The organism is Streptomyces sp. NPDC048191 (genome assembly GCF_040652655.1).
GTDB lineage: Bacteria > Actinomycetota > Actinomycetes > Streptomycetales > Streptomycetaceae > Streptomyces.
Map to the genome: position 1 here is coordinate 1 of NZ_JBEZMO010000036.1, position 55354 is coordinate 55354.

A 55354-nucleotide genomic window follows, 5' to 3' on the forward strand; every position below is an offset into this window, starting at 1 on the left:
GCCTCGCCCACCGCGTCCTCGGCGACGAGAAGGCCGCCGACACCCTCACCCGCGAGGTCTTCGCCCACCTCTGGGAACACCCCGACAACGCGGTCATCACTCGCCATCGTCGTTTTTGCGTGGCGGAGCCCCCGGCGAGGCGCGACCCACGCCCCCGCCGGTCAGGCCCTAGCGGACGCGGGTCCGTACGTCCGCCTCGAAGCGGAGCTCCCCGTCCTGGCGGGCGGTGACGCGGACGGTGTCGGGGGCGGGTGAGGCCGCCTCGATCCAGCACGGGCGGTCGAGTTCGACATAGCGGTGGAAGGCCGTCTCCATGGCGACGGGCAGCACGCGCTCCGGCCGGCGTACCGCCTGGGCGGCCTGCCGGGCGGCCTCCAGCAGGAGCATCCCGGGCACATGGTCCACGGCGTGGTCGAACAGCTTGCGGTGCCTGGTGTCGACACGCAGCCGCCAGCGGTCCGGACGGTCCGCCGGGGCGAGGACGACGTCCTCCGCGTGATCGCGTCCGGCCGTGTCCGGCCGCACGGGGCGCGGTGCCGGCAGGGCCGCCGCCATGGCCCCGGCGGCGTCCGCGCGTTCGCCGCGCAGCCGGTCGTAGACGGCCGGCGCCTGGACGGTGAAGCGCGAGCGGGCCCGGGCCTGCACCACGCCCTCGCGCACCAGCTCGACACGCATGGTCAGGGCGGCCAGCCGGTCCCGCCGGCGGACCAGGTCACGGCAGGCCACCCGCAGCTCCAGGGCCGCCGGGCCGGGCCGCAGGGCGCCGGGTTCCAGCGAGTAGTCGTACCGCTCCCAGACCAGGTGGTGGCCGAACGGGACGTCGTAGGCGGCGTGACAGAGCAGCGGGAACAGCTGCCGAATCGTTTCGCTCACCAGCAGGGGTTCATAGGAGCCGGACGCCGCGGTGTAGAAGGGATGGGCGCCGGGCCAGTGGGCGACGACCTGGAAGCAGTCGGGAGCCGTGCGGCACCAGCGGGTCAGCAGCACCTCGGCGGGATCGGACTTGTGGACGAGTCGCTGGGTCACGGGCAGGCCGGGGACCACGGCCCGGACCATCTCGCACACACCGGTGGTCATGACGGAATCTCCCCCACGTCGGACGACTTCGGCGGCAGCTTCGGCTGCGTCCCACAAAAAAATAGAGTACGTTCTGTTTTTTGTCGAAGGGACGACGATCAAGGGGAGAGCCGATGGCACGGCCCAAACAGGAGCGCGCGATCCGCACCAAGGAGCTGATCCTCCAGGCGGCCGCCGAGGTGTTCGACCAGTACGGCTACGCGGGCACGACGATCAGCCGCATCCTGGAACGCGCCGGCTCCACGCAGGGCGCCATGTACTTCCACTTCAAGGCGAAGGAGGACCTGGCCCGGGCCGTCATCGTCAACCAGGCCCAGGGGCTGAAGCTGCCGGCGGAGCCCGCCGGACTGCAGCAGCTCGTCGACGTCACGTTGCTGCTCGCCTTCGAGCTCCAGAGCAACGTCCTGCTCCGGGCGGGCGTACGGCTCGCCGTCGAGCAGGAGGAGTCGGGCCTGAACGAGTACTCGGTCTACGAGTGGTGGATCGAGCAGTTCCACCGGGAGCTGGAGACGGCCAGGGCGCACGGGGAACTGCTCCCGGACGTCGACGCGGCGGAGTTCGCCCGCGTCCTCGTGGCGAGCTTCACCGGCACCCAGGTGATGTCGCAGATCGCCACGGGCCGCGCCGATCTCCCGGACCGGATCGCCGCCCTGTGGCGTTATCTGCTGCCCGGCCTCGCTCCGGCCGAGGTCCGCGAGCGGCTGGTGGTGGACGTGGAGCGGGGGCGCACGCCGGCATGACGGACCTGGTAGTGCTGACCGGGGCGACGGGTTTCATCGGATCGGCCGCCCTCGCCGCGTTGACGGGCGGCCGTCCGGGGGTCCGGGTACGGGCCCTCGTGCGGCGCGTCCCCGAGCGGGCCGCCGGCGCCGGGCCGGGGGTGGAGTGGGTCACCGGCGACCTCGCCGACCCGGCCTCGCTGCGCGGACTGTGCGCGGGCGCCGGCACGCTGGTCCACCTGGCCTCGTACATCGGCCGCGACGAGGAGCGGTGCGAGGCGGTGAACGTCGCCGGGACCGGGGCGCTGATGGCCGAGGCCCGACGCGCCGGGGTCCGGCGGGTGGTGCACCTGTCGACCGCCGCGGTGTACGGGGAGGGCCCGCACCACGGCATCGGGGTGGACGAGACGCCCGCGGTGCCCGTGTCCCCCGCGAGCAGGACCCGGCTGGCCGGGGAGCGGTACGCCCGGCGGGCGGGTGCCGTGGTGCTGCGTCCGGGCCTGGTGCTCGGCGCGGGGGACCGCTGGGTGGTGCCCGCGCTGCGGGAGCTGGTCGAGCGGGTGCCGGCGGTCTGGGACGGCGACCGAGCGCTGCTGTCGGTGGTGGACGTCGGCGACCTGGGCCGGCTGATCGCCGCGGTCGCCGTCGGCGGGGCCGTGGTGCCGTCCGGGACCTACCACGCGAGCCACCCGGAGCCCGTACGCGTCGGGGACCTGCTGACCGAGTTGGCGGCCCATCAGGTGCTGCCCGCCAGGCCGGGTGCCGACTGGCCGTGGCCGGTCTGTCTGGAGCGGCTGCGCCGGGCGCCGGGGCGGGTGTCGGAGCGTCAGTTCGCCCTGCTGGCCCGCGACCACTGGTACCGCGGCGAGGACGTCTGGCGACTGTCGGCCTGCCCTCCGGGCCCCGGCCCCCTGCACCGGCTGCCGGACGCGGCGCACTGGTACCGCGACCACCTCCGCCGACGGGCGCCGGCCTGACCCCGCCCCCACCGGAACCCGCCGGAATCCACCGCTGCGACAAGGCCCCCCGCCCCGCCCGACCCGCCGGAACCCGCCGATGTGACAAAGTCACCGGTCGCTGCCGCGCGCCCGGCGGCAGCCGCGGCGTGCGCGCCTAGGATCGGCGCCCTGCACAATCTGTAGGCCGTGCGCGCGGAACGGGGCCTGTGCGACGGCGATCGGCGGGGTCACTCATGCCCGTACGCGCGTCTTCGGGGGAGATCGGAGACGGACAGTGGCACGACAGGAAAGGGCGGAGCGGACCCGTCGGGCGGTGCTCGACGCGGCGGCCCGTGAGTTCGCCCGGTACGGGTTCGCCGGCACCTCGCTGACCCGTGTCAGCGGCGCCGCCGATGTGACCATGGGGGCGCTGACCTTTCATTTCGCCACCAAGGCCGAACTCGCCGACGCCGTCCACGCCTCGGGCGTCCGCCTCACCCGGCGGGCGCTGGTGCCGCACGCGGGCGCCCAGGACATGGACGACGTGGCCCGCTTCACCCGGACCCTGGTGCGGCTGCTGGAGCAGGAGGTCGCCGTCCGGGCCGCCGCCCGGCTCGCCTGGGACCGGCCGGGTGCCGACGGGGGCTGGTACGAGGCGTGGCTGGCGCTGCTGCACGACCGGCCGAGGCACCCGGACGGCACGCTGTCCGGCCGGGGTGCGCCGCAGGCCGTCGTCTCCCTCGCGCTGTGTGTCGTCGCGGGCGCCGAGACGCTCCTGCGGCTCGGCGGACCACCCGGCGGCGCCCCGGAGCCGAGCCCCGCACGCCACGCCGACCTGGTCTGGGACCTCGTCGCGGGACCGGCCCCCGCCTCCCGGCAGGGCTGAGCCACCGACTTGGCGAAGTCGCGCCGCGGGGCAGCCGCAGGAGGCAAAAACAAAGAGAGCGTTCTGTATTGTCTTGGGGGCCGGGGTCACTCCGGCCTGTCGGCGTAGCCGTTGTGGAGGGGGGAAGGTGCGTTCTCAGGAGTTCTTCCGCCACCTGCCGCGCAGCGACCAGCGCCACTGGGCGGACGTCTATGTGCGCGGCCTGCTGACCGCCGAGGGCCGAAAGTCCCCGCGCGCGCTCGCGCTCGCGGGGACCGGCTCGCCCGAACCGGCGCACGCGCTGCACCAGTTCGTCAGCCACAGCCCCTGGGACTGGCGGCCGGTCCGGCACCTGCTCGCCCAGCGGGTCGGCGCGGAACTGCCGGCCCGCGCCCTGGTGCTGGGCGCGGCGCTGATTCCCAAGCGGGGCGGTCACTCGGTGGGGGTCGCGGCACACTTCGACCCGGACGCCGGACGGGCCGTCAACGCCCAGCTCGGTATGGGCCTGTTCGTCTCGGACGGCCACCGGGCGGTCCCGGTGGACTGGCGGCTGGTCCTGGACGAGGCGTGGTGTGCGGACCACCGCCGGCGCCGGGCCCGGCTGCCGGACTCCGCGGCGCCGCGGCCGGCCTGGCAGGACGCCCTCGCGCTGGCCGCCGGGGCGGGAGAGCTGCCGGTGGTCGTGGACGCGCGGCGCACGCCCGGTCCGGCGGCCCTGGTGGCCGGACTCGCCCGGCGCGGTGCGGTGTTCCTCGCGGAGACCGGCCCCGGGCAGCGGGTCGTACCGGCCGGCGGGCCCGCCCGTGCGGTCCGGGTGGACGAACTGCCCGCCTACGACGGCGACGACGTCGTCGCCACCGCGCTGGTGCGGCCCCTCGAGGCGGGCACGGAGGCGGCCGGGGCACCGGTGCTGCGGCTGTGGCGCCTGGGCGCGCCCGGTACCGGCCGGGCGCGCTGGGCCCTGACGAACGCCCGCCGGCTGGCGGCCGGCGGCGTGCGCGCGCTGCTGCGGCACGCGGATGCCGCCGGCGCGGTACTGCCCGCCCTGAGCACGGACTTCGGGCTGTGCGACTACGAGGGGCGCTCCTACCCCGGCTGGCACCGCCACATGACGCTGGTCTCCGTCGCCTACGCGCTCGCGGCACTGCGGTGCGAGGCGGCCCGCGCCCCGCTGCGGCGCCCCCCGGCCAGGCCGTGTACCGGCCTGCTCGCCCGCGGCGCCTGAACCGACTCCCGGGCCCCGCCCGGCGCACGTCCCGCGCGGCAGTGTGGCCGCGCCCGTTCGTCACCCCACCAAGAGGTATGCCATGCACGGGTCACAGACGGGCCTCGGCTGCCCTGTCCCCTTCCCGGCCCACTCCCCCACAACCGACGTCGAAGCCCAGGTCACCGAGCTCGCCGACCTCCTCTTCCGGTCCTTCCCCCGGGCCGGCCACCGGCTCAAGGGCGAGCAATACCTGCGCGGCCTGCTCACCGCCCCGGGCCGCAAGACCGTCCGCAACATCGCCCGTGCCCTCGGCGACTCGGGGGCCGCGCAGCGGCTGCACCACTTCGTCTGCAACGCGCCATGGCGCTGGCAGCCGGTGCGCGAGGCCCTCGCCGCCCATCTGACCGACGCGGCCCCGCCGCAGGCCTGGGTCGTACGGCCGCTGGTCATCCCGAAGGCGGGCGAGCACTCGGTGGGCGTGCACCGGCGCTTCGAGCCGGAGACCGGACAGGTCGTCAACGGGCAGCAGGCACACGGGCTGTGGTACGCCCGCCCGGGGATGAACGCACCCGTCGACTGGTGCCTCAACCCGCCCGCCCGCACCCTGCCGGGCGGCCGCCCGCAGCCCGTGGACCTCGGCCCCGGCCGCCGTCCGGTCACCGCGCTGCTCGACCGGGCCGGCCGTCCGGGCGGAGCCGCGCCCGCCCCGGTGCTGTGGGACTGCCCGGCCGAGGACGCCACGGACGCCCTGCGGACCCTGGCCGCACTCCCGCTGCCCGGCGTCGTACGGCTGGCCGGCGGCACCGCACTGGACGTGCTCGGCCCGTCCGGCCGGCGCGCGCTGGGCACCCCGCTGCCCGCCGAGCGGATCGCCGCCGCACCCGGAGCCCCCTGGCTGTGCGGGCACGACGTCGCCCCCGGGGTGCGGGCCGTCACCGTCCGCGTCGCGGCGCCCCGCCCGCGCACCGCCGCACCCGGACGGCCCGCGGACGGGCTGCTGCTGTACGCGCAGTGGCGTGCCGACCACCCCGGCCGCGCCGACTTCTGGCTCACCTCCCTGGTCCGCGCGCCCGCCGCCGAACTGCACCGGCTGACCGCCCTGGCCGGACAGACGGCCCGGGACACCGCCCGGACCGGCGCCCGCGTCGGCCTGCGCGACTTCGAGGGCCGCTCCTACGCCGGCTGGCACCGCCACATGACGCTCGCCTCCGCCGCGTACACCGCCCTGCTGCGGGCCGGCGGACGCGGGTGACGCCCCGTCACGGCGTGCCGTCGTCACGGCGGTCACGGCACGCCGAAGCGGCCGGGGCCGTGCGCGGATGTCCGCGCACGGCCCCGGCCGCTCGTGTCCTGCCCGCCCTCAGCGCCTGCCGTACCAGCCGTCCGGCTCCCCCGCGTACCGGCGGGCGGACGTCTCCCTCTCGTACGGCAGGCTCCCGTCGGGGATGGCCAGCAGTTCCAGGGTGATGCCGACGGGCGTACGCGCGTACGTCCACCGGTTGCCCGCGATGGGGCCCTCCTCGATGGTCTCCGGGCCGCCCAGGATCTCCACCCCCGGCTGGGCGCCCAGATAGGCGACCGCCGCCTCGATGTCCTCGACGGCGATGGCGAGATGGTGGCCGCCGACGTCGTGGTTGCGCGGCGGCACCGGGTTCTGGCCCGGAGCGGTGTACTGGAAGAGCTCGACGTTGCAGGTCGGGCCCAGCCGGATCATGGCGATGTCGGCGACGGCCCGTGGATGCACGTCCAGGCGCTCGGCCATCCAGTCGTCCTCCCGGGCGATCGGGCCCTCCCGGTAGACGAGTTCGCCGCCGAGGACGTCGACGAAGAAGGCCACGGCCCGCTCCAGGTCGGTGACGGTGTAGGCGACGTGGTCGACGTTGCGGGCGGTGGGGATGCCCCGCCGTGCGCGCGGGGCGCGTGCGGCCGGGCGCACCGCGAGGTCAGTCATGGGGCAGCTCCGGAACCCGCCGGGGCAGCCGCCGCACCCGGTCGTGCGGCAGCACGGCCAGCAGCAGCAGCTCGGCGCCGCCGTCCGCCGCCGTCAGCCGGGGGCGCGCCCCGGCGGGGCTGAGCATCACCTCGCCGGGGCGCAGCCGCCACGGCACACTGTCGTACTCCTCCACCGTGACCGCCCCGGACAGCACCAGCCACACCTCGTCGGTGCCGCCGCGCCCGCTGTCCTCCACCGGGGCGCCGGCCGGCAGCCGCACATGGTCGACCGCCTCGCACTCGCTGTGCAGCATGCCGCGCCGGGCCAGGCAGCGCCGGGCCGGGCCGCCGCCCTCCCGTACGGCGTGCGCCGCGGACCGGGAGACGATCATGCGGCGCTCACCTCCCCGGCGGACGCGACCGCCAGCACCGCGTGGAACACGCGCAGCCCCTCGGCCCCGGCCGTGACCGTGAGCGAGCCGCCCAGCGGCAGGGTGACCGCGCTGCCCGCGGCCAGCGGCACCTCGGCGCCGCTGCCGGTGGCGGTGCCCTCGCCGCCCAGGACGAACACCACGTGCTCGGTGCCTTCGGCGGCCAGTGTCAGCTTCTCGCCGGTGGCCAGGGCGCGGGTGCGGATGGTCCGCAGCGGCCCGTCGAAGGTGCCGGACGGGTCGACTTCGGTGGCCTCGCCCAGGACGTGGACGGTGCTGCGCGGCATGCTGTTCCTCTCCCGGTCGGACCCCCGTGCTCCGGTGAGCACGGAGTGGGTGTGCGGCGTCGACATCTCGACGACGAGCCAGTCCAGCGGACCGGACCCCGTGTTGCGCAGGCCGTGGGTGCTGCCGGTGCGGGTCAGCGCCATCGACCCGGCGCGCACGGGGTACGGCCGCCCGTCGAGCCGGAGTTCTCCCTCGCCGGAGAGGACGAAGTAGATCTCCTCGGTACGGGTGTGCAGGTGCTCGCCGCTGACCGCGCCCGGCGGCAGCGACGCCCACTCGACGGCCTCCCAGGACCCGGCCGTGCCGGTCCGCCGGGCCAGGCACTTCCAGTACGTCAGGCCCTCGGTGCCGTGCACCCCGTAGACCTCGGCCGCCTCCGAGACATCCGCGACGATCACGCCGCCCCCTCGAGCACCGGCGTACGACGGCCGGCCGTGCCCAGGGCGCGCAGGTCGTCGATGGCCGCGGCCAGTTCGGCCGGGGTGACGTCGTTGACGAACATGGCGTCGCCGATGCCGACCGGCAGCGGCAGGCGCTGCAGGCCGTCGCGGTGGCGGACGGTGTCGGCCAGCGCGCGGGCCAGCAGCCCGGGTTCCAACAGGTCGTTCCAGGTGGGCAGTTCGAGGCTGTCCATGACGGCGAGGATCCGGTCCCGGTCCGTCTCGCCCACCAGGCCCCGGCGGGCCGCCATCACGGTGGTCAGCGCCATGTCGACGCACACCGCCTCACCGTGCAGCAGCGCCGGCAGGGCGTGCATCTCGACGGTGGGGCTGAAGGTGTGGCCGTAGTCCACGATCCGTTCGAGCTCGGTCTCCCACAGGTTGGGCTGCAGCTCCTCCAGCATGCCGTGGATGGCGCGCTGCACGACCTCGTGCGCCACTCGGCCGGAGCCCCAACGGCCGCCCTGCAGGCGGCTGTCGAGCAGGTCAGGGCCGTGCGCCTCCAGCAGCTCGAAGAGCCGCGCGTCCTTGATGAGGGCCATCTTCAGGACCTCCGCGAGCCCGTTGGCGATGTGCCGGCGGTCGACGGTGGCCAGGAAGGAGCGGTCGAGCAGGGTGAGGGAGGTCGGGAAGTAGGTGCCGAGCCGGTTCTTGTGCCCGTTGAAGTTGACGCCGGTCTTGACCCCGACACCCGCGTCCACCAGGCCGATCAGCGTGGTGGGCACCCGGACGACCGGAGTGCCGCGCCGGTACAGGCTCGCCACCAGGCCGACGATGTCCAGCAGGACACCGCCGCCGACGGCTATCAGCGGTTCGCGGCGGCGGTCGATGCTGAAGGCGTCGACGGCACGCACGATCTCCTCGAGCGTGGCCATCTCCTTGACGGTCTCGTCGATCCGCACGACGTGCATCCGGTACTCCACCCCGTGGTGGGCGAAGTAGGCCCGGATCCGCTCCCCGTGCAGGCGCTCGACGTCCGCGTCGACGACGACGAAACGGCGCCGGGTGCCGCCGCCGGCCGCGGCGGGTTCGAGCAGCGCCCCGTCCGCCGGGTCGAAGGCGTCCTCGCACATCCTCACCTCGTAGCTGACCGGTTTCACCGCGCTCACCTGCCAGGCGTCCACCTGCGCGCTGCGGGTGAAAAGGCCCACCGGCGGAATTTCCCGAGTCATGCTTTCCTCCACAGAGATATTCGAGAGATTTTCTCGATGTCGGCCTGCATTTTCAGTTCACCAGCAGGAGAACGCATGGGACAAGCAATCGGAAAACCCGCGGGCTACTTTGTCAGAATTGACTGCGAGTTGCCGTCGCCGTGCGCGGAGCCGAGCAGCCGGCCCATTCCGATGAGGCAATGGTCGTCGTCCGGTGCCCCGAGGACGAGCATCTCCCGCACCTCGGACGCGCTGAGGCCGAAGCAGCCGGCCCGGCACAACTCCTCCGCCAGCACGTCGAGGAAGCGCTCGCCGACGGCCAGCGCGAAACCGCCGACGAAGACATGGCGGCGTACGCCGGTGCCCAGGAAGACGGAACCGACCGCCGTCGCCAGATGGGCCAGCCCCGAGCGCAGCACCGCCACGGCGAACGGATCGCCCTCGCGGGCGGCCCGGGCGAGCGCCCGGTTGGTGATGTCGTCGGCCTGCGGCGCGGCACCGGCGGCACACAGCGCGGCGAGCCCGGAGGCGGCGAACGCCTCGGGCCGGGCGCGGGCGGCACGGCGGGCGGCGGCGAGCATGCCGCGCCCGGAGGCGAGCGCGCCGAGGTGCCCGCGGCCGCCGCAGTCGCAGCGGGGCGCGTCGGGCGCCGGGTCGCACAGCAGGTGCCCCAGCTCACCGCCGTGCCCGGCGTCGTCCACCAGGACGCGGTCGCCGGCGTAGATCTTGTTGCTGATGCCGGAGCTGATCGTGAACAGGCAGAACGACGGCCCACCCGGGGTGACGTACCGCCAGGCCGCGGCCGTGGTGTCGTTGACGACCGTGACCGGCAGCCCGGTGCGCTCGGTGAGCAGCCCGGCCAGCGGCAGCGGCGCTCCGCCGCCACCCCACACGGTCGGCGCCCCGGTGACCGTCCCGTCCGCGGTGACGGGCCCGGCGAACGCGACCCCGACGGACGTGGCCCCGAGCCCCTCCGGGCTGTCCCGGACCCGTGCGATCTCCTGGGCGAGCTGGTCGACCACGGTCTTCTGGGCCTCCGCCACGTGCTCGGCGTCCCGCCCTCCGGTGCCGCGCACCGGAACCCGCCGTACGCCGGTCAGCGCCCGGGCGGCGGTGTCCCAGCACGCGGTCCGCAGGGTGGTGCCGCCGACATCGGCGACTATGCAGCGCATCGGTCTTCCTCTCCTGGAGTGCGCGCGGGCACGGCGGTCCGCGCGGCCGCGTCCCGGCGCCGGTGTACCCACGCGGGGACGATGAGGAGCAGGGCCACGACCGCGGCGGCGCAGCCCGCGGCGGTGACCGAACGGGCACCCCAGCCCTGGTCCAGGACCGCGCCGCCGAGCCACGCGCCGAAGCCGTTGCCGAGGTTGAAGGCGGAGACGTTCGCGGACAGGGCCAGCAGGGGCGCGGCCGCGGCCAGGGCCAGCACCCGGGCCTGCAGGACGGGGATGATGGAGAACCCGGCCGCGCCGAACAGCAGCAGCACGACGGCCGCGGGCCAGCGGTAGGGCGCCACGGCCCAGAAGACGGCCAGCGCCACCGCCAGCGCGGTCAGGCACAGCACCGCGCCGCGGGTCGGGTCCCGGTCGGCGAGCCGGCCGCCGGCCAGGTTGCCCAGCACCGCGCCGATCCCGAACACCGCGAGCAGCACGCTCATGGCGCCGGCCGGGAAACCCGCCACGTCCCGCATCAGCGGGGCCAGATAGGTCGAGGCGGTGAAGACCGCCCCCTGGGCCAGCACGGTGACGGCCATCGACGCCAGCACCGCCGGACGGCACATCACGCGCACCTCGTCGCGTACGGCGCCCGGTGCGCCGCCGGTGCCCTCCTCGCCGCCGCGGGCGGGCACGGCGAGGACGACGAGCACGATCGCGGCCAGCGCGGTGACGGCCAGCGCGCCGAACGTGGCACGCCAGCCCCAGCGCTGGCCGACCAGGGTGCCGAGCGGCGAGCCCAGGATGTTGGCGAGGTTGAACCCGAGCGACACCTGGGCGATGGCGGTGGCCTGCCGGTCCGGCGGCGACATGCGGGCGGCCACCAGGCCGGCCATGGCCACGAAGGTGCCGTGGGCGAGCGAGGCGACGATCCGGGCCGTCATGAGCGTCGTGTAGTTCCCGGCCAGGTAACTGCCGATGTTGCCGGCCAGGAACACCGCCATCAGGCCCACCATCAGGGCCTTGCGGGGCACCCGCAGGGTGAGCAGTGTGATCAGCGGGCCGCCGAGGGCGACGCCGACCGCGTAGCCGGTGACCAGGAGTCCCGCCGAGGGCACGGAGACACCGAGGCCGGTCGCGACGTCGGGCAGGATCCCGGCGATGGCGATCTCGGCCGTGCCCACGCAGAAGACGCACAGCATCAGAGCGAAAACAGGCAACTGCACAGGCCGACTCCGGTAATTCGCCGAACAAATACGGGCCCCATACTGGGACCCCGGGCACGGCCGGGTCACGCGCGAAACTGACACAGTCCCTGTGGCTGACGTCATCAGCGTCGTGCGTTGTCCGCGGGGAACGGGGCCCTTTATGGTCGAGCGAGCCGGGCCTGCCGGCGGGAGTGCGTCCCGCGCGGCCACACCGAATTCACCCGACGCAACATGCCGGTAATTCGGGGGCGATCATTCGGCCCGTTCCGCACTTCCGTGCCCTTCTGGAGGAGGCTCCCTTTGTCTGTCGGGGGAAGGTCAGCGACGCCTGTGACGAGCATTCCCGTGCGTGCCGTGCTGTTCGACCTGGACGGCGTGCTGGTGCACTCCGCGTCGGCGGTCGAACGTTCCTGGGCCCGGTGGGCCCGCCGGCACGGTCTGGACGCGGACCAGGTGGTCGCGCTCTGCCACGGCCGTCCGTCCGTGGAGACCATCGCCCGGCTCGCCCCGCACCTGGACGCCGCCGCCGAGGCCGGCGCGCTGGAGGCGGAACAGGCCGGGGACACCGCGGATCTGACGCCCTGCCGGGGATCCGCCGGACTCATCGGCGCCCTGGACGGCGCCGGCGTCCCCTGGGCGGTCGTCACCTCCGGCACCCGTCCGGTGGCCGCGGCCCGGCTGGCCGCCGCCGGGCACCGGCAGCCGGAGGTGTTCGTCACCGCCGACGCCGTCACCCGCGGCAAGCCCGACCCCGAGGGCTATCTGACGGCGGCCCGCGCGCTGGGTGTCGACCCGGCCGACTGCGTCGTCGTCGAGGACGCCGAACCGGGCGCCCGCGCCGGTCACGCCGCCGGCGCCACCGTCATCGGCGTGCCGGGCGGCACCCTCACGGGCCACGAGGACACCCTCACCGCCTACGTCCCCTCCCTCACCGACCTGACCCTCACCCCGCCCACAGCGACCACCCCGGCCCGACTGACCACCCGCGTCGCCGAGAGGGTGGGGTGAACCCCGTGCACCACGGCGAGCACGGCGAGCACGGGGTGAGCGCCGTACGGCGGCGCTTCCCTTCCCGCGACGGCGACTTCACCGGCCTCGGACAGGCAGCCGCCCCCCACCGGACCGGCTCGACCCCGACGGCCCCCGCCCCGGCCGCCCCACCGTGCCACGACCGCGCTCCCACCCCGGACGCCGCAGTGAGCACCCCCCTTCGCCCCCTCCCCCTCCCCCACACCCCGAGGTGAACACCGTGGGACAGCATGTGACCGTCGTCGGCCGTGGGCTCATCGGGTCCGCTCTGGTCGGCCGGCTGCGCCGGGACTTCGGCGTCGTGCGTACCGTCGCCCGCAGCGGCGCCCGTACCGACGAGCACGAACCGTGCGACCTCGGTACCCGGCACGGGCGGGACGGCCTGCTCGGGGCGCTGCGGCGGTGGGGACCGGACCGGGTCGTGCTCACCCACGGGCCCAGCGACGTGACCTGGATGGAGCGGCACCCCGAGGAGGCGGCCGAGGCGCACGCGGGGCTCGCCCGCGCGGTGGCCGCGGAGTTCGGCCCGCGGCTGCTGCTGGTCTCCACCGACAACGTCTACCCCGGCACCGAACCCCTGCGCACGCCCGCAGACCGGCCCCGCCCCGCCAACGTCTACGGCCGGGTCAAGCTCGCCGCCGAGCAGGCCGTACGGGACGCCGGCGGGCGTGTGGTGCGGGTCAGCCTCGTCTACGGCGGCTGGTCACCGCCCGGTCAGCGCGTGACGTTCGCCGAGCGCTGTCTGCTCGCGGCCCGCGCCCGGCAGCCGCTCACCGTGCCCGAGGACCAGTGGTTCACGCCCGTCCACCTGGACGACGTGACGACGGTGCTGACGGCCCTGTGCCGCCCGGGTGCCGAGGCACCCGCGCTCACCCATCTGTCCGGGCCCCGGCAGCTGAGCCGGTACGAGTTCGCCCGGGCCGCCTACCGCCTGACCGGAGCCGGCGAACACCTGGTCACGCCCTGCCCGCGCGCGGACAGCGAGTGGGCGAGCCGCCCGCGCTACTCCTCCCTGCGCTGCGACGACTTCGCGGCCGCCACCGGCACCCCCGGCTGGCAGCCGGCCGGCGTCGGCACCGGCCTGCGCGCCATGCTCGCCGCCGCCCCCGCGCCGAGCGGGGTGACCGCCCGATGACCGGCGCCCCCCTGCCCGCGACCATGACCGCGCTGCAGCTCACCGCCCCCGGGCAGGTCCGTCTCACCGAGGTGCCCACCCCCCGGCTGCGCCCGGGACACTGCCTGGTGGCCGTCCGGTACGTCGGGCTGTGCGGCACCGATCTGGGCTTCTGGGACGGTTCCAGCAACTATCTGCGCGACGGTCTGAAGTCCTACCCGTTCACCCCGGGCCACGAGTGGAGCGGCCGGGTCGTCGCCCTCGCCGGCGACGTGACCGGCGTACGGCGGGGCGACCGGGTCGCGGGCCACAACTTCCGCCCGTGCGGCGCCTGTTCGCAGTGCGCCGAGGGCCGTGTCGCGTCCTGCCCCGAACGCAGCGAGATGGGTGTCCTCGGTCCGGAGCCCGGCGCCGCCGCCGCGTACCTGCTGGTGCCCGCGCACACCCTCGTCCGGCTGCCCGACGAGGTGGACGACACCACGGCCGCCCTGCTGGAGCCGTGCAGCGCGGGCATGCACGCGGTGGACCGTCTCGCCGTCACCGCCGCCGACCGGGTGGCCGTGCTCGGCGGCGGCACCCTCGGCCTGGCCGCCGCCCAGCTCGCCCGCGCCCGCGGCGCCGAGGTCCGCCTCTACGACCCGGCCGGCCCGGCTCGGGCGCTCGCGGCGGAGCTCGGGATCCACGCCGGGCCTCCCGAGAGCGCGCCGTACGGCTCGTTCACCGCCGTGATCGAGGCCTCCGGGGCCCCCGCAGCCGTCCGCACCGCACCCCTGCTGTGCGCGCACGGGGCCCGGCTGGCCCAACTGGGCACCCCGCACCACGCGGTGGACGGCATGCCGACGGCGGAACTCGTCCTGCGCGACCTCACGCTGCACGGTGTCCTGTCCGGCGTGGCGCACTGGGAGCCCCTGCTGGAGGCCGTCGCCACCGGCGCGCTGCGGCTCGCCCCGCTGATCGACACCGTCGTCCCCCTCGACCGGCCCGACGAGGCCTACCGACGGCTCGCCGAGGGCGGCCGCACCCGGCCCAAGGTGCTGCTGCGCCTGGCCTGACCCCACGACACGTCCGAACCGACACCCACCGAGGAAAGCCATGCACCAGACGACCGCGGGCAACGCGACCGTGCACTACCGCGCCGAGGGCCAGGGCCCCGGACTCCTCCTGATCCACGGCACCGGTGCCACCGGGGAGACCAACTACGGCCATCTGCTCAAGCACTTCACCGACGACCACACCGTCATCACCCCCGACTACGCGGGCAGCGGCGACACCGCGGACGACGGTGCCCCGCTCACCCTGGACGCGCTCGTCGACCAGGTCCTCGGCGCCTCCGGCGAGGTCACCGGCGAACCCGTCGACGTCGTCGGCTTCTCGCTGGGCGCGGTGATCGCCGCCGCGGCCGCCGCCCGGCACCCCGAGCGCGTGCGCCGCCTGGTCCTGATCGCCGGCTGGGCGCGCAACGACGACCCGCGCAAGCGGCTCGGCTTCCAGGTGTGGCGCCGGCTCGCCGACATCGACCCCGAGCTGTACTCGCACTACATCAGCCTGCTCCTGTTCCGGCCCGCCTTCCTGGCCGGCCTCGACGAGGAGTCCTTCGCCCAGTGGGTCGGCGGCGCCGCGGTCACCGAGGGCACCGTGCGCCAGATCGACCTGGGCCTCGACGTCGACATCCGCGAGGAGCTGCCCCGCGTCACCGCGCCGACGCTGGTCGTCGGCTGCCGTCACGACCAGCTGGTGCCGGTCGAGCACTCCCGTGAGCTGCACGAGGCGATCAGCGCCAGCCAGTACGTGGAGCTCGACAGCGGGCACCTGGTGCCGGCGGAGGCCCCGGACGCGCTGGTCGACGCCGTCCGCACCTTCCTGCACTGATCACGGCCGCGTGAGCCGATACGGGGGAGCCACGCGTGCCAGGCGCCGAGCGGGACCGGCCGACGATGCTCCTCCCCTGCCCCGACCGACCCGGACAAGGAGTCACAGCCGTCATGGCCACGGACCAGACATCGCCGGCCTCGTCCGCCGGGACCGTACCGGCGCCCCGCCCCGAACCGTCCGCCGAGCGGATACCCCCGACCGGTGGCCCGGCCCCGGCGCGGGTGAGCAGGCTCCCCTCGCTCACCGGCATGCGTTTCCCGGCCGCGCTGCTGGTCTTCCTCTTCCACGTCTCGCTGCCCGCCGCCTACCTGCTGGGCGACGACGCCGCCGACGCCGACGGCAGCCTGCTCGCCCGGCTGGTGGAGCAGGCCGGCGGTCTCGGCGTCACCTTCTTCTTCGTCCTCAGCGGCTTCGTCCTGGCCTGGTCGGCCCGCGAGGGCGACGCCACCCGCTCGTTCTGGCGCCGCCGCTACCTCAAGATCGTGCCGAACTACCTGGTGGCGTGGGCGCTGGCGATGCTCCTCGTCGCGGCAGGGACGGCCCCGTGGCGGTCGCTGTCCACCCTCCTGATGCTCCAGTCGTGGATCCCGGACTACGACACGAACTTCAGCGTGAACCCGCCCGGCTGGTCCCTGTCCACGGAGGCGTTCTTCTATCTCTGCTTCCCGCTGCTGATCCACTGGGTCCGCCGCATCGCGCCGGGACGGCTGAAGTACTGGACCGCTGCCGTCGTCGCGGCCGTCGCCGCGACCCCGTTCGTGACCACGGCGCTGATTCCCGCCGGCACGGTGTACATGTCCAACGAGCCGAGCGTCTCCGGCCTGCACCTGTGGTTCGCGTACTGCTTCCCGCCGGCCCGGCTGCTGGACTTCCTGCTGGGCGTCCTCGTCGCCCGCGCCGTGCTGCTCGGCCGCTGGCGCGACATCGGCCTGACCTGGTCCGGGCTGCTCCTCGTGGCGAGCTACGCGGTCGCCGAACTCCCGGGCGTGCCCTATCTGTTCGCGCAGCGGGCGGTGTGTGTCGTGCCGTGCGCGCTGTTCATCGCGGCCGGGGCGCGCGCCGACGCCGAGGGACGCTTCACCCTGTTCCGCAACCGCGCCATGACCTGGCTCGGCGAGGTGTCGTTCGCCTTCTATCTGCTGCACTTCGTCGTGCTGGCCAAGGGGCGCGCGCTGGTGGGCCGGGTGGACTCCGTGCCGGTGGCGATCGCGGTGACGGTGGCCGAGTGCGCCGTCGCGGTGCTGGCCTCCTGGGCGCTGTACGCGTGGGTGGAGAAGCCGCTCGTACGCCGCTGGTCCCGGCCTCGTACCCCCTCGGTCCCCGCCTCCGCGCCGGCCGCGACCGGCGTCGGCGCGGGCGCCGCCCCGGCACGGGTCGCGTACTCTCTCGCCATGGCAGCCCGGGACCTTCAGGAGCGGATCAAGAAGCTGATCGTGGACCGGCGGCTGCCCTCGGGCGCGCCGCTGCCGACCGAGCCCGAGCTGATGGAGTACCTCGGCGCGAGCCGGAACTCCGTGCGCGAGGCCCTGAAGGCGCTGCAGGCGATGGGGATCGTGGAGATCCGGCACGGGTTCGGCACCTACGTCGGCTCGATGTCCTTCGCACCGATGATCGAGGGCCTGGCCTTCCGCACCGTCGCCGGGCACTACCGGGGCGAGGACTCCCTGCTGCAGTTGCTGGAGCTGCGCGAGGCCGTGGAGACCGGGCTGGTCTCCCGGCTGGCCGGGCGGCTGCCCAAGGCGGACCTCGTTGAACTGGACGCCCTAGTCGACCGTATGGAACAGGAGGCCGCCGAAGGGGCGGGCCTCGCCGAGACCGACCGCGCCTTTCACGCCACCCTCTACCGGGGGCTGGACAACGTACTGCTGAGCGAGGTGCTGGAGGCGTTCTGGGACGCCTTCCACCGGGTGCAGCGGGATCTGGTGGACGTGCCGCAGGACCCCAGGGTCACCTGCCGCCAGCACCGGGAGATCCTGGACGCGGTCCGGTCCGGCGACTCACTGCGGGCGGAGGAGGCCATAAGGGACCACTTCGGCAACATCCGTGTCCGCCTCTCCACCACCGGCGCACCGGGGTCCCCCGAGCCCACCGGCGCACCCGTCCCTCCCGAGCCCCAGCCGCGCCACAATGAACGGGTTTGACCGGTAAACACCGCGTTTCGCGCCTTGCGATCATGTAGAGCACCGTAGAACCCTGGACGTCCAAGCTGCCGCCGTGCTGCGGCAGTTGGGGGGCGAAGCGGTTGCGGAACAGCGGGGAGGGGGCCCCGCCCATGAATCGATGCCGAGGGGGGCATCATGCAACCGGAAGGTCGCGGTCCCGTGTCTGGGGAGTGGGGAGGACGTGCGGACTGCGAGCCACCACAGCGACAAGACACGCGGTGACCTGCGTGTGGGGGGAATGACTCATGACGTCGACGCCGCCGGGCGCCGGACAGAGCCACGCTCACAACGACCCGTCACAGACCACACAACTCCGGGCGATCGGGCACCGGACCGGCCAGTTCCGCCGGATCAGGAAGAGCCTGCCGAGATACGACTACGAGCACTACAGCCGGCTCGCGGGCCCCCTCACCCAGCCCGACCCGACCAGGCCGTACAGAGTGCGGTACCGCTCGCTGCTCTCGCAGGAGCCGCACCGCGTGCGCGCCGCGCTGATGCTGGGCGCGGCCCCGGTGCTCTCCCTGGTCCTGCTGTTCTGGCTGCTCCAGCCCGAGCACTGGACCGAACGCGACTATCCCGCCTACGACTTCCTGCCGGCGCTCGACGTCGTCATGCTCGTCTCGATCGGGCTGATCGAGTTCTTCCGCTGCATGAACGTGCTGTCCAACGCGCACGCCACGCTCGTCGCCCGCGACCCGGTCCCGGTGGTCCCCGAGGCCGGCACCCGCGTCGCCTTCATCACCACCTTCGTGCCCGGCAAGGAGCCGCTGGAGATGGTGACGAAGACGCTGGAGGCGGCAGTGAGACTGCGTCACCGGGGCCTGCTGCACGTCTGGTTGCTGGACGAGGGCGACGACCCGGCGGTCAGGGAGGTGTGCGCCCGGCTCGGCGTGCACCACTTCACCCGCAAGGGCGTCGAGCGGTGGAACCAGCCCAAGGGCCCGCACCGCGCCAAGACCAAGCACGGCAACTACAACGCCTGGCTGGAGGCGCACGGCGACGAGTACGACTTCTTCGCCTCGGTCGACACCGACCACGTGCCGCTGCCCAACTACCTGGAGCGGATGCTCGGTTACTTCCGCGACCCGGACGTCGGCTTCGTCATCGGCCCGCAGGTGTACGGCAACTACGACACGTTCGTCACCAAGGCCGCCGAGTCCCAGCAGTTCCTCTTCCACGCCCTCATCCAGCGCGCCGGCAACCGCTACGGCGCCCCGATGTTCGTCGGCACGTCCAACGCCGTGCGCATCAGCGCCATCAGGCAGATCGGCGGCCTGTACGACTCCATCACCGAGGACATGGCGACGGGCTTCGAGATGCACCGCACCAGGAACCCGGCGACGGGACGGAAGTGGAAGTCGGTCTACACCCCGGACGTGCTCGCGGTCGGCGAGGGCCCGAACGCCTGGACCGACTTCTTCACCCAGCAGCTGCGCTGGTCCCGGGGCACCTACGAGACGATCCTCAAGCAGTACTGGAAGGGCCTGTTCACGCTGGGGCCGGGCAAGCTCTTCAACTACACGATGATGATCATCTTCTATCCGATGTCGGCCCTCAACTGGATCCTCGCGGCGCTGAGTTGCGCGCTGTTCCTGGGTCTCGGCGCCTCGGGCGTGAACATCGACCCGACCGTGTGGCTGATGCTGTACGGCAACGCCTCCGCGCTCCAGATCGGCCTGTACATCTGGAACCGGCGGCACAACGTCTCCCCGCACGAGCCGGAGGGCTCCGGCGGTGTCGCGGGCATGGTGATGTCCGCGCTGTCCGCGCCGATCTACGCGCGCTCCCTCATGGACGCCGTACTGCGCCGCAAGAGCCGGTTCGTGGTGACGCCCAAGGGCGATTCGGCCAGTCCCGACACGTTGTTCGGGACGTTCCGGGTCCACTGGTTCTTCATCCTGGTCTTCGCCGGCTCGCTCGCCGCCGGCTTCGTGTACGGCCACTCCCACCCCGCGATGATCACCTGGGCGTGCTTCGCCCTGCTGATCACCGCCTCGCCGATCTTCGCCTGGCAGTACACGCTGCGCCGGGAACGGAGGAAGCCGGCGCCGGCCGCGGCGGTGGCCGAACCCCGGGACGCCGTGCCCGCGCCGTACGCGGCCCGCGCACCGCACGTCCCGCAGCAGCGGCCCACCTGGGCGGGTGCCGGGCACGGGGACGGCGGTGCGGAGGGGAACGGGGAGAACGAACAGACCATGCAGATCGCCCTTGGCGGACTTGGGGGACGTAAAGAATGAAGGACCAGGCCGGCCGCCGCCGCGCCCGCAGGCTCGCGATCGGTACGGCGGTGGTGCTCGCGCTGGCCGGGATGAACGGGCCGTGGGTCTACCGCTTCGGCACCGCGCAGTACCACCAGTACAAGATCAACAGACCCGAGTACAAGGCCGAGAACGGCCACTGGGACATCATCGAGTTCCCGCCGGAGTACCGCCAGGACACCATCCACGCGGCGCTCCTGCACACCGGCAAGGTGCTGCTGGTGGCCGGCTCGGGCAACAACCAGGACAACTTCAACGCCAAGAAGTTCGACACCCGGATCTGGGACCCGGTCAAGGGCACGATCAAGAAGATCCCCACGCCCAACGACCTGTTCTGCACCGGACACACCCAGCTCGCCAACGGCAACCTGCTGATCGCGGGCGGCACCAAGCGGTACGAGAAGCTCAAGGGTGACGTCAAGAAGGCCGGCGGCGTCATGATCCTCTACAACGAGAACCCGGACAAGCCGATCACGCTGCCCGCGGGCACCAGGTTCACCGGCAAGCAGAAGGGCAGGACGTTCGTCTCCCAGGACCCGGTCCTGGTCCCGCGCGCCACCAAGGTCTTCGACAGGACCGGCAAGTGGCTGCGGAACAACCCCGGTTACGGCCGGGTCTACGTCGAGGCGCCGAAGGAGGGCGCCCGGTACGAGACCGGCACCCAGGACAACTACCGGATCCAGGGCCTGACCGGCGCCGACGCCCGCAACACCTACGGCATCGCGCAGAAGCTCGCCCTCGACAAGAAGGACTTCGAGGGGATCAAGGACGCCTACGAGTTCGATCCGGTCGCCGAGCGGTACATCAAGGTCGACCCGATGAACGAGGCCCGCTGGTACCCGACGCTCACCACCCTGTCCGACGGCAGGATCCTCAGCGTGTCGGGCCTGGACGACATCGGTCAGCTGGTGCCGGGCAAGAACGAGGTCTTCGACCCGAGGACCAGGAAGTGGACGTACACGAAGACGGTCCGGCAGTTCCCGACGTATCCGGCGCTGTTCCTGATGCAGAACGGGAAGATCTTCTACTCGGGTTCGAACGCGGGGTACGGACCGGACGACGTCGGCCGCGAGCCCGGCGTCTGGGACGTCGGCACCAACAGGTTCACCAGGCTGCCCGGGCTGAGCGACCCGAACATGATGGAGACCTCCGGGACGGTGCTGCTGCCTCCGGCGCAGAACGAGAGGTTCATGGTGATCGGAGGCGGCGGGGTCGGCGAGTCGAAGTTGTCGAGCAAGAGGACCCGGCTGATCGACCTGAAGGCCCGAAGCCCCAGGTTCGTGGACGGGCCGGAGCTGGAGAAGGGCACCCGGTACCCGCAGTCCTCGGTCCTGCCCGACGACACGGTGCTGGTGTCGGGCGGCTCGGAGGACTACCGGGGACGCGGCGACTCCAACATCCTCCAGGCACGGCTGTACCACCCCGGCAGCAACAGCTTCACACGGGTCGCCGATCCGCTGGTGGGGCGGAACTACCACTCCGGGTCGATCCTGCTGCCGGACGGGCGGGTGATGTTCTTCGGGTCCGACTCCCTGTACGGGGACAAGGCGAACACCAAGCCGGGGACCTTCGAGCAGCGGATCGAGATCTACACGCCGCCGTACCTGTACCGGGATTCACGGCCGACGCTCGGTGGCGGCCCGCAGACGATCGCCCGCGGCGCGTCCGGCACGTTCACCTCGAAGCACGCGGCCGGCATCAAGAAGGCACGGTTGATCCGGCCGAGCGCCTCGACGCATGTCACGGACGTGGACCAGCGGTCGATCGCCCTGGACTTCAAGACGTCCGGGGACAGGGTCACGGTGACGGTCCCGGAGAACCGGAACCTCGTGCCCTCCGGTTGGTACATGTTGTTCGTGGACGACGACCAGGGGACGCCGTCCAAGGCTCAATGGGTCAAGGTTCCGTAGTCACTTGCTGTTCCGGGCGAGGGCGAGTGCGTAACTCGCCCACCAGTCCCCCGCCTTCGGTCCTCCCTTGCAGGTGCCGTCGGACTCACCCGGCCGTTTGACCCACAGGTAGGCGTCCACCAGGGGGTCGGCCGTCTTCGTCGTCGGGGTTTCTCCCAGGGCCCGGCCCGGCGGGTTGCACCACCGCTGGGCCGGGTCGCCGGCCGTGTAGGGGCCGTTGCCGTTCCTGCTGGTGTCGATGACGAAGTGCTTGCCGCCGACCTTCGCCGAGAGCTGCTTGCCGTAGGCGATGGAGTCCTGGGTGGAGTAGAAGTTGGAGACGTTGACGGAGAAGCCGTCGGCCTGGTCGACGCCCGCCTGCTGGAGGGGCTGGAAGATCTGGTCGGGGTGGCCCCAGCCGGCGTTGCCCGCGTCCAGGTAGACCTTGGTGTTCTTCAGCGACTTGAGCTTGGCGACCGCGCCCTTGAGGAGGTCGTAGCGCTCCTCGCGGAACTGGGCCGGGGTGCAGCCGTCCACGAGGTGCAGGACGGCGTCGGGTTCCAGGACCACCGTCGCGGAGCGGTCGCCGATGCCCCGGGCCACGCCGTCGATCCAGGCGCGGTAGGCGTTGCCGTCGGCGGCGCCGCCCTGGGAGTACTGCCCGCAGTCGCGGTGCGGGATGTCGTAGAGCACCAGCAGGGCCGTGCGGTCGGACTTCTCGGCGGCCTCGGTGAAGCCGCGGGCCTCCTGCTCCGGGTTCTCGGGGCCGATCCACTCCCCCACCGGCTGCTCGGCGATCCTGCGGATCTGTTCGGTCTTCGCCTTGTCGCCGGATTTGGCGTAGGCGGCGAGCTGACGGGCCGCGGTGCCGTCCGGGTTCACCCAGAACGGGTCGGCGTTCTTGGGCTGTTGGGTGATCCGGGCCCCCTGGTCCCCGTTCTTGTCGCCGCCTGGGGAGGAGCATCCGGCGAGCAGCAGCGCCGCCCCCAGCACCACCGCCGCCGACGCCCGCGCGGACGTACGGGCCCCCCTGCTGTCGTACATGCGTATCCCCCTGGTCCCCCTGGGCGAACTGGTCAGGGTGTCCAATCGTGGCATATCCGGCCGGTCCGTCACGAGGTCGCGTGGCGGGGCGTACGGGGGTCAGCGGGTGGTTCCGGTGAGGTACGCGGAGACCACCACGTTGGCCGTGTAGCTGCTGCTGGCGCGGTCGAAGGAGCCGCCGCAGGTGATCAGGCGCAGCTCGGCGCGGCCGGGCCGGTGGGGGGCGTAGGCCTGCCGGGCGTCGAAGCCGGCCCGGGGCAGGACGCTGACCTCGTCGACGGTGAACCGGGCGACCCTGCCGTCCGAGCGGACCACGCGGACCGTGTTGCCGGGCTTGAGCGTGCTGAGCTTGTAGAAGACCGCGGGCCGGGTCCGGGTGTCGACGTGTCCGACCAGGAGCGCGGCCCCCTTGGCACCGGGTGCGGTGCCGGCGCCGTACCAGCCGACCACGCCCGGCTGGTCGAAGGGCGGCGGGTCGACGGCGCCCCGGGCGTCCAGGCCACGGCTCACCACCGGTGCCTGCACGCCCAGCTGGGGGATGTCGACGCGCTGGGGCAGAGCGTCCCCGAGCGGCTGGGCGGGGCTGGGCAGCCGGGTGGGCCCGGCGGGCGAGAGGGCGAACAGGTCGCCCGTGGCCGGGCCGGACGTGCTGTGCGGCAGGCCGGTCAGCCCGCGTCCCCACAGCCACAGCCCGAGCAGCAGCAGCGCCCAGGTCAGGGTGGTGACGAGCCGCCCGGTGCCGGTGGCGCGCTCAGGGTCGTCGCACATGGGCCGGCTTCAGCGCGTACCGCGGTCCCGGCGGGCGCGCAGCCCCACGGCGACCGCCGCGATCCCGGCGAGGGCCAGGCCGGTGACCGTCTGCCCGGTGCCGGGGGCGGAGTCGGTGGTGGCCACCGTGGCGAAGTGCGCGGTGCCGCCGCCGCCCGCGTCGACGGGGGCGACCGGGGAGGCGGCGGCCTGGCCGGGCTCCCGGGCGGGCGCCTCGTACCGCCCGGTCCCCGGGTCGGCGCTCGCCGCTCCCTGGGCCACCGTCACCCTGCCGCTGATCACGTAGTCGGCGCAGGTGACCCTGACGTCGTAGGCGCCCGGCCTGAGGGAGGAGCGCACGCGGGTCTCCCCGGACAGGGCACCCTGGCTGCCGGTCAGCCGGGCCTCGGAGACGAAGGCGGGCGAGACGGCGGTCCCCTGCTTCCCGGGGCAGCCGTGCACCCGCACGGACACGTCGGCGCCGGGGGCCGGGGAGGCCGGGGTCACGGAGACCGAGCCTTCGTCGGCCGCGTGGGCCGCCGGGGCGAACGCCGCGACGGCCAGGATTCCCGTACAGAGAGTGAGGCGTAGTGAGCCCATCGTGAACCTCCAGTTATCAGGAGGCTCCCCCGCCCGGGGCGCCCCCGCATCCTCGGGGGGCGCGCCATTGCTCCAAACGGGTGGACCGGGTTTTCACATCCCCGGGTCAGGGGGTTGTGGGCCGGATCAGACGAGGTCGACCAGGTCCGCGATGGAGTCGACGACCTGGGAGGGGCGGAAGGGGTAGCGGTCGACGTCGTCGGGCTGGGTGACACCGCTGAGCACCAGGAAGGTCCGCATCCCGGCCTCCAGGCCCGCGAGGACGTCGGTGTCCATGCGGTCGCCGATCATCGCGGAGGTCTCCGAGTGGGCCCCGATGGCGTTGAGCCCGGCCCGCATCATCAGCGGGTTCGGCTTGCCGACGAAGTACGGCTTCTTGCCGGTCGCGGCAGTGATCAGGGCGGCGACCGAGCCGGTGGCGGGCAGGTCGCCCTCAATGGAGGGGCCGACGTTGTCCGGGTTGGTGGCGATGAACCGGGCGCCGCCGTTGATCAGCCGCACGGCCTTGGTGAGGGCCTCGAAGGAGTAGGTGCGGGTCTCACCGAGTATCACGAAGTCGGGGTCGTGGTCGGTGAGGATGTAGCCGATGTCGTGCAGTGCCGTGGTCAGACCGGCCTCGCCGATGACATACGCGCTGCCGCCCGGCCGCTGGTCGTCGAGGAACTGGGCGGTGGCCAGCGCCGAGGTCCAGATGTTCTCCTCCGGCACGTCCAGGCCCATGCGGCGCAGCCGGGCGTGCAGGTCACGGGCGGTGTAGATGGAGTTGTTGGTCAGCACCAGGAAGGGCCGGCCGGACTCCCGCAGCTTCTTCAGGAAGTCGTCGGCGCCGGGGATCGGAACGCCCTCGTGGATGAGAACACCGTCCATGTCGGTGAGCCACGACTCGATGGGCTTGCGGTCTGCCATGTTGTGCGTCTCCTGGCGTACGTACGGTCAAGAACACGGGGGCGCCGGAACCACGGCGTACCGGACGCCCCCAGCCTAGTCAGGGCGGCCTGATCTCGACCCCTTCGTGCGTGTCACCGGTCTGCCCGCAGCAGTGCGGGCAGTTCGGCGACGGAGTCGAGGACGTGGGTGGCACCGGCGGCCCGGAACTCCGCGTCCCCGTGGGCCCCGGTGCGTACCCCCGCGATCAGCCCGGCCCCGGCCCGCACCCCGCTGAGCACGTCGTAGGAGGTGTCCCCGGCGACGGCTACCTGGCGCACGTCCTCGGCGGCCTTGGTGCGGACGAAGGCCTCCAGGACCATGTCCGGGTACGGCCGCCCGCGCCCGCCGGCGTCGGCGGGGCACAGGGTGAGCGGGACGAGGTCGCGCCAGCCGAGGGCGTCGAGGATCGCGTCCTGGGTGACGCGGGCGAAGCCGGTGGTCAGGACGACGCTGCGGCCGCTGCCGGCCAGCTCCTCGATGGCCTCCCGCGCACCCGGCACCGGTGCGATCAGACCGCCGTCGACGAGATCGCCGTACGCCTTCTCGAAGGCGGTGTTGGCGCGCCGGGCGCGGTCCTCGGTGCCGAACAGGTGCCGGAAGACGGAGATCTTGGACTCGCCCATGGTGGCGCGGACGTAGGAGAGGTGCTCGGCGTGCTCGGCCGAGCCGGGCTCGACGCCCAGTGCGGTGGCCGCCGCCTCGAAGGCGCGCTCGACGAGCCCGCCGTCGGCGACGGTCGTGCCGGCCATGTCGAGGACGACCAGTCGGACATCGGTCATGGGGTGCTCACCAGCCCAGTTCGTTCGCGGTGGTCTCGGCTGTCGCGGGGGCGCAGGTCATGCCGCGCCCGCCGGGCCCGGTGACCAGCCACACCCCCTCGCGCACCTGCTGCCGGTGCACCACCCGGCCGGGTTCGGTGCACTGCGCGTAGACGCCCGCCCAGCGGCGGCGGATGCGCGGCAGCGGCCGGCCGAGCAGGGACTCGACCACGCCGGTCAGGTGCTCGTACGGCTCCTCGACGGTGTCGAAGGCGAAGGGGTGTTCGTACTCGTGGGTGTCGCCGATGGTCAGGCCGCCGTCGGCGCGCTGCACCATGAGCAGCTGCATCCTGTGCGTGGCCGCGGTCTCCGGCTGCGGCTGCCGGGCGTTGAGCTCGTCCAGCGCCGGGGAGGCGTAGGCCGGGTAGTAGCGGAAGCTGTCGGCGTCGGCGACGGAGGTGGGCAACGGCTCGCCCAGCGGGTCGGTCTGCATCATCTGCAGCCGGACCCGGCGCACGGGCAGCCCGGGTCCGGCGAGTTCGCGGACCAGTCCGCCGAGCCAGGCGCCGGTGCACAGCACGACCACGTCGGCCCGGTGCACGTCCCCGTGGTCGTCCCGGACGGTACCGGCGCCGGACACCTCGCGCACCTCACGGCCCGGCAGGAAGGTGTAGTTCGGGGAGTTCAACAGCTCGGCTCGCAGGGCGAGTTGGGCGGTGCGCGGCTCGACGGCCGCGTCCCGCTCGCAGTACAGGGCGGCGGCGAAGTCGCCCCGCAGGGCGGGGTTGAGCGCGCGGGCCTCGCTCGGGAGGAGGAGCTTGTAGCCGCGGGCGGCGGCGTCCGCGCGGGCCACGGCGGCCTCGGCGACGGCGAGTTCCAGGGGTCCCCGGAGGGGTGTCAGGGACCCGTTCGCCCGGAAGCCCAGCCCCGGCACCCGTGCGCCGATGCCCTCCCACAGCTCCCGCGCCCGCAGCGCGGTCTCCAGCTCCTCCCCTCCGGCGCGGCCGCTGACCCAGATCTGCCCGAAGTTGCGCAGCGAGGCGCCGCGCGCCTCGGCCTCGCGCTCGATCTGGACGACCTGGTGGCCGCGCCGCACCGCATGCCAGGCGTGCATGGTGCCCACCACGCCCGCTCCGACGACTGTCACTTTCACGACGGCGACGCTCCTCGCGCTCGGGGAACCGGAGACATCCGGCTGACAACGAGAGCGTGCAGGACCCCGTCACCTTTGGGCTAGACCCGTTATCTTTTCGTGATGTACGACTGGGGGTCGATATCGGCTTTTTTCAGCCCTTGAGATGCGTGGAGAACGAGAACCGGTCCCCCCGGTACAGCGACCGCACCCGCTCCAGCGGCCCGCCGTCCGTGTCCCGGGAGACGCGGTGGATGAGCAGCATGGGCAGGGCGGGCGGGGTGCCGATGAGCAGGGCTTCGCGGGGCGTGGCCAGCACGGTCTCGATCCGTTCGTCGGCGTCGCCGAAGGAGATGCCCTGGGCGGCGAGGTAGCCATAGAAGGAGGAGTCGGGGTCGAAGTCGGAGTCCAGGCGTGGCAGCCGACCGACGGCGACGTAGGTGCTCTCCAGGCCGACCCGCTCCTCGTCGGCGAGCAGCACCCGCTCCAGGTGCCAGACCGGTTCGCCCCGGGTGAGTCCGGTCTCGGCGGCGAGGGCGTCCGGGCAGGGGAAGCGGTCGAGGGTGACGAGCGTACGACCGGGGGTACGGCCCTGCCGCCGCACGCCCTCGGTGTAGCTGGCCAGGGACAGCGGCTGGGCCAGCTTGGGCCCGGCGACGACCGTGCCGCGCCCCTTCCGCCTCAGCCGCCCCTCCAGCACCAGTTCCCGTACGGCCTGCCGCACGGTCTCGCGGGCCACGTCGTACCGCTCGGCGAGGTCCCGCTCGGTGGGAATGACGCTGTCCTGCCCGAGTTCCTCCAGCAGCGCGGCGATCCGAGCCTTCACCGCGTAGTACTTGGGTATGCGTCCGTGCTCGGGGATGCCGGACCGGACGGGGGCGCCGGGTGCCTGGTCGTTCGGGTAGTCCACGTGAGGATCGTCGCAGACGGGGCGGGTGTGGCGCTTGCGGCCCCCGGCTCAGCGGCGTCGACGGGCCCGCAGCAGCACGCCGCCGGCGACACCGAGGAGCACGGCCGCGGCCGCGAGCAGCACGTGCGCGAGCCCGGGTCCCGTCTCGGCCAGCTCCGCGGCGAACGGCAGGGAGGAGTCGTCGGAGGGGGAGTCGGCGGTCGCCCTGCCGGGCGGGCTCGGCTCGGCGCTGCCCCCGGTGCCGTCCGGATCCGGCAGCGGCGCCTCGCCGTCCCGGCCGATCGCGAACCGGTACGCGTTGGACTCCCCGACCCAGTCTCCGTCGTCGCCCCGGCGCTGCACGACGGCGGCGTTGGCGGTGACCCGGTCGGTCGCGGTGTCGGAGGGCAGCGCGAGCCTGACCTTGACGCTGACGGTCCGGCCGGGCGGTACGGCGAACCCGCCGAACCCGGCGCCGTCGAGCACGCCGACCAGTTCCTGCTCGTCGGTGCCCTCGAACCGCACCGGCCGCGCCTTGGGGCCGTCGTAGAAGTCCAGCTGGGGCTGGTCCGGCTTCAGCGCGCGCCTGTCGTCGACGAGGACGATCACCGGGTGGATGTCGGTGCAGGTCCGGCCGGTGGTGTTGGTGAGGTCGATGTACCAGGTGCCGTAACCGCCGCCCGCCTCGTAGGAGCTCGGGCCGCCGCGGATCCGGGTGGTCAGCGGGAAGGCCCGCGCGTCGGCGCCGGCACAGGGGGCGGCGCCGGCCGCCGCGGACGCCCCGGTGACGGGCAGGCAGACGGCGGCCGCGGCGAGGCAGAGGGACAGGGGCGCGCGCGGTCGCATGATCAGGTGGACGCCACGACCTGGCCGGACATGACCTGGGGCGGGTTGGGGAGCAGCGGCGCCAGGTTGTCCCGTACGAAGACCGCCGCCCGTCTGATCGATTCCGAGGCGCCGGTCTCGTCCTCGAAGATGCTGGTGGAGACCATGACCCCGTTGCCGGCGTCGACCCAGTAGTAGGCCACGAGACCGGGAATGTCCCGGACGAGCGGTACGAATCCCTCGTTCACCAGGCGTCCGGCCTCGGCCGGATCGGTCACGCCTTCGTACTTCCTGACGGCTGCGTACACCGCTGCTCTCCTCACGGCTCCGAACGGTCGCCCGTGAAGAGTCGTACCCGCGGCCGTGACCGGTCGCTCGCGAGCCGCACGGCCATCACCGGAACGGACGGACCGGCACCGGTCCGGAAGGCGAGCTCCACCGGCGCCCCGCCCCCTACGCCTCCCGCCCGAACAACGGCGCCAGCAGCAGTTGTGCCGCCCCCTCCGCGACCACCAGTTCCCCGCCCGGTGCCAGGCCCACGGGCACCGTCCCCCCGAGCACCCCCTCGCGCCGGGCCCGCGCCCCGAGCACCTCGCCGACGCCCCGCACGAACACCTCGGGCGCCCCGGCGACCGTCCGCCCGCCCAGCAGCACCACGTCGATGTCCAGCAGCCCGACCAGATTCGCCGCCCCCACCCCCAGCACCCGCGCCGCCTCCGCGTGCTGCCCCCGCCCCACGGCCGTCAGGCACAGCACCTCCACGCACCCCCGGTTCCCGCACTCGCACAGCGGCCCGTCCAGCTGGACCACCTGGTGCCCGAACTCCCCCGCCCCGGTCCGCGCCCCCCGGTGCACGTGCCCACCGATCACCAGCCCGGCGCCGAGCCCCGTACCGAGGTGCAGATACGCGAAGGATCCGCCCTCGCCCGCCACCGCCAGCCCGAGCGCCGCCGCGTTGGTGTCCTTGTCCACCACCACCGGCACCCCCAGCCGCTCGACCAGCGCGTCGCGCAGCGGGAACCCGTCCCACTCGGGAAACCCGGTGACCCGGTGCAGCACGCCCCGCGCGTGATCGAGCGGCCCCGGCAGCGCCACCCCCACCCCGAGCAGCGTCCCGACCCGGGCGAGCCCCTCGCCCCCGAGGCCCAGGCGGTCCGCGACCAGCCCCTGGACCGCCCCCGCGACCACGGCGAGCACGGCCTGTGCCCCGGCGCCCAGATCCAGTTCCGTCCGCCGTTCCCCGACCACGGCCCCGTCCAGATCGACCAGCACCACCCGCAGCTCGTCCCGGTCGAGGTGCACCCCGACCGCATGCCCCGCGTCCGGCACCAGCCGCAGTACGGTCCGCGGCTTGCCCCCGGTCGACGCGCGCCGTCCGGCCTCCGCCGCGAGCCCCTCCTCCCGCAGCCGTGCGGTGATCTTGCTGACGGCCTGCGGGGTCAGCCCGGTCCGCTCGGCCAGTTCGAGCCGGCTGATGCCCTGCGCCCCGGCGTCCCGCAGCAGCCCCAGCACCAGCGCGGTGTTGTGCGAGCGCACCGCGCCCAGGTTCGCGCCCGCCGGCCCGCCGCTCCCCGGCCCCGGCCGCATCCCCGTTCCCGTCCTGTTCACGCCACCCATTCTCCCCACCACTTGCACTTTGGCAACAGCGTTGCGAAAGTGGGTTCCATGACAGGACGCAAGACCGCTGCCCCCCTCCGCGTCGGCCTGATCGGCTACGGCCTCGCCGGCTCCGTCTTCCACGCCCCGCTGATCGCCGCCACCGAGGGCCTCGCCCTGGACACCGTGGTCACCTCCCACCCGGAGCGGCAACAGCAGGCGCGCGCCGAGTTCCCCGACGTGACGCTCGCCGCCACCCCCGAGGAGCTCCTCGACCGCGCGGACCGGCTGGACCTGGTCGTCATCGCCTCCCCGAACAAGACGCACGTCCCGCTCGCCTCGGCCGCCCTCAAGGCGGGCCTTCCGGTCGTCGTCGACAAGCCGGTCGCCGGCACGGCGGCCGAGGCCCGCGACCTCGCCGCCCTCGCCGAGGAGCGCGGCCTGCTCCTGTCCGTCTTCCAGAACCGCCGCTGGGACAACGACTTCCTGACCCTGCGCAAGCTGCTGGCCGACGGCGCACTCGGCGACGCCTGGCGCTTCGAGTCCCGCTTCGAGCGCTGGCGCCCCCAGCCCAAGGGCGGCTGGCGCGAGTCCGGCGACCCGGCAGAGATCGGAGGTCTGCTCTACGACCTCGGCAGCCATGTCGTCGACCAGGCCCTGGTCCTCTTCGGCCCGGCCACCGAGGTGTACGCCGAGTCGGTCGTCCGCCGCCCCGGTGCCGAGACCGACGACGACACCTTCATCGCGCTCACGCACGCGAACGGCGTCCGCTCCCACCTCTACGTCTCCGCGACGGCCGCCCAGCTCGGCCCCCGCTTCCGGGTGCTGGGCTCGCAGGCGGGCTATGTGAAGTACGGTCTCGACCCGCAGGAGGCCGCCCTGCGCGAGGGCCTGCGCCCCGGCCCCCGGTGGGGCGCCGAACCCGAGGCGCTGTGGGGCCGCGTCGGCTCCGGAGAGTCCCCGCTGACCGGCGGCGGCACCCCCGTACCGACGCTCCCCGGCGACTACCCCGCCTACTACGCGGCCGTCGCCGACGCCCTGACCGGCGCCGGACCCAACCCGGTGACCGCCCTGGAGGCGGCCGCCGCCCTCGACGTACTGGAAGCGGCCCGCAGGTCCGCCCGGGACAAGGTGACGGTGACCCTCTGATGTCCCGGATCACCCCTGAGCTCACCCCGTCCGTGGAGGAGCTGGAGGCGCAGGAACGCCGCCTGGTCTTCCGGCGGTTCACCCACGACGACGCCTGGGCCCTCGGCTCGCTCCTGGTCGGGCTGGCCCGGGAGCGCCAGGCCCCGGTCGCCATCGACATCCACCGCGCCGGCCAGCAGCTCTTCCACGCGGCCCTGCCCGGGTCCACCCCGGACAACGACGCCTGGATCGCCCGCAAGCGCCGCGTGGTGGAGCGCTACGGCTCCGCCTCCTACCTGGTCGGCGCCCGTTTCCGCGCCAAGGGCACGACGTTCGAGGACTCCTCCCGCCTGGACCCCGGCACCTACGCGGCACACGGCGGCTCGTTCCCCATCCACGTCGAGAACGTGGGCGTCATCGGCGCGGTCACCGTCTCCGGCCTGCCCCAGCTCGAGGACCACAGGTTCGTCGTGGCGGCACTGGAACAGTTCCTGAAGGTGTGACGCCCACGGGGATTACGTGAGGGACCCCTCCGGTTGGACATGACGGTAGACGTCATGATCACAGCCCGCCCGGAGGGATCGCACCCCATGAGCACCCTGAGCGCCTTGAAGGACAGGATCGGCCGGTACGGCGTCTGGAACGTCGGCCTGCGCGCGGAGGACCCCGCCCGGCGCGGTGAACTGGGCGAGGCGGCGGCCGAGTTGGAGGAACTCGGCTTCGGCGCCGTATGGCTGGGCGGCAGCAGCGCCGCCCGGCACGCCGTACCGCTCCTGGAGGCCACCGGCACCCTCGTCGTCGGCACCAGCATCCAGAGCATCTGGCAGTACGACGCCGAGGCGAGCGCGGCCGCGTTCGCCGGGGTGGACGCCGCCCATCCCGGCCGCTTCGTGCTCGGCCTCGGCGTGAGCCACGCCAAGCTCGCCGACCAGTACCGCCGCCCGTACTCGGCCCTGGTCGCCTACCTCGACGCCCTGGACACGGCCGGGGTGCCCGCGGACCGCCGGGTGCTGGCCGCCCTCGGCCCGAAGACCCTGGAGCTGGCCCGTGACCGGGCGGCGGGCGCGGTGCCGTACCTGGTCACCCCCGAGCACACCGCCCTGGCCCGCGAGATCCTGGGCGACGCCCCGCTGCTGGCCCCGGAGCTGAAGGTGGTCCTGGAGACCGACCCGGGCCGAGCCCGCTCCCTCGCCCGCGACACCCTCGCCATGTACCTCGCCCTGCCGAACTACACCAACAACTTCCTGCGGCACGGCTTCACCGAGGAGGACCTGGCCGACGGCGGCAGCGACCGCCTCGTCGACGCGGTCTTCGCCTGGGGCGACGAGGACCGCGTCCGGGAGCGGATCGGCGCCTTCCAGCAGGCCGGCGCGGACCACGTGGCCCTCCAGGTGATCACCGACGCCGAGAGGGACACGCTCCCGAGGGAGGAGTGGCGCAGGCTGGCTTCTCTACTGGGCTGACCGGTCCGGCTCCGAGGGGCGCGGGGAACTGCGCGGCCGGCCACGACGGACCCGCAGTCGCCGTACGACCGCGGATCCGCGGCGCCCCGGCGGAGCGGCTACGCGTCCTTGAGTTCCTGGCGCTGACGCCCGAGCCCGGAGATCTCCAGCTCGACGACGTCCCCTGCCCTCAGGTACGGCTTGGGCTCGGGCTGCCCCAGGGCGACCCCCGCCGGTGTCCCGGTGTTGATGACGTCCCCGGGGTACAGCGTCATGAACTGGCTGACGTACCGCACGACCTCCCCCACGGGAAAGATCTGCTCGGCCGTCGTACCGTCCTGCTTCAACTCCCCGTTGACCCACAGCTTCAGCGACAGGCTCTGCGGGTCGGCGACCTCGTCGGCCGTCACCAGCCACGGCCCCAGCGGATTGAACGTCTCGCAGTTCTTGCCCTTGTCCCAGGTGCCGCCGCGCTCGATCTGGAACTCCCGCTCGGACACGTCGTGGGCCACCGCGTACCCGGCGACGTGCGCGAGCCCCTCCTCGGCCGACCCGAGGTAGCGGGCCGTACGCCCGATGACGACCGCCAGCTCCACCTCCCAGTCGGTCTTGGCCGATCCCCTCGGGACGAGGACGGTGTCGTTCGGGCCGACCACCGTGTCCGGCGCCTTGAAGAAGACCACCGGCTCGGCGGGCGGCTCGGCGCCGGTCTCGCGGGCGTGGTCGTGGTAGTTGAGCCCGATGCACACGATCTTGCCGATGCGGCCGAGCGGCGGCCCGATCCGGAGTCCCGTCGCGTCCAGCGCGGGCAGCTCGCCGGCCTCGGCCGCCGCCCGTACCCGGCCGAGCGCGCTCTCGTCGGCGAGCAACGCGCCGTCGATGTCCTCGACGGTCCCCGACAGGTCCCTGAGTGTTCCCCCGGCATCCAGCAGCGCGGGCCGCTCCGCCCCCGCCGTACCGACTCGCAGCAGCTTCATGGTCACATCTCCCTCGGTCGCGGGCGCCCGGCCGATGGGTGCAGCCATCGGAGGACTGGCCGATCCTCCAATCCCCGCGTCCACTCCGCAAGACCCTGTTCACGTACTGGACCGTAACCGCACCCGGCTACCGGTACAGCGCGGCCCGCTCCACGGCGGTCCATGCCGTGCTGGTGACGACGTACAGCGCGGCGGCGAGCGGTACGACCGCCACGGTGACGAGCGTGAAGAAGGACATGAACGGCATGACCTTGTTGATCGCGCCGAGCCCCGGCACCTGCTCCCCGCCCGCGGCGCTCACGGCGACCGGGTTGTCGGCCATCGTCCGCTTGGTGCGCCGGTAGTTGAAGGCGGCGACGGCCGCGACGATCACGAAGAGGCCCAGGTACACCAGTCCGGCCCCGCCGAACACCCCGCCCCCGCCGAGCGCGTCGGCCCACTTCCCGCCGAGCGGCGCCGCGAACAGCCGGTGGCCGAGCAGCCCGTTGGCCTCGCCGCCGATCGTGGAGCTGGAGAAGAGGTGGTAGAGGAGGAAGAAGGCGGGCAGCTGGAGCAGGCTGGGCAGACAGCCGGAGAGCGGCGAGACCCGTTCCTCGGCGTGCAGTTCGAGCACCGCCTTCTGCAGCCGCTGCGGATCCTCGGCGTGCTTCGCGCGCAACTCGGCGATCTTCGGCTGGAGTGCGGCGCGGGCGCGCTGGCCGCGGGCGGCGGCGCGGGACAGGGGGTGGACGAGGAGTCGTACGAGCGCGGTGAACAGGACGATGGCGGCGGCGGCCGCGGAGGCGTGGAAGAGCGGCTGGAGCAGGTCGGCGAGGTGCTCGACCAGGCGGGCGAAGACGGAGAAGACGGACATGGGTGAGCCCTCCGGGGGTCTCGTCGTGCCGGAAAAGGTCGGACCGGAAGCGGTCGGAACGGCATGACGACCCGCGCGGGGTCACGCGTACGAAAGGAGAGACGTGCCCTACGCGGCGGTCGCCGGAAGGGCGTGTCCGGGTGCCCGGGGCCGGCGCCGTCCGGGCGCGTCGGGATCGCGCTGCGGCAGGAAGGCCGTGCGCCGGGCCCGGTCGCGGATGGCCGTGCGCACCCGGGTGGGCGGGACGGCGGGCGCCGAGCGGGCGGCGATCAGCGCACAGGCGGCGAACGCCGCCCCGGCCGCCGTGGTCGCGGCGAGCGCCACGGTCGCGGAGAGGTTGCCGGTGTCGAGCAGCATGACCGGCAGCAGCAGGAGCAGCAGCGGGGCGAGCGCACGCGACCGCGCGAGACTGCGGATCACTCGGCTCCCCTCCCCACGGTCACAACCGCCCATGTCGACCTGCCCTTTATACCCGACCGGCGGGAACAGGCGTACCGCGACGCCGGCCGCCCGGCCGGTCAGGCCGGTTCCGTCTCCAGCGGCTCCAGCAGTCGCCTGGGCTTGAGCAGCGCCCGGCTGACCGGGTCCGCCGGGTCCGGGTCGAGGCCCTGGCCGGGCTCCATGACCACGTCCTCCAGCGGTACGACGATCCCGCACGCCCGGCACTCGCCGTAAGGCCCGAGCTCCGTACCGCACGCCACGTGCCGGAAGTACCGCAACTGCGTCTCGCTGAAGTGCTCGCGCCCCCACAGGCCGAGGGCGCGCAGGGTGGGCCACAGGGCGCGGCCGCGCTCGGTGAGGACGTACTCGTCGCGCGGCGGCGACTGCTGGTAGCGGCGCTTTTCGAGGATGCCCTCGGCGGTCAGGGTCTGCAGCCGGGCGGCCAGGACCGCGCGCGGGATGCCGAGGTGGACCAGGAAGTCGTTGTAGCGGCGCACGCCGTACAGCGCGTCCCGCACGACGAGCAGCGTCCAGCGCTCGCCGACGATCTCGAGTGCGCGGGCGATCGAGCACTCCTGTGTCGCGTAGTCCTTGCCCAGTGCCATGCCGTCCACTGTAGCCACTTTCCGACAGTTCGGTTCAATGACCGAACCTTAGGTGTTACGGTGAGGGAGCCAGGTCGGTTCAATGAGCGAACCGTAAGTCGCCCCCTCCGCCTCACGTCACTCGTGTCGCCTCAGCCCCGGAAGGACGGGACCACGCCATGACCGGGCTCGACTCCGTCACCACCCCGACCGCAATCGCCGCACGCGGCGCGACCACCCGGGACGCCGCGCGCCCCCGGGCCACCCTCGCCCTGACCAGCGCGGCCACCGCCGTGGCGCTGATGACGTACACGGCCCCGATGGTCACGCTCCCGCACACGGCGGCCGACCTGCACACCCCGCTCTCCGCCCAGGCCTGGCTGCTGAACGGCACCCCGCTCGGCCTCGCCGCCCTGCTCCTGGTGGCCGGCAGCCTCGCCGACGACTACGGCCGCCGCCGCATCTTCCTCGCCGGCACGCTGGCCCTCGGCCTCACCACCGCCCTCGGCGCCTTCACGACGTCGACCTGGCAGTTCACCCTCGCCCGCGTCGCCCAGGGAGCGGCGAGCGCGGCGATCCTCGCGAGCAGCCTCGGCCTGCTGGTGGCGGCCTTCCCCGCACCGCGCGCCCGGCTGCACGCCACCGGCGTGTGGGGCGCCTTCGTCAGCGGCGGCATCGCCATCGGCCCGCTGGTCGCCGGCGCCCTGCCGACCTGGCGCGTCGCGTACGGCATCCTGGGCGCCGCCGCCCTGGTCGTCGCCGCCCTCGGCACCCGGACGCTCAGCGAGTCCCGCGCCCCGCGCGGCGGCCGGCCGGACGTCCTCGGCGCCCTCACCTTCGGCCTGGCCCTGGTCGCCCTGGTGGCCGCCCTCACCCTGGGCCGCGACGGCTGGCTGCGCGCATCGGTCGGCCTCCTCCTCGCCGCCGCCAGTCCTCCTGATCGCGCTCTTCGCCGCGGTGGAACACCGCACGGCCACCCCCATGATCGAGCTCGGCCTGCTGCGTCACACCCGCTTCCTGGCCTCGGCCGCCGGCGGCCTCTTCACCGGCCTCGGGGTGATCGGCCCGTTCAGCTTCCTGCCGGCCCTGTTCCAGCAGACGCTCCGGCTGTCCGCCATGGACACGGCCTGGCTGCTGCTGGTCTGGTCCGGGCTGAGCTTCACCGTGGCCCTCCAGGTCAAGCACCTGGCCGGCCGCATCGCCCCGCGCACGCAACTGGCCGTCGGCTTCACGCTGCACGCCGTCGCCGTCCTGACCATGCTCGGCGCCCTCGCCTCCGGGTCCTGGACCCGTCTGCTGCCCGGCCTGGTCATCAGCGGAATCGGCAGCGGCCTGCTCAACGGCTCGCTCCCGTCACTGGCCGTCGAGTCGGTCCCGCGCGAGCGCGCCGCGATGGGCTCCGGCGCCCAGCAGACCCTCCGCTACATCGGCTCCTGCGCCGGCGTGGCCCTGACCATCGCCCTCGCCACCTCGTCCCACAGCCTGACCCACGGCGCGAACACCGCCCTGCTGGTGTCGGCGGGACTGGCGGTCGCGGGGGCGGTGAGCGTGGCGGTGCTGCGGGAACGGGCGTGACGACGCTCGTGATCAATACACCTAGCGGGGCCGCATGGACACGAGCCTGCCCCAGACCGCCATCCGGTACCGGGACGTGAACTCGGGCGTGCAGGTGGTCAGCGTGATGTAGTAGCCGGGCGTGTCGTACCCGTACGACGGCCGCACGAGGGAGCGCGGCACGGGCCGGACGACCCCCGAGTCCGTCGCCGACGTCTGCGGCAGGATCCGGTCGACGTCGTACGCGTACGTCGCCGTCCGCGTCTCCACCTCGACGGCGTCCCCGCGCCGCAGCCGGGGCAGGTACCGGAACGGCTCGCCGTGCGTGTTCCGGTGCCCGGCGAGCGCGAAGTTGCCCGCCTGGCCCGGCTGTTGGGTGCCCGGGTAATGGCCGACGTACCCCTTGTTGAGGACGTCGGTCTTGCTCACGCCCTCGGCGACGGGGACGCGCAGCCCCAGCCGGGGGATGACGAGGACGGCGTACGCCTGGGAGCGCCGGGGGAGGACGGCGGGCGTGTGCGACCGCTGCGGCGCACGGGACCCGCCCGCGCCCGGGGCCGCCGCGAGAGCCGTGGGCGAGCCGGAGGCGCTCGACGCCGGGTCCGCGCCACCGGTGCCGTATCCCTCCTGCCCCTTGGGACCCCACTCCCGCTCCAGCGCCTCGACCTGGCGCTCGGCGCCGCGCCGGGCCTCCCGGTTGGTCCACCACAGCTGGTGCACGACCAGCAGCACCAGCAGCACCCCGACGGTGACGAGCGCCTCGGCCCCGCCCCACAGCACCCGCCGTCGCCGCGCACGCCTTCGCCGATCGCTGTGCCGTACGACCCGCACGCCCGACCATGCCGGCATCCGCACCCACCTCCCCGGGCCCTGACGGGAGCCGCCCGCAGGGTAGGCGCAAGGCCTTCAACTGGCCAGAGCGGCGTGGGATCCAGAGCACGGCCGGGCTTTCTGTTCGACGAACCGACCGGATTCCCCACCCCGCTTGCCGCCGCAGCTTGACTCATAGCGCCGTGAGGTATCTGACCAGCACTTACCCCCTTCCGTCCCAGCTCGGCAGTACGGTGTCCCCCATGCGCCCCGACACGCCTGCCGAGAACGTCGACCACACCGCCGAGGCGGCACGCCTGGAGCGGACCGCCGGACTGTACCCCGAGGACGCCGAGGCCCTGCTGCTGAGGGCGGCAGCCCACCTCGAACTGTCCGGCGCCCGCCCCGCGGCCACCGCGCTCTACGACCGCCTACTGTCCGCTTCGGACGGCCTGGAGAACCCCGCCCTGATCCGCGCCCTCAAGGCCTCCAACCTCTGGGAGTACGGCCACGAGGCGGAGGCGAGGGCGATCATCGAGGGCCTGCGCACGTCCGCCCCCCGGGACCCGGCCCCCTGGGTGATCATCGCGGAGTCCCTGGAGTCGCACGACGAGCTGGAGACGGCGGCGGAGACCCTCACGGAGGCGGCGACCCTGCTCCTGCCGGCCGGGGAGGACACGGACCCGGCCCCCGCCACACACCCCCTCCTCTACGGCCGCCACCGGGTCCGCCGCATGCTGGGCCTGCCGCACGACGCGTGGGACACCCTGGCCGACAGCCTCCACACCTCCCCGGTGTCGCTGGACGAACTCCACGACCCGAAGCGCGTGTGGTCCCTCGGCTCGGACAACCCGGCGGAACTCCAGGCGGAGATCAACCGCCTCCAGGCCGAACTGGGCGCCTACCGGGAGGCCCTCTCCCGCCCGTTCCCGGTGGCGGTCCTCCACTGGCCGGCTCCGGAACTCGCCGAGCTCCTCTCGGCGTACCCCACCCTCTCCACGGAGTACCCGTCCCACGAGACCCACCTGTCGACCATAGAGTCCTCGCTCCGCGAACTGTCCTCGTCGGGCACGGCCAACCTGGGCATCGTCACGGGCACGGTCCCGTCGTACGAGGCGTTCGCGGCGTCGGAGGGCCTGTCACCGGCAGAGGCCGCACTGCTCCCGCAGTACGCGACCACGCTGGCGGCCCGGGGGCGGGCGGTGGCCTGGCCGCCGCAGCGGGGGGCGGAGTGCTGGTGCGGCTTGGGCCAGGCCTATGACGCCTGCCACGGCGCCTGATTCTTTATCGGCCCGGAGAGCGGTCCACCCAACGTCCTACTGACAGGGTGCTGCCCCTCCGGGCCGCCGCTCGCTCCTCCATGGCGGAAGCACGAGGACCAGCCTGCACTACACCAGTACGTGAGGGCAGCGGTGGGATTGAAGGGTGCCGGCGAGCCGAACTGACGTCGGCGAATAGGGACTTACCGCCCAACTTCAGCATTCAACTCCCCGTATGTCCAACCTTTGCAGTACCGTCACACCACGACCGTTGTATGGGGCCGCTATGTACGCGGCTCGCCTTGACCTGCGCATTTGAGGAAGCATGGCCTACGAGTCCGGTGCTGACTGGCAGTACGACGTCCCGACCACCGGCAGCACGCACCTGCCGCCAGACGCCGGATACGGAAGGGCTCTGACCAACCAGGGTTACGGCTTCGAGGTTGCCGTGGCGGACCTCATAGACAACTCCATCGATGCTGGTGCCGACCAGGTAGTGGTGCACTTCCTTCGCGACGCGAGCCGGATCCTCACGCTGCTCGTCATCGACAACGGCAAGGGCATGGACGAGGCAGGCCTCAATGCGGCGATGACCGTGGGCCACCGCCGCGACTACGGTGAGAGAGCCCTGGGGATGTACGGCACGGGCCTGAAGGCGGCTTCCCTGTCTCATGCCTCCTCGCTCACCGTGGTAAGTCGCACCAGGCAAACCCGCGCTGCGGGACGGCGCGTCACCGCAGAAGGCATCGAAGACAGCTTCCGCTGCGACACCGTCGATCCACGCTACGCCCAGGACCTCGTAGACCGTTACGACGGGATCATCGAGTGGCAGGGCACGATCGTGCGATGGGACGGGGTACGTGCCTTCGAGACCGTCGGCCGCGGGCAGAGCGACCAGTTCTTGTCGAAGGCGATAGCCCGTCTGGAGACCCATCTTGGTCTCTACCTTCACCGTTACCTGCAACGCGGTCTGCATCTCGACATCGCAGTGTGGGACGTAAGCAGCGGGCAGCGCGGTCTCGGCGAAGAAGTTGACCACATCGCCGTAGAGGCACTTGACCCCTTTGGTTACAAGCTCCCGGGGAAGCCGGGGTATCCCCGGGAGTTCACGGCGCCAGTGGAAGGCTTGGGCGATGTACGGCTGACTGCACACGTCTGGCCCGCGAAGTCCAAGCAGGCCGGTTTCCGGCAGATCGGCTCGCTCACTGCACGGCAGGGGTTCTACTTCTACCGCAACGACCGCCTGGTGCAGGCAGGAGGTTGGAACGGCCTGCGTAACGCCGAGAGCCACCTCGTGCTGGCGCGGGTCGCAGTCGATCTCCCGCCGGGCGAGAACAGCGTTCTGAGTCTGGACGTGAAAAAGGAGAACGTCACAGTGACCCCAGCCTTCACGCTCGGCGTGGAAAAGGCGGCGGACTCTGCCGGACGTATCTTCCACACGTACCTGGCTGACGCCGAGGCCGCTTACCGGGACGGATCCCGGCGCACCGAAATCGTCCGCAGGCCCGTCACACCGCCCGGCAAGGGCCTGGACCCGAAGATCAAGCGTGTCATCAAGGAAGAACTGCCCGAGAAGCCCGGCGAAGAGCCGATCAGTTTCATCTGGGGTCCGCTGCCTCCCAACCAGTTCTTCCGCCTGGACCGGGAACGCAACACCGTCGTCCTCAACAAGGCCTATCGCGAGGACTTCAACGACGGCAGGCGTGGCGGCGCCAACGACGCACCGGTGACCAAGACTCTGCTGTACCTGCTTCTTGAGGACTGCTTCGGGCTTGGGCGCTGGGAGCGCGGGCGCCAAGACCGGATGGACTACTGGAACACCATCCTCCTGGCATCGGTAGACGCACAGCGCACACGGCGTGCGCAGGCAGTCTCCTGACGCAGCCGCGCAGCTTTCGGACCTCTCTGACCCGTGACTGAGGACTTCACATGAGCCACACCCCAGCCGCCGTGCTGCTTGAAATCCACACCTCCGCGTTGGCCGGCATGCGAACCGGCCCTGGCAACTTCGCACAGTGGGCAGCGGTTGCAGCGGCTGACGACTTCCCCGATGCCGATCTGAGCGAGGAGTTGTTCCACGCGTGCCTCATGAGCGGTGATGAAGCGCTCATCGCCTTGTGGCGCCGTCACCTCACCGCCTGGGACTTTGCCCAGAGTGCGCGCTGGGCTCAGGACACGCCTGCGCGCTCTGACGCACGCCGTGCGATCGTGTACGACCGTCTCCGGTTCGGCAGTGACGTGCGCAAAGCTCTCGACGATGTGGTGCCTGTGGCCAAGGTTCCAGGGCCCACGGTGATCACGCGCGACTTCGCCCCCTGGTACACACCCGAGCGTGCGGCAGTCCGCTCCTTCTACTGGACCGCCTACGAGAACAAGCTGCGCGCGAAGGGCTGGTCGGACGCTGCGATCGCCAGCCTGGACGAGGCGAGCCGAGCCGTCGTCGAGCGTCTCACTGACCCGGAGCAGTCGGCAGCCCGCCAGGCGAAGGGCCTGGTCGTTGGCTACGTACAGTCGGGTAAGACGGCGAACTTCACGGGCGTCGCCGCCAAGGCCATCGACGCCGGCTATCGCCTCGTCATCGTGCTGGGCGGCACCCTCAATCTGCTACGACGCCAGACTCAACGCCGTCTCGACATGGAACTCATAGGGCAGGAGAACATCCTGCGCGGCGCCGACATCACGGACTTGGACTCCCTGGTAGGCGTGGACTACGTGGGCGATGACGAGGACTGGCCCGTATTCGTCCAGCACGGTGGCCGCCCGTCCGCACTCGGAGCCTTCGACATCGAGCGCCTGACGACCCTCGACAACGACTACAAGAGCCTGGCGCAGGGCATCCGCGCGCTCGAGTTCGAGAAGCGGGAGCCCGCCCGCCCGCTGCATGATCCGATGAACCTCCACCATGCGGCAGCACGCGTCCTCGTGGTGAAAAAGAACAAATCAGTGCTGACGAAGCTTGTGAAGGATCTCAAGCAAATCCACGGGCTACTGGGAGAACTGCCTGCCCTGATCATCGACGACGAATCCGACCAGGCCTCCGTCAACACACTAGACCCGAAGAAGTGGCAGCAAGGCAGCACAGATCGCACGGCGATCAACGGTCTCCTCTCGCAGCTCCTGAAGCTCCTCCCGCGCGCGCAGTACGTGGGCTACACGGCCACTCCGTTCGCCAACGTGTTCATTGACCCCGGTGACGACGAGGACCTTTTCCCGAGCGACTTCCTGATCTCCCTGCCCCGCCCGGCCGGGTACATGGGTGCCCAGGACTTCCATGACCTGGACTCCGCGATCCCCCAGGAAGACCGCACTTACGCGAACTCTCAGGAGAAGGCTCACATCCGGGACATCTACGAGTCCACTGGAGACCGCCTTCAGGAGGCGATGGACGCCTTCCTGCTGTCTGGCGCGCTGAAGCTGTACCGGGCTGCACACGGCGTGCCCGACGACCCGTTCCGGCACCACACGATGCTCGTCCATCAGTCCGTACGCAAAGACGATCACGCCGAGCTGGCTCTGCGCATCAATTCCATGTGGCATCAGGCGGGCTACAGCTCTACCGCCGGGCATGAGAGGCTCGCCGCGCTGTGGGCGTCGGATTTCGCACCGGTCAGTGAGGCACGCGCTGCGGACCTTCCCCATCCTGCCTCTTACGAAGAACTGCGCCCCCACGTGCACACCGCCCGTCAGCGCATCGGTTCGGGCGGTCAGCCGGTCATCGTCGTGAACGGTGACTCGGACCGCTACTTCGACCAGCTCGACCTCGACTTCGACCGGACGCCGCACGTCTGGAAGATCCTGGTCGGCGGAACGAAACTGTCCCGCGGTTTCACGGTGGAAGGGCTCACGGTCACGTATTACCGCCGTACCACCCAGCAAGCGGACACCCTGATGCAGATGGGCCGCTGGTTCGGTTTCAGGCCGGGCTACCGGGATCTGGTCCGCCTCTACATAGGGCGGGAGGAGCCGTTTGGGCGTGACAAGTACGCCGACCTTTATGAGGCGTACGAAGCGATTTGCCGTGACGAGGAGACGTTCCGCGAGCAGTTGGCGCAGTACGCCGTGGTCGTTGACGGCAAGCCGCAGGTAACGCCTATGCAGGTGCCTCCCCTTGTGGCGCAGCACCTGCCCTGGATCAAGCCCTCGGCTCGCAACAAGATGTTCAACGCCGAACTGGTCGAGGTCCGATCGCCCGGTCGTCCCATCGAGCCTGCCTCGTACCCAGTGAACAGCGGAGCGCTTAAGCGGAACACCGAACGTTGGCTCCCCCTGCTGAGCGCGTTGAAGCCCGGAGCGGTCTCCTTCACCAATCCGCCGGACAACTCCAGCTCTCTGCCCCGCACCTTCGAGGCACTGACTGGCACGGTCCCCCACAGCCAGCTCGTCTCTGTGCTCTCTCAGCTTGAATGGGAGCGTCCAGGTCACTTCGCCCCTCATCTGACCTACCTCAGCCAGCTGGACGGCACGCTGGCCAAGGTGGATGAGTGGCTCCTCGTCTCGCCTCGTCTGGCCGCCAACACACGTGTTGAGGCAAGCATCCTTGGCTCACTGCCGCTGTCTCTCGTCCGGCGAAGCCGGCAGACCGGCAAGGCCTCCTTCGGTCGCATCGCCAGCGTTGAGCACCGCACCGCAGCACAGCGCCTGATTGATGAAGCCTCTTCGACGGCTGCGGAGCCCTCTGGTGACGGCTTGCGCGTCAGTCCCACGACAGGCGTCGCGCTGCTGTATCCGGTCGTCGAGGGAGACAGCCACAGTGACGTGCATGCAGTCGTCCGGAACGGCGTGGCGGATCCGTCGAAACTCGTGATGGCTTTCACCCTGATCCCCCCGACTTCGGCGGAAAGCGGGGACCATCGGTTGGTCCGGTTCCGCGCCAAGAACTCAAGCCATGCGAATGACGCCACAATTCCGGCTGTTTAGGCCTGAATATTGGTTCTCGCAAAGCTTGATCACTTCACGGGGTGGGGTAGGTGCAGGAGAGTCAGCCTTTGAAGGCTCACGCAGATGTCAAGGATGTGGCACTAGAGGAGGTGATAGAAGAGATAAGCACCAAAGGCAAGGGCTCACTCCGACGCCGTTTTGCGAGCGTGTTCCGCCGGTCCTTTGATGAGGTTCTGGACGGCCCCAGAACTAGGCGGTTCGATTTCAGCAACGTCTCAGGAACTGAGAAGTCGTATCTCGGCGCGAAGGTAGAGATACTCACGCGGGCAGAGTTCGGCTTCGGTCATGGAAATACGTTGGACTACCTGATCGCCGGGCATGAGGTGGACGCCAAGTTCAGCGCAACGGGTGATTGGATGATCGCCCCCAGAAACGTCGGGCAGATACTACTGGTGATGGAGGCCTCCGAGCTGACGTCCCGGTTCAGTGTTGGAGTTGTCCGCGCACATCCCGACCTGCTCCGTCCGGCATCCACGCGCGACAGGAAGCGCAGCTTTCACTCCGCCGGCAGGAAGTCGATTCGATGGCTGATAGAGGGGTCAGAATATCCTCGGAACCAGCTGATGGAATGGCACCGAGAAAATCCGGAATCCGTAGCCGCCATATTCTCTACACCTGGCGGCGGCCAGCCGCGCGTGAACAAGCTATTTAGCATGAAACAAGGAGTCCTAGTCAGTAAGCTGACCGTGCAAACGGTAGCAGCCCAGGATGACAGCTCCAAACGGGTGCGCGACGCCCGGATCGATTTGCGAAAAGACGGAATACTCATCCTCGGCTACCAGCAGCGCCACAGGCGTATCGCAGAATCGCTAGGACTGGCACATGTAATACATCAAGGCGAGTGGGTTTCCATTTCGGTGCACCCCGCAGAGCCCGGCTGCACAGCTCCGACCTTCCTGAATGACGGGGTTGCGTACCGCCTGGCACGATCAGGTGACTCCCGTGTACCGGCGCCCGAAATTCCAACGTCCCCCATTGAATAACCCTCACCCTCAGGAGTTCCCGTGACGCTCTTCGACGACTCCGGCCCAGCACCAGGTGTCTTCGGCGACCCTGAGCTGATGCTCGTACGGCAGCATCTCCTTGGCCTCGACCCGCAGGGTCAGCGCTTCGCACGGGTACTGCGGGACAGCATCGACCAGCTTCTGGACGGTGAGCACACCGGCCGGTTCGACTGGAACGACCTACACAAGACTGAGAAGACACATGCCGGGACACTCGTCGAGATCAATCTGCTACGGGAGTTCGACCTCAGCAGCGGAGAGGACCTCGACTACCTGATCGAGGGGATCGAGGTCGACTGCAAGTTCTCCCAGAAGCTCTACGGCTGGATGATCCCGCCAGAGGCCCTGGACGAGGTCTGCCTCGTGGTGTGGGCTGACGATCACCTAGGGCAATGGAGCGCGGGGCTGCTGCGGGCGAATCGCATCAAGCTGACTACCAGTGGAACCGTAACAAAGAAGGGCAATCGGGACGGGAAATTTCAGCTGACCAAGCAGCACTACTCTCTGGTGACGTGGCTCTGGCACCAAGCACCTCTTGAGGAGAATCTTCTGCTGCATCTCGACAAGGGGACGCGTGGCGCGGTCCTGCACGCTGGTGACGGGTCAAAGCGCAGTCCGGGCCAGGCGAAGGTCAACGAGCTCTTCCGCCGGGTACAGGGACGCCGCGTCAACCGCACCGTCATACGTACCCTTGCGATGCAGAAGGACTACATGAAGCGAGTGCGGTACAACGGAGGCGCACGGGAGAAGCTTCGTATGGAGGGAATCCTCATCTGCGGCGACTACCCGAACCATCAGGCTGTCGCTGAACAGCTGGGGCTCCCGGTCCCGCAGGAAGGTGAGAACGTCAGCATCCGTGTCGTTGAGGCCAAGCAACATCATCTAGGACAGCCGAGCGTTCTGCTCGAAGGCCGGCACTGGGTCAAGGCGCGGCCAGACGACCCGGAAGAGCCGGCGCCCCTTCTGCCCGAGACGAAGAAGGCAACCACTCAGGACTGAGTGATCCAGCAGGAAACAGGATGCCGGAACAGAACAAGCAGCCCGCCGAGGATGAGCCCTGGGTACCGCCCGAGGGCTCGTGGGCCTCATCTGCTGCCCGCCGACGGAACATGCAAGCGATCCGCAGCCGGGACACCAAGCCCGAGCGACTGGTGCGCAGCCTGCTTCATGCCCAGGGCCTGCGTTACCGGGTAGCCGCCAAGCCCCTACCCGGCCTTCGCAGGACAGCAGATATCGTCTTCCGTCCCGCGAAGCTTGCCGTATTCATCGACGGCTGCTACTGGCACGGCTGTCCCGAACACTATGTGCCGCCGAAGAGGAATCCCGGCTACTGGTCCGACAAGGTCGCCCGCAACATGGCACGCGACCGGGACACCGACGAGCAGCTCCGTGCAGCCGGCTGGACCGTGCTCCGATTCTGGGAGCACGACCCAGCGGCAGAGTGCGCGCTGAAGATCGCGGCAACCGTCAGCCGTCTCCGGGCGACCAAGAGATAGCGGCCAGGTCAGGCCAGCCGTGCCTTCTCCTCGGCTTCGAACGCGGCGTAGATCTGGTTACCCACAGCCTGGGCAACCGGCGGCGGGAAGGCATTGCCCACCTGCCGGTACGCAGCTGTCTTACGGCCCGCGAACTTCCACTTGTCCGGGAAGCCCTGGATCAGTGCTGCCTGCGTGACCGTCAGCTTCGGGCCCTTCGCAGCGAAGAGGTCACGCTCCGGGTCCTTCATGACCTCGGGCTCGTTGGCGACTCCCAGAGCACACACGCCCAGGTCCTCCCACGCCTTCTTGGCCCGCGTCGGCCCCAGGTCCGCACCACCGTGCTTCTTCGAGCCACCGACGACCGTGGGTGCCACGCCTTCCAGCGCCTTCTCGTACCACCTCTTGAAGGCCGCTTCCGCCCTGGGGTCGTCTGCGACAGCGTCGTACCGCTCACGCATCGAGTCGTGCAGCGCCGCGCCGACCGTCACGAGCGTGTTCTCGACAGGCTTGTGGTGCTCGAAGTAGCGGGCGTACTGGGGCTTCATCGCGACGAGGATGGCCCGTGGCCGAAGCTGCGGCACACCGTAGTCCTTGGCTTCAAGGATGTCCCAGTAGCACGGCTCATAGCCCATGGACTCCAGGCTCTTGATGATCTCCTCGCGGTACTCCTTGAATTTCGGGTCGAGCAGCCCGCGCACGTTCTCGATCATGACAGCCTTGGGCTCAAGGTGATCAATGAGGTCGAGCATCGTGGGGAAGAGATCACGCTCGTCGTCACGGCCGAGCTGCTTCCCCGCAGCTGAGAAAGGCGGGCACGGCACCCCGCCGGCCAGGAGGTCGAGCTCCCCGGACCGCAGGCCGAGGTCAGCGTGGTCAAACTCCCGCAGGTCCGCTTCGATGACCTTGCAGGCCCCCCATTCCGGGTTGCCCTCAGTGTTATCCCTGAGCGTCTGGCAAGCGTCCTTGTCGATCTCAATGAGCGCCAAGTGCTTGAAACCGGCGTTGTGCAGACCCACAGCCTGCCCTCCGGCCCCGGCACAGATCTCCACCGATGTGTACTTCAATTCGTTGGTGCGGGTCATGCCCCCTCCTTACAGCCATGCAGCGGCAGACACATCTTGCAATCCACCATCACTGAGGGTGACAGACCCCACTGACAACGAGACCTCACCAAGTGTGCAGCACGCCCCGCGCTTCCATGAACGCACCCTCCGGCACTCCGAACACTCATACGATATGGCTCATGCGGACGCCTGCGTGGACCGAAGACGAGCTTGTTCTGGCTGGTGCCCTGGTCGTGAAGAACGGCTGGAGGGAGCTCAGGACCGAGGATCCGGAAGTGCAAGAGCTGTCTGGGCTGCTGCGCTCGCTTCCGATCCACGGCGCCGAGGCTCTCACCCTGCCCGGCTTCCGGTCTCCGGGCAGTGTCAGCCGCAAGACGACCGACTTCATGACGAATCACCCGCAGTACGGCGGAGCACGCACGCGGTGCGGCAGACCGACGCTGCTGATGATCGACGCGCTGATTCACCGTGAAGCCGAGATGCTCCAGGCTGCGCAGGCCATCGAGGAGGGAATCGGCTCGGGTGAGCTGTACGGCATTCCACCTCAGCCCGACGAAGTCGATGAGACGGGCGCCACAGCCATCGAAGGGCGTCTTCTCGTTCGCCGGGCCCTCGCTCGGGAGCGAGACCCGAGGCTGCGCAAGCTGAAGATCGAGCAGGCCCGGCGTCGAGGGCGGCCGCTCCACTGCGAAGTATGCGCATTCGACTTCGCGCACACTTACGGTGAACTCGGTGACGGATACATCGAAGTGCACCATGTCACTCCCTTGCACGTCTCCGGAAGCCGGGAGACCCGGCTCGACGACCTGGCTTGCCTGTGCGCCAACTGCCACAGGATGTGCCACAGGAGCCGCCCCGGAGGATCCTGGCGCACTCCAGCATCTCTGCGGGCGCAGATGAGGAAGTCCACCCGGTCGGCGCTCCACTAGGCCGCCTCCGCCTCGGCTTCGTAGTGCATTTGAGCCCGGTCCAGGATGTCGTCCGGGTCGTGCCCGCGCGCGGCCGTCCAGTGGAGCAGGTCGGCGATCAGCTCGACTGCGGACTCCTCCAGGCCGGTGTCCCGGCTCCGTCCGTGCCGGCCTACGCCGTTCCCGGTGCTCTGGTACCTCTCCAGCACCTCAACGGCCCGATCGATCCGACGGCATCCCGTCCCCGTACTGAGCGGCACCTCGCACCAGACCGCCTTGCCGGCAGCGGTGAGAGCTGCACCCCAGTCCATGGCTAGGCCTGCGACGAGATGCAGGCCTCGGCCGCACTCTTCGTAGCAACCTGCGCTTCGGGGAGACGGAAGGGCAGGACTCCTGTCGTGGACCTCCAGCCGCAGCCGATCACGCCTCCACTCCAGCACCAGCGTCGCCGAAGTGCCCTCCCCGACGTGTTTGACGACGTTCGTCGCCAGCTCGGTAACGATGACTTCAGCCTCGTCGACCGCCACCGGCGTACCCCACCTGCTCAGTTGCCTCACGGCAGCTCTTCGCAGGAGCGTCACCTCGCCCGGCGCGGCTTCAAACGGCAGGACGCAGCGGACTCGGCATTCGGTCGTTTCGGGGACGGACATGACCAATCCTCACTCCCGGGCCACGCACATGCCTGCGCCTGCCGTATCTGAGCGGCTGCACTGCGTAGCGGTCCGAGATCGAGCATGGCATACGAGAAGTCTCGCCATGTAACTTCTCACCAGAATCGATCGGGTGAACCCGATGGTGGGCTCGCATCGAGGTACCTAGCCTGATGGGCGTCTTCCGGGCCCGCCGCCCGGTTCACGGCAAAGGAGCCGCATGTCTGAACGGACCACCACCCGCCGACGCCAACTTGGCGCGATGATGCGCAAGTTGCGTGCTCGCAGAGGGCTGACGCTGGAAGAGGCCGGACAGCTTGTCGGTGTATCGAAGGCAACGGTCAGCCGGTACGAGACCCAGGCCGGGCCGGTCAAGTGGATCATTGTCGAGGCCCTGTGCCGGCAGTACGGCGCCACCGAGGCCGAGCGGCGGGCCGTTGTCGGGATCGCGAAGGACGCGAAGCAGCAAGGCTGGTGGAGCACGTTTGCCGACTCGATCCCCGAGAGCATGAACCTGCTGCTCACCCTTGAGGACGAAGCGATCGGAGAGAGCCACTTCTCCTGCGTCTACGTCCCAGGGCTGCTCCAGACCCGTGACTACAGCACCGCTCTGCAAAAGGCCAACGAAGTACCCCTGGGAGTCGAGGAGATCGAACGGCTCGTCGACATCCGTATGAAGCGCCAGGAGATCCTTTCGCGGCCCGAGCCCCTTCGCCTGTGGGCCATCCTGGACGAGTCCGTCATCCGAAGGGTTGTCGGTTCCCCACAGATCACGAGGGGGCAGCTCGACCGCCTGCTTGAGGCCAATGAGTCTCGCCACATCACACTGCAAGTGCTGCCCTTCTCCAAGGGCGCTCACGCGGCGGCGCTCGGCAGCTTCGTCATCATCGGCGGCCAGGAGCCGACTCTTGATGTGGTCTACGTCGACTTCCACACCGGATCCCTCTTCCTGGAGAAGGACGAGGAACTGGAGCGCTACAGGCTTGCGTTCGAGTACCTGCGCGCACAAGCGTTGGACATGGAGGCCTCCTCCAGCCTGATCCACCGCGCCCGCAAGGAGTTGTAAATGACCGTCGGCCGTCAGCCCGGTACTGATCTGGTCTGGTTCAAGTCGTCGTACAGCGGCGGCAACGCTACCGAGTGTGTGGAGGCGGCGTTCGTATCACGGGGTGTCCTCATACGCGACTCGAAACGCCCTGACCGCCTCCGTCTCACTGTCTCAGCGTCCGCGTGGACGTTGTTCCTCGTCGGCACTCGGTCGTCGGCTGACAGGGCCTCGGCGTAGCCAGACAGCGGGTGTCAACCTGCTGAGTCGTTGACGCTCTTGATCCGTCCGGACAGCTCCCCGAGGTTCTCGAGCCTGAACGTCGGCAGCCTCTTGGCTTCCGCCGTACGCCACTGGATCGTGGCCCACGGCCCTCGGTGGACCAGGGCGGTGTGCATGCCCGCGGCGGCGGCTGGCCGGATGTCGTTGTCGATGCGGTCACCGACATAGAGGATCTCGTCCATACGGAAGGGCACCGCCTCGGCAACACGGCGGAAGAAGGCCGGATCTGGCTTGCTGGCTCCCCAGTCGTCCGAGGTGCCAATCAAGTCGACGTCATCCATAAACAGTTCCCGAAGGATCTTGCCGGCCCGGATCGTCTGGTTCCCTGCTATGCCCAGCCAGATGCCCTCCGCACGCAATCCGGCAAGGGCCGGCCGGACGTCACCGTACAGATCCTCTTCCCCGAACGTCTCCGGCTGTCCGGACGCGACTCGCCTCTTACGTTCCTCGTGCAGGTCAAAGCCGGGGCGGAACTCCTGGAACACCTCTCGGTAGTCACGCCCCTCCGCGATGACCGCGCCGAACATCGCGTGGAAGGTATGACGGGCCACACCAAGCCAGTCAGCCCAGGCGCCGTACTCCCTGGTTTCGTCTACGAGGCACTCGCCGACGTCGAACACAACGGCACGAATCATGGGCGCAGCGTAATAACAAGTCCTCTTGGTGGTCAGTACGGCAGTGGCCGACGAGGTACCAGCAACCCGAGCAGGCGTCGAGCTTGCCGTCGGTGTCGAGGGGCCGTAAGGCAACCGGTACCGGTCCTAGGATCCGCCGCGTTCGCGCCCCGGGCCGCGAGCGCCCGGACGGATCGCATGCGCGCCGGGTGGTTCGGCGACCCGCAGGTCCGGGGAGGCGGGGCCGGTGCCCCCTGGGCGAGCGGCCTCGAAAGTCCACGGGCGCCGCGCAGGCGTTGCGCGGCGCCCCGGTGTCGAAGGCGTTACTCCGTCGGTGCCAAGTCCGCGCGGCCGAACAGGAGGGCGTAGCCCGGGGGGAGTTGGGTGAGGAGGCGGGTGGTCAGAGGGTCGCCCACCCAGTTGGCCAGGACGCTGAGGACCGAGCTGACGTCCCAGCGGGCCGTCGCGGGGGTTGAGCCCTCGATACGGGTTGCCACCGACTCCACGAACTCCCTTGCCGTCAGGGGGTGCGTCGCGGGGATCTGGGAGGCGATCACCCGGGCCGCTTCTCGGGGGAGGGAGCGGGCCAGGGCCACGCGTTCGTCGCCGGTCACGTGGCCGCCCAGGGCCGAGAGGACGATGCGGGTCACGCGTTCCGCCTCCGCCCTCGTCGTGTACCGGCCCGCCTCGCGTACCGCCTCGGTCAGTTCGGCCCAGCGGGTGGTGTCGGCGTCGGGGGCCGGGCGGGACGGGGTGGGGATGGTCGTTCTCTGGTGCGGGGTCGTCACAGTCATCGTGCCGGCTCCTCCTCCGGGGCGCTCCATGCGGCACTTCGGCACTTCGGGGCACCGGCAACCCGGTACCCCGTCATGCGGTGCTCACGGGAGGGAGTTCGTCAAGGTGTCGTGATGCGTGGCAAGGGAGGGACGTGGTCCGGGCCGGCCGTACACGGGCGGTCGCGTCCCGGGTCCGCTCGGGGCCCGGGGCGCGTGGTTTCGCCGGCCGGTCGGCAAGGGGGCCGTCAGGTGCTGAGCTGCTTGCGGCCGCCGTCGCCGCCCGCGATCTGGATGCGTCGCGGCTTGGCCTGCTCGGCCACCGGGATGCGCAGGGTCAGGACGCCGGCCTCGTACGACGCGTCGATGCGCTCCGTGTCGAGGGTGTCGCCGAGGAACAGCTGGCGGGTGAAGGTGCCCGTGGGGCGCTCCGCCACCACCATCTCCGCGCCCTCGGGGGCCGGGTTCCCGCGCTCGGCGCGGACGTTGAGGACGTTGCGCTCGACGTCCAGCTCGATCGTTTCGGGGTCGACGCCGGGCAGGTCGAAGCGGACCAGGAAGTCGTCCCCCGCGCGGTAGGCGTCCATCGGCATCGCGGCCGGGCGCGTGGTGTCTCCGAAGAGCTGCTGCGTGAGGCGGTCGAGTTCACGGAAGGGATCCGTTCGCATGAGCATCACAGGTCACTCCTCTCCTCAGGGGCTGGAATGCGATGCCCTACGGCTCTTATATAACTCGCCGCTGGAAAGTTGACAAGTGTCGACTCAGGTAAGGCGAGCCCGGCAGCCGGGCGTTAGCCTCGGCCGTGGACAAAAGGAAAAAGCAGTGAAAGAGGAGGCTGTCGTGGCCAGGGTTCCCAGTGCAGTTGTTGCCGCCACCGGGCTCGTCGGCGGGTACGGCGTGGCCCGTTGGACCAAGAAGCGGCAGCTGGGCGGGGCCGTGCTGGGTGTCGCCGGGGTCGCCGCCGCTCAGCAGTGGCGCAAGCAGGCCGGGGGGAAGGCCGCGGGCGCGTTGAGCGCCGCGTACCTCGCCGCCTTCGCCGGGTCCCACCCGCTCGCCAAGAAGGTCGGCGCCTGGCCGTCCGTACTCGGTGTCGCCGGGGCCGTCGCCCTCGCCTCCTGGGCCGTCGCCGACCGCAAGGCCTAGAGACGCGAACAGGCCGGGTGATCACAGACGAGGACCGCCAAGCCGTCACCGCACCGTCTCCCCCGCCCTGAACGCCCTCCGATAGGCCTGTGGACTCGTGCCCACCACTCTTCGGAAGCGCTCCCGGAACGCCGTGGGGGAACCGAAACCGGTCTGCGCCGCGACGCGTTCCACGGGGTACGGCGTCGTCTCCAGCAGGTACTGGGCCCGCCGTACCCGGGCCCGGTGCAGCCACTGCAGGGGCGTCGTGCCGGTCTGTTCGCGGAAGCGGCGGTTGAGGGTGCGGGTGCTCATGCCGGCCTGGGCCGCGATCTCGTCCACCGTCATGTCGCGGTCGCAGTGGTCCTCCAGCCAGTGCAGCAGGGGCTCCAGCGTCGCGCCCGAGGGCGCCGGGGGCAGGTCGTGGACGATGAACTGGGCCTGGCCGCCCTCCCGTTCCAACGGCATGACGGACATGCGGGCCGCGTGCGCGGCCACCGCCGAGCCGAAGTCCTTGCGGATCATGTGCAGGCACATGTCCAGCGCCGCGGCCGCGCCCGCCGACGTCAGGAACTGGCCGTTGTCGACGTAGAGGACGTTCGGGTCCACCGTCACCCTCGGGTACCTCGCCGCCAGCTCCCCCGCCGCGCGCCAGTGTGTGGTCGCGCGCAGGCCGTCCAGGAGGCCGGTCGCCGCGAGGAGGAACGCCCCTACGCAGATCGAGGCGATCCGGGTGCCGTTGCGCGCCGCCGCCCGCAGCGCCTCCGCGACCCCCGGCGGCAGCTCCTCGGGCGGGTCGGCCACCCCCGGCAGGATGATCGTGTCCGCCTCCGCGAGCGCCTGAAGGCCGTACGGCGCCCGCACCGTGAACGCGCCCGCGCTCACCTCCTCCCGCACCGAGCACACCCGCACCCGGTACGGCTCCCGGCCGTCGGGCAGCCGCGCCCAGCCGAAGGTGTCGACGGGGGCGGAGAGGTCGAACGGGATGACGCCGTCCAGCGCCAGTACGGCAACCGTGTGCATGGCGGGATCATAGGCCTACGACGGATTGCCGCCAGCGACACCCCGTAGGGGTGCTGCGGACCCTGTCAGGGGTACTGCGGCACCCAGTCAGGGGTGTTCGCAGCTCACACCGGTGGTCCATCGACCGGCGGGAATCCGTCGGATACTGGCAGTCCCGCCACTTCCGCAAGATCCTTCCGGCTCCTACCGTCACCGGGTGACCAAGTTCCTCCTCGCCGTCCACGTCCTCGCCGCCATCGTCGCCGTGGGGCCCGTGACCGTCGCGGCCAGCATGTTCCCGCCCGTCGCACGCCGCGCCCTCGCCGCACCCGGCGCGCCCGGCGCCACCGGAACCCTGGCCGTGCTGCACAAGATCTGCCGGGTCTACGCCCTCGTCGGCGTCGTCGTACCGGTCTTCGGGTTCGCCACCGCCGGCCAGCTGGGGGTGCTCGGCAGCGGGTGGCTGCTCGCGTCCATCGTGCTGACCGCCCTCGCCGCCGCCGTCCTCGCCGTACTCGTGCTTCCCGCCCAGCACGCGCTGGTGGAGGGCCGGGACGCGAACCCCGCGCGGCTCGCCATGTTCACCGGGGTGTTCAACCTGCTGTGGGCCACCGTGACCGTCCTCATGATCGTGCGGCCCGGCTCCACCACCGGGGCCTGACGCCCTACGGCGTGCTCGGCGCCGGCGGTACCGACGGACCCTGCGTGCCCGGCGCGCCCTCCGTGGCCGCCCTGGCCCGTGCCGCCACCGCCGTCAGCGGGCGGGCGACGTCCTCCAGGGAGCGGCGCTCGGCCCGTACCGCCAGGAAGGCCGCGACCAGACCCGCCGCGCACATCAGGGCCGCGCCGATCGAGAACGCCAGCACCGTGTCGCCGACCTTCCCCGTGCCCGTGAGGTCGGCGAACAGCAACGGGCCGCTGATGCCGCCGGCCGCCGTGCCCAGGGCGTAGAAGAAGGCGATGGACATCGCCCGCGTCTCCATCGGGAAGATCTCGGAAACCGTCAGGTACGCGCTGGAGGCGCCCGCCGAGGCGAAGAACAGCACCGCGCACCAGCACGCCGTCAGCGTGCCCGCGCCGAGTACGCCCCGGTCGAACAGCCACGCCGTGCCGAACAGCAGCAGACCCGAGAGCAGATACGTCGAGGAGATCATCACCCGGCGGCCGACAGTGT

At 71.4% G+C, this 55354-nt stretch carries 55 protein-coding genes and 3 pseudogenes (1 of these 58 cut by a window edge); 29 read left to right on the forward strand and 29 right to left on the reverse strand.

The annotated features are described in order from the left end of the window. A pseudogene (locus AB0D93_RS36010) lies at positions 1–86 on the forward strand (RNA polymerase subunit sigma-70); the annotation flags it as partial. A gap of 82 nt (positions 87–168) precedes the next feature. On the opposite strand, the gene AB0D93_RS36015 reads toward AB0D93_RS36010, so the two are convergent. After that, on the reverse strand, positions 169–1077 hold the full coding sequence (locus AB0D93_RS36015; RefSeq protein WP_362129088.1) for a ScbA/BarX family gamma-butyrolactone biosynthesis protein: 909 nt from the start codon (positions 1075–1077) through the stop codon (positions 169–171). A gap of 113 nt (positions 1078–1190) precedes the next feature. Here AB0D93_RS36015 and AB0D93_RS36020 point away from each other — a divergent pair, with 113 nt between their 5' ends. From AB0D93_RS36020 to AB0D93_RS36040, 5 genes are all read left to right on the forward strand, one after another. Next, on the forward strand, positions 1191–1817 hold the full coding sequence (locus AB0D93_RS36020; protein ID WP_362129091.1) for a ScbR family autoregulator-binding transcription factor: 627 nt from the start codon (positions 1191–1193) through the stop codon (positions 1815–1817). Beyond that, positions 1814–2773 (forward strand): NAD(P)-dependent oxidoreductase, encoded by a 960-nt coding sequence (locus tag AB0D93_RS36025; protein WP_362129094.1) that lies wholly within the window; start codon positions 1814–1816, stop codon positions 2771–2773. Before AB0D93_RS36020 ends, AB0D93_RS36025 begins: the two co-directional genes overlap by 4 nt. Before the next feature lie 256 nt (positions 2774–3029). Then, on the forward strand, positions 3030–3620 hold the full coding sequence (locus AB0D93_RS36030) for a TetR family transcriptional regulator (protein ID WP_362129097.1): 591 nt from the start codon (positions 3030–3032) through the stop codon (positions 3618–3620). A gap of 127 nt (positions 3621–3747) precedes the next feature. Continuing rightward, positions 3748–4824, forward strand: a complete 1077-nt coding sequence (locus AB0D93_RS36035) for a transposase (protein WP_362129100.1) — start codon at positions 3748–3750, stop codon at positions 4822–4824. A gap of 82 nt (positions 4825–4906) precedes the next feature. After that, entirely contained in the window at positions 4907–6058 is a 1152-nt protein-coding gene (locus tag AB0D93_RS36040) for a transposase (RefSeq protein WP_362129102.1), read from the forward strand. Between the two features lie 108 nt (positions 6059–6166). Here AB0D93_RS36040 and AB0D93_RS36045 read toward each other — a convergent pair whose 3' ends face one another. The 6 genes from AB0D93_RS36045 to AB0D93_RS36070 form a co-directional block, all read right to left on the reverse strand. After that, positions 6167–6757, reverse strand: coding sequence for a VOC family protein (locus AB0D93_RS36045; protein WP_362129105.1), 591 nt, complete (start codon positions 6755–6757; stop codon positions 6167–6169). After that, on the reverse strand, positions 6750–7130 hold the full coding sequence (locus AB0D93_RS36050) for a hypothetical protein (RefSeq protein ID WP_362129108.1): 381 nt from the start codon (positions 7128–7130) through the stop codon (positions 6750–6752). Before AB0D93_RS36050 ends, AB0D93_RS36045 begins: the two co-directional genes overlap by 8 nt. Beyond that, the gene (locus AB0D93_RS36055) at positions 7127–7855 is read right to left on the reverse strand and encodes a cupin domain-containing protein (RefSeq protein WP_362129111.1); all 729 of its coding nucleotides are present in this window, start codon (positions 7853–7855) and stop codon (positions 7127–7129) included. Before AB0D93_RS36055 ends, AB0D93_RS36050 begins: the two co-directional genes overlap by 4 nt. Then, on the reverse strand, positions 7852–9069 hold the full coding sequence (locus AB0D93_RS36060; RefSeq protein WP_362129114.1) for a sedoheptulose 7-phosphate cyclase: 1218 nt from the start codon (positions 9067–9069) through the stop codon (positions 7852–7854). Before AB0D93_RS36060 ends, AB0D93_RS36055 begins: the two co-directional genes overlap by 4 nt. Before the next feature lie 104 nt (positions 9070–9173). Next, positions 9174–10220 carry an ROK family protein gene (locus AB0D93_RS36065; RefSeq protein WP_362129118.1) on the reverse strand — a complete coding sequence of 349 codons (1047 nt, stop codon included), beginning with the start codon at positions 10218–10220 and terminating at the stop codon, positions 9174–9176. Continuing rightward, a complete protein-coding gene (locus AB0D93_RS36070; RefSeq protein WP_362129121.1) occupies positions 10208–11428 on the reverse strand; it encodes an MFS transporter in 1221 nt (406 codons plus the stop codon). The genes AB0D93_RS36065 and AB0D93_RS36070 overlap by 13 nt, the downstream gene beginning before the upstream one ends. 312 nt (positions 11429–11740) lie before the next feature. On the opposite strand from AB0D93_RS36070, the gene AB0D93_RS36075 reads away from it, so the two are divergent. The 8 genes and pseudogenes from AB0D93_RS36075 (at position 11741) to AB0D93_RS36110 (ending at position 21755) form a co-directional block, all read left to right on the forward strand. Beyond that, entirely contained in the window at positions 11741–12418 is a 678-nt protein-coding gene (locus AB0D93_RS36075; protein WP_362129124.1) for an HAD-IA family hydrolase, read from the forward strand. A gap of 241 nt (positions 12419–12659) precedes the next feature. Further along, positions 12660–13574 (forward strand): sugar nucleotide-binding protein, encoded by a 915-nt coding sequence (locus tag AB0D93_RS36080; RefSeq protein WP_362129127.1) that lies wholly within the window; start codon positions 12660–12662, stop codon positions 13572–13574. After that, positions 13571–14605, forward strand: a complete 1035-nt coding sequence (locus AB0D93_RS36085) for an alcohol dehydrogenase catalytic domain-containing protein (protein WP_362129130.1) — start codon at positions 13571–13573, stop codon at positions 14603–14605. The genes AB0D93_RS36080 and AB0D93_RS36085 overlap by 4 nt, the downstream gene beginning before the upstream one ends. A 40-nt stretch (positions 14606–14645) precedes the next feature. Further along, entirely contained in the window at positions 14646–15422 is a 777-nt protein-coding gene (locus tag AB0D93_RS36090) for an alpha/beta hydrolase (RefSeq protein WP_362129133.1), read from the forward strand. A 251-nt stretch (positions 15423–15673) separates the two neighbouring features. After that, positions 15674–16672: pseudogene (locus AB0D93_RS36095) on the forward strand (acyltransferase); the annotation flags it as partial. Positions 16673–16816: 144 nt separating this feature from the next. Further along, positions 16817–17566 (forward strand): FadR/GntR family transcriptional regulator, encoded by a 750-nt coding sequence (locus AB0D93_RS36100; protein ID WP_362129298.1) that lies wholly within the window; start codon positions 16817–16819, stop codon positions 17564–17566. A gap of 266 nt (positions 17567–17832) precedes the next feature. Further along, positions 17833–19824: a glycosyltransferase family 2 protein gene (locus AB0D93_RS36105; RefSeq protein WP_362129136.1), complete on the forward strand. Its 1992-nt coding sequence runs from the start codon at positions 17833–17835 to the stop codon at positions 19822–19824. Continuing rightward, complete coding sequence (locus AB0D93_RS36110) at positions 19821–21755, forward strand: kelch motif-containing protein (RefSeq protein ID WP_362129139.1); 1935 nt, start codon at positions 19821–19823, stop codon at positions 21753–21755. Before AB0D93_RS36105 ends, AB0D93_RS36110 begins: the two co-directional genes overlap by 4 nt. Here AB0D93_RS36110 and AB0D93_RS36115 read toward each other — a convergent pair whose 3' ends face one another. From AB0D93_RS36115 to AB0D93_RS36160, 10 genes are all read right to left on the reverse strand, one after another. Then, positions 21756–22778: a glycoside hydrolase family 6 protein gene (locus tag AB0D93_RS36115; protein WP_362129142.1), complete on the reverse strand. Its 1023-nt coding sequence runs from the start codon at positions 22776–22778 to the stop codon at positions 21756–21758. It lies immediately after the preceding gene. Between the two features lie 99 nt (positions 22779–22877). Further along, positions 22878–23546, reverse strand: coding sequence for a class F sortase (locus AB0D93_RS36120; RefSeq protein ID WP_362129145.1), 669 nt, complete (start codon positions 23544–23546; stop codon positions 22878–22880). A gap of 9 nt (positions 23547–23555) precedes the next feature. Further along, the gene (locus AB0D93_RS36125; protein WP_362129148.1) at positions 23556–24125 is read right to left on the reverse strand and encodes a hypothetical protein; all 570 of its coding nucleotides are present in this window, start codon (positions 24123–24125) and stop codon (positions 23556–23558) included. A 126-nt stretch (positions 24126–24251) separates the two neighbouring features. Continuing rightward, complete coding sequence (locus AB0D93_RS36130) at positions 24252–25031, reverse strand: HAD-IIA family hydrolase (RefSeq protein WP_362129151.1); 780 nt, start codon at positions 25029–25031, stop codon at positions 24252–24254. Between the two features lie 113 nt (positions 25032–25144). Next, positions 25145–25831, reverse strand: coding sequence for a phosphonatase-like hydrolase (locus AB0D93_RS36135; protein ID WP_362129154.1), 687 nt, complete (start codon positions 25829–25831; stop codon positions 25145–25147). A 7-nt stretch (positions 25832–25838) separates the two neighbouring features. Beyond that, the gene (locus tag AB0D93_RS36140; RefSeq protein WP_362129157.1) at positions 25839–26963 is read right to left on the reverse strand and encodes a TIGR03364 family FAD-dependent oxidoreductase; all 1125 of its coding nucleotides are present in this window, start codon (positions 26961–26963) and stop codon (positions 25839–25841) included. Between the two features lie 133 nt (positions 26964–27096). After that, complete coding sequence (locus tag AB0D93_RS36145) at positions 27097–27852, reverse strand: GntR family transcriptional regulator (protein WP_362129160.1); 756 nt, start codon at positions 27850–27852, stop codon at positions 27097–27099. A gap of 48 nt (positions 27853–27900) precedes the next feature. Next, the gene (locus AB0D93_RS36150) at positions 27901–28677 is read right to left on the reverse strand and encodes a hypothetical protein (RefSeq protein WP_362129163.1); all 777 of its coding nucleotides are present in this window, start codon (positions 28675–28677) and stop codon (positions 27901–27903) included. Positions 28678–28679: 2 nt separating this feature from the next. Continuing rightward, entirely contained in the window at positions 28680–28964 is a 285-nt protein-coding gene (locus AB0D93_RS36155) for a hypothetical protein (protein WP_362129166.1), read from the reverse strand. A gap of 145 nt (positions 28965–29109) precedes the next feature. Next, positions 29110–30243 (reverse strand): ROK family transcriptional regulator, encoded by a 1134-nt coding sequence (locus tag AB0D93_RS36160; RefSeq protein WP_362129301.1) that lies wholly within the window; start codon positions 30241–30243, stop codon positions 29110–29112. 78 nt (positions 30244–30321) lie between these two features. Between AB0D93_RS36160 and AB0D93_RS36165 the strand changes: the two genes are divergently transcribed. The 3 genes from AB0D93_RS36165 (at position 30322) to AB0D93_RS36175 (ending at position 32843) form a co-directional block, all read left to right on the forward strand. Continuing rightward, a complete protein-coding gene (locus AB0D93_RS36165) occupies positions 30322–31401 on the forward strand; it encodes a Gfo/Idh/MocA family oxidoreductase (protein WP_362129169.1) in 1080 nt (359 codons plus the stop codon). Continuing rightward, complete coding sequence (locus AB0D93_RS36170) at positions 31401–31883, forward strand: heme-degrading domain-containing protein (RefSeq protein ID WP_362129172.1); 483 nt, start codon at positions 31401–31403, stop codon at positions 31881–31883. The genes AB0D93_RS36165 and AB0D93_RS36170 overlap by 1 nt, the downstream gene beginning before the upstream one ends. Positions 31884–31970: 87 nt before the next feature. After that, on the forward strand, positions 31971–32843 hold the full coding sequence (locus AB0D93_RS36175; RefSeq protein ID WP_362129175.1) for an LLM class F420-dependent oxidoreductase: 873 nt from the start codon (positions 31971–31973) through the stop codon (positions 32841–32843). Between the two features lie 98 nt (positions 32844–32941). Here the strand turns inward: AB0D93_RS36175 and AB0D93_RS36180 are convergent, their stop codons facing one another. The 4 genes from AB0D93_RS36180 to AB0D93_RS36195 all read right to left on the reverse strand — a co-directional run bounded on the left by AB0D93_RS36180 (position 32942) and on the right by AB0D93_RS36195 (position 35698). Continuing rightward, positions 32942–33799, reverse strand: coding sequence for a fumarylacetoacetate hydrolase family protein (locus tag AB0D93_RS36180; protein WP_362129178.1), 858 nt, complete (start codon positions 33797–33799; stop codon positions 32942–32944). Positions 33800–33926: 127 nt separating this feature from the next. After that, positions 33927–34652 (reverse strand): YidC/Oxa1 family membrane protein insertase, encoded by a 726-nt coding sequence (locus AB0D93_RS36185; RefSeq protein ID WP_362129181.1) that lies wholly within the window; start codon positions 34650–34652, stop codon positions 33927–33929. Between the two features lie 108 nt (positions 34653–34760). Then, a complete protein-coding gene (locus AB0D93_RS36190) occupies positions 34761–35105 on the reverse strand; it encodes a DUF6412 domain-containing protein (RefSeq protein ID WP_362129184.1) in 345 nt (114 codons plus the stop codon). 65 nt (positions 35106–35170) lie between these two features. Next, on the reverse strand, positions 35171–35698 hold the full coding sequence (locus AB0D93_RS36195) for a helix-turn-helix domain-containing protein (RefSeq protein WP_362129187.1): 528 nt from the start codon (positions 35696–35698) through the stop codon (positions 35171–35173). 158 nt (positions 35699–35856) lie between these two features. On the opposite strand from AB0D93_RS36195, the pseudogene AB0D93_RS36200 reads away from it, so the two are divergent. Further along, positions 35857–37252: pseudogene (locus AB0D93_RS36200) on the forward strand (MFS transporter). Positions 37253–37273: 21 nt separating this feature from the next. Here AB0D93_RS36200 and AB0D93_RS36205 read toward each other — a convergent pair. After that, positions 37274–38080 carry a class E sortase gene (locus AB0D93_RS36205; protein ID WP_362129190.1) on the reverse strand — a complete coding sequence of 269 codons (807 nt, stop codon included), beginning with the start codon at positions 38078–38080 and terminating at the stop codon, positions 37274–37276. A gap of 224 nt (positions 38081–38304) precedes the next feature. Here AB0D93_RS36205 and AB0D93_RS36210 point away from each other — a divergent pair, with 224 nt between their 5' ends. The 6 genes from AB0D93_RS36210 (at position 38305) to AB0D93_RS36235 (ending at position 46738) form a co-directional block, all read left to right on the forward strand. After that, the gene (locus AB0D93_RS36210) at positions 38305–39321 is read left to right on the forward strand and encodes a hypothetical protein (protein WP_362129192.1); all 1017 of its coding nucleotides are present in this window, start codon (positions 38305–38307) and stop codon (positions 39319–39321) included. Positions 39322–39625: 304 nt separating this feature from the next. Next, positions 39626–41179 carry an ATP-binding protein gene (locus AB0D93_RS36215; protein ID WP_362129195.1) on the forward strand — a complete coding sequence of 518 codons (1554 nt, stop codon included), beginning with the start codon at positions 39626–39628 and terminating at the stop codon, positions 41177–41179. A gap of 50 nt (positions 41180–41229) precedes the next feature. Beyond that, positions 41230–44217: a Z1 domain-containing protein gene (locus AB0D93_RS36220; RefSeq protein ID WP_362129198.1), complete on the forward strand. Its 2988-nt coding sequence runs from the start codon at positions 41230–41232 to the stop codon at positions 44215–44217. A 50-nt stretch (positions 44218–44267) separates the two neighbouring features. Beyond that, positions 44268–45221, forward strand: a complete 954-nt coding sequence (locus AB0D93_RS36225) for a NaeI family type II restriction endonuclease (RefSeq protein WP_362129201.1) — start codon at positions 44268–44270, stop codon at positions 45219–45221. 21 nt (positions 45222–45242) lie between these two features. Further along, positions 45243–46241, forward strand: a complete 999-nt coding sequence (locus tag AB0D93_RS36230; RefSeq protein ID WP_362129204.1) for a NaeI family type II restriction endonuclease — start codon at positions 45243–45245, stop codon at positions 46239–46241. A 20-nt stretch (positions 46242–46261) separates the two neighbouring features. Further along, positions 46262–46738, forward strand: coding sequence for a very short patch repair endonuclease (locus AB0D93_RS36235; protein ID WP_362129207.1), 477 nt, complete (start codon positions 46262–46264; stop codon positions 46736–46738). 8 nt (positions 46739–46746) lie between these two features. Here AB0D93_RS36235 and AB0D93_RS36240 read toward each other — a convergent pair whose 3' ends face one another. Then, entirely contained in the window at positions 46747–47802 is a 1056-nt protein-coding gene (locus AB0D93_RS36240) for a DNA cytosine methyltransferase (protein WP_362129210.1), read from the reverse strand. A gap of 161 nt (positions 47803–47963) precedes the next feature. On the opposite strand from AB0D93_RS36240, the gene AB0D93_RS36245 reads away from it, so the two are divergent. Next, the gene (locus tag AB0D93_RS36245; RefSeq protein WP_362129214.1) at positions 47964–48713 is read left to right on the forward strand and encodes an HNH endonuclease; all 750 of its coding nucleotides are present in this window, start codon (positions 47964–47966) and stop codon (positions 48711–48713) included. Here the strand turns inward: AB0D93_RS36245 and AB0D93_RS36250 are convergent. Continuing rightward, on the reverse strand, positions 48710–49342 hold the full coding sequence (locus tag AB0D93_RS36250) for an ATP-binding protein (protein WP_362129217.1): 633 nt from the start codon (positions 49340–49342) through the stop codon (positions 48710–48712). The genes AB0D93_RS36245 and AB0D93_RS36250 overlap by 4 nt on opposite strands. Before the next feature lie 220 nt (positions 49343–49562). On the opposite strand from AB0D93_RS36250, the gene AB0D93_RS36255 reads away from it, so the two are divergent. Then, positions 49563–50408 (forward strand): helix-turn-helix transcriptional regulator, encoded by an 846-nt coding sequence (locus tag AB0D93_RS36255; RefSeq protein ID WP_362129220.1) that lies wholly within the window; start codon positions 49563–49565, stop codon positions 50406–50408. Then, positions 50409–50627: a DUF397 domain-containing protein gene (locus AB0D93_RS36260; protein WP_362129227.1), complete on the forward strand. Its 219-nt coding sequence runs from the start codon at positions 50409–50411 to the stop codon at positions 50625–50627. 14 nt (positions 50628–50641) lie between these two features. Here the strand turns inward: AB0D93_RS36260 and AB0D93_RS36265 are convergent, their stop codons facing one another. From AB0D93_RS36265 to AB0D93_RS36275, 3 genes are all read right to left on the reverse strand, one after another. Further along, positions 50642–51304, reverse strand: coding sequence for an HAD family hydrolase (locus tag AB0D93_RS36265; protein ID WP_362129230.1), 663 nt, complete (start codon positions 51302–51304; stop codon positions 50642–50644). 302 nt (positions 51305–51606) lie between these two features. Next, positions 51607–52077: a DUF2267 domain-containing protein gene (locus AB0D93_RS36270; RefSeq protein WP_362129233.1), complete on the reverse strand. Its 471-nt coding sequence runs from the start codon at positions 52075–52077 to the stop codon at positions 51607–51609. Between the two features lie 227 nt (positions 52078–52304). Then, positions 52305–52730 (reverse strand): Hsp20/alpha crystallin family protein, encoded by a 426-nt coding sequence (locus tag AB0D93_RS36275; protein WP_362129236.1) that lies wholly within the window; start codon positions 52728–52730, stop codon positions 52305–52307. Between the two features lie 166 nt (positions 52731–52896). Between AB0D93_RS36275 and AB0D93_RS36280 the strand changes: the two genes are divergently transcribed. Beyond that, the gene (locus AB0D93_RS36280; RefSeq protein WP_362129239.1) at positions 52897–53199 is read left to right on the forward strand and encodes a hypothetical protein; all 303 of its coding nucleotides are present in this window, start codon (positions 52897–52899) and stop codon (positions 53197–53199) included. A 45-nt stretch (positions 53200–53244) separates the two neighbouring features. Here AB0D93_RS36280 and AB0D93_RS36285 read toward each other — a convergent pair whose 3' ends face one another. Next, a complete protein-coding gene (locus tag AB0D93_RS36285) occupies positions 53245–54201 on the reverse strand; it encodes a helix-turn-helix domain-containing protein (protein WP_362129242.1) in 957 nt (318 codons plus the stop codon). 196 nt (positions 54202–54397) lie between these two features. Between AB0D93_RS36285 and AB0D93_RS36290 the strand changes: the two genes are divergently transcribed. Continuing rightward, positions 54398–54841 carry a hypothetical protein gene (locus AB0D93_RS36290; protein ID WP_362129245.1) on the forward strand — a complete coding sequence of 148 codons (444 nt, stop codon included), beginning with the start codon at positions 54398–54400 and terminating at the stop codon, positions 54839–54841. 4 nt (positions 54842–54845) lie between these two features. On the opposite strand, the gene AB0D93_RS36295 is transcribed toward AB0D93_RS36290, so the two are convergent. Beyond that, positions 54846–55354, reverse strand: partial view of an MFS transporter gene (locus tag AB0D93_RS36295; RefSeq protein ID WP_362129248.1) — the final stretch only. The gene runs 1051 nt beyond the window's last position; only the last 509 of its 1560 coding nucleotides appear in the window; its start codon lies beyond the right edge, outside the window; it ends in the stop codon at positions 54846–54848.

What these genes read in the sequence shown, in the direction of transcription:
- AB0D93_RS36015 (WP_362129088.1), bottom strand. Translation starts at nt 1,077, where the DNA reads ATGACCACCGGTGTGTGCGAGATGGTCCGGGCCGTGGTCCCCGGCCTG.
- AB0D93_RS36020 (WP_362129091.1), top strand. Translation starts at nt 1,191, where the DNA reads ATGGCACGGCCCAAACAGGAGCGCGCGATCCGCACCAAGGAGCTGATC.
- AB0D93_RS36025 (WP_362129094.1), top strand. Translation starts at nt 1,814, where the DNA reads ATGACGGACCTGGTAGTGCTGACCGGGGCGACGGGTTTCATCGGATCG.
- AB0D93_RS36040 (WP_362129102.1), top strand. Translation starts at nt 4,907, where the DNA reads ATGCACGGGTCACAGACGGGCCTCGGCTGCCCTGTCCCCTTCCCGGCC.
- AB0D93_RS36045 (WP_362129105.1), bottom strand. Translation starts at nt 6,757, where the DNA reads ATGACTGACCTCGCGGTGCGCCCGGCCGCACGCGCCCCGCGCGCACGG.
- AB0D93_RS36050 (WP_362129108.1), bottom strand. Translation starts at nt 7,130, where the DNA reads ATGATCGTCTCCCGGTCCGCGGCGCACGCCGTACGGGAGGGCGGCGGC.
- AB0D93_RS36060 (WP_362129114.1), bottom strand. Translation starts at nt 9,069, where the DNA reads ATGACTCGGGAAATTCCGCCGGTGGGCCTTTTCACCCGCAGCGCGCAG.
- AB0D93_RS36065 (WP_362129118.1), bottom strand. Translation starts at nt 10,220, where the DNA reads ATGCGCTGCATAGTCGCCGATGTCGGCGGCACCACCCTGCGGACCGCG.
- AB0D93_RS36085 (WP_362129130.1), top strand. Translation starts at nt 13,571, where the DNA reads ATGACCGGCGCCCCCCTGCCCGCGACCATGACCGCGCTGCAGCTCACC.
- AB0D93_RS36090 (WP_362129133.1), top strand. Translation starts at nt 14,646, where the DNA reads ATGCACCAGACGACCGCGGGCAACGCGACCGTGCACTACCGCGCCGAG.
- AB0D93_RS36100 (WP_362129298.1), top strand. Translation starts at nt 16,817, where the DNA reads ATGGCAGCCCGGGACCTTCAGGAGCGGATCAAGAAGCTGATCGTGGAC.
- AB0D93_RS36105 (WP_362129136.1), top strand. Translation starts at nt 17,833, where the DNA reads ATGACGTCGACGCCGCCGGGCGCCGGACAGAGCCACGCTCACAACGAC.
- AB0D93_RS36110 (WP_362129139.1), top strand. Translation starts at nt 19,821, where the DNA reads ATGAAGGACCAGGCCGGCCGCCGCCGCGCCCGCAGGCTCGCGATCGGT.
- AB0D93_RS36115 (WP_362129142.1), bottom strand. Translation starts at nt 22,778, where the DNA reads ATGTACGACAGCAGGGGGGCCCGTACGTCCGCGCGGGCGTCGGCGGCG.
- AB0D93_RS36120 (WP_362129145.1), bottom strand. Translation starts at nt 23,546, where the DNA reads ATGTGCGACGACCCTGAGCGCGCCACCGGCACCGGGCGGCTCGTCACC.
- AB0D93_RS36125 (WP_362129148.1), bottom strand. Translation starts at nt 24,125, where the DNA reads ATGGGCTCACTACGCCTCACTCTCTGTACGGGAATCCTGGCCGTCGCG.
- AB0D93_RS36130 (WP_362129151.1), bottom strand. Translation starts at nt 25,031, where the DNA reads ATGGCAGACCGCAAGCCCATCGAGTCGTGGCTCACCGACATGGACGGT.
- AB0D93_RS36135 (WP_362129154.1), bottom strand. Translation starts at nt 25,831, where the DNA reads ATGACCGATGTCCGACTGGTCGTCCTCGACATGGCCGGCACGACCGTC.
- AB0D93_RS36150 (WP_362129163.1), bottom strand. Translation starts at nt 28,677, where the DNA reads ATGCGACCGCGCGCGCCCCTGTCCCTCTGCCTCGCCGCGGCCGCCGTC.
- AB0D93_RS36160 (WP_362129301.1), bottom strand. Translation starts at nt 30,243, where the DNA reads ATGCGGCCGGGGCCGGGGAGCGGCGGGCCGGCGGGCGCGAACCTGGGC.
- AB0D93_RS36165 (WP_362129169.1), top strand. Translation starts at nt 30,322, where the DNA reads ATGACAGGACGCAAGACCGCTGCCCCCCTCCGCGTCGGCCTGATCGGC.
- AB0D93_RS36170 (WP_362129172.1), top strand. Translation starts at nt 31,401, where the DNA reads ATGTCCCGGATCACCCCTGAGCTCACCCCGTCCGTGGAGGAGCTGGAG.
- AB0D93_RS36175 (WP_362129175.1), top strand. Translation starts at nt 31,971, where the DNA reads ATGAGCACCCTGAGCGCCTTGAAGGACAGGATCGGCCGGTACGGCGTC.
- AB0D93_RS36180 (WP_362129178.1), bottom strand. Translation starts at nt 33,799, where the DNA reads ATGAAGCTGCTGCGAGTCGGTACGGCGGGGGCGGAGCGGCCCGCGCTG.
- AB0D93_RS36185 (WP_362129181.1), bottom strand. Translation starts at nt 34,652, where the DNA reads ATGTCCGTCTTCTCCGTCTTCGCCCGCCTGGTCGAGCACCTCGCCGAC.
- AB0D93_RS36190 (WP_362129184.1), bottom strand. Translation starts at nt 35,105, where the DNA reads ATGGGCGGTTGTGACCGTGGGGAGGGGAGCCGAGTGATCCGCAGTCTC.
- AB0D93_RS36195 (WP_362129187.1), bottom strand. Translation starts at nt 35,698, where the DNA reads ATGGCACTGGGCAAGGACTACGCGACACAGGAGTGCTCGATCGCCCGC.
- AB0D93_RS36205 (WP_362129190.1), bottom strand. Translation starts at nt 38,080, where the DNA reads ATGCCGGCATGGTCGGGCGTGCGGGTCGTACGGCACAGCGATCGGCGA.
- AB0D93_RS36210 (WP_362129192.1), top strand. Translation starts at nt 38,305, where the DNA reads ATGCGCCCCGACACGCCTGCCGAGAACGTCGACCACACCGCCGAGGCG.
- AB0D93_RS36215 (WP_362129195.1), top strand. Translation starts at nt 39,626, where the DNA reads ATGGCCTACGAGTCCGGTGCTGACTGGCAGTACGACGTCCCGACCACC.
- AB0D93_RS36220 (WP_362129198.1), top strand. Translation starts at nt 41,230, where the DNA reads ATGAGCCACACCCCAGCCGCCGTGCTGCTTGAAATCCACACCTCCGCG.
- AB0D93_RS36235 (WP_362129207.1), top strand. Translation starts at nt 46,262, where the DNA reads ATGCCGGAACAGAACAAGCAGCCCGCCGAGGATGAGCCCTGGGTACCG.
- AB0D93_RS36240 (WP_362129210.1), bottom strand. Translation starts at nt 47,802, where the DNA reads ATGACCCGCACCAACGAATTGAAGTACACATCGGTGGAGATCTGTGCC.
- AB0D93_RS36245 (WP_362129214.1), top strand. Translation starts at nt 47,964, where the DNA reads ATGCGGACGCCTGCGTGGACCGAAGACGAGCTTGTTCTGGCTGGTGCC.
- AB0D93_RS36250 (WP_362129217.1), bottom strand. Translation starts at nt 49,342, where the DNA reads ATGTCCGTCCCCGAAACGACCGAATGCCGAGTCCGCTGCGTCCTGCCG.
- AB0D93_RS36255 (WP_362129220.1), top strand. Translation starts at nt 49,563, where the DNA reads ATGTCTGAACGGACCACCACCCGCCGACGCCAACTTGGCGCGATGATG.
- AB0D93_RS36260 (WP_362129227.1), top strand. Translation starts at nt 50,409, where the DNA reads ATGACCGTCGGCCGTCAGCCCGGTACTGATCTGGTCTGGTTCAAGTCG.
- AB0D93_RS36265 (WP_362129230.1), bottom strand. Translation starts at nt 51,304, where the DNA reads ATGATTCGTGCCGTTGTGTTCGACGTCGGCGAGTGCCTCGTAGACGAA.
- AB0D93_RS36270 (WP_362129233.1), bottom strand. Translation starts at nt 52,077, where the DNA reads ATGACTGTGACGACCCCGCACCAGAGAACGACCATCCCCACCCCGTCC.
- AB0D93_RS36275 (WP_362129236.1), bottom strand. Translation starts at nt 52,730, where the DNA reads ATGCTCATGCGAACGGATCCCTTCCGTGAACTCGACCGCCTCACGCAG.
- AB0D93_RS36285 (WP_362129242.1), bottom strand. Translation starts at nt 54,201, where the DNA reads ATGCACACGGTTGCCGTACTGGCGCTGGACGGCGTCATCCCGTTCGAC.